The following is a 56,436-nucleotide window of genomic DNA, read 5'->3' on the forward strand; positions in this document are numbered from 1 at the left end:
ATATGTCGCCAATGGCGCAAGTTCGAATGGACGTTACATTGTTGTGCCCCCAAGCGCACTGTGCTCGTCGCCTTAAAAGGGTAGGCATCGGTCATGCAGCCATTCGCACTGCCCGACTTCTACATGCCGTATCCGGCCAGGATCAACCCCAACCTGGAACGCGCCCGCGAACACAGTACGGCGTGGGCCCGGCGGATGGGCATGCTCGAGGCGCCCAAGCCCGGTGGTGGCGTCGTCTGGGACGACGCGGCGCTGTCCCGGATGGACTACGCGCTGCTGTGCGCCTACACCCACCCGGACTGCGACGGCCCTGCCCTGGACCTGATCACCGACTGGTACGTCTGGGTGTTCTTCTTCGACGACCACTTCCTCGAGCAGTTCAAGTACTCGCGCGACCTCACCGGGGCGAAGGCCTATCTCGACCATCTCGAGCTGTTCATGACCGCCGACGGCGAAACACCGCCGGAGCCGACGAACCCGGCCGAGGCGGGGCTGAAAGACCTCTGGGAGCGCACGATCCCGTCGATGTCGCCCGAGTGGCGCCAACGGTTCATCACCAGCACCCACAACCTGATGGTCGAATCGATGTGGGAGCTCGACAACATCGACCGCGGCCGGATCGCCAACCCGATCGAGTACATGCAGATGCGGCGGCGCGTCGGCGGGGCGCCGTGGTCGGCGAACCTCGTCGAGTTCGCGGTCGGCGCGGAAATCCCGGCGAGCATCGCCGGGACCCGGCCAATGGAAGTGCTGTCGGACACCTTCTCCGACGCCGTGCACCTCCGCAACGACCTGTTCTCCTACCAGCGCGAGGTGCAGGAGGAAGGCGAGAACTCCAACGCGGTACTCGTCTTCGAGAAGTTCCTCGACTGCGAAACGCAGGAGTCGGCCGAACTCGTCAACCACCTGCTGACGTCCCGGCTGCACGAGTTCGAGAACACCGCGCTGGTGCAGGTCCCCGCGTTGCTGCTCGACCACGCCGTGCCGCCGCACGAGCAGTGGGGTGTCGGCGCGTACGTCAAGGGCCTGCAGGACTGGCAGTCCGGTGGCCACGAATGGCACGCGAAATCAAGCCGGTACATGAACGAAGGTGTCTCGTCGGCGCCTGCGGGCGTGCTCGGCGGCCCGACCGGCATCGGCACGGAGGCCAGCAGGCTCCTTCTCACCCCCGGCAAACTCGGCTTGAAACGCCGAACGCAGCAGCTGACCCATACGCCGTTCAAGAAGGTCGGGCATCTTCCGGTGCCGGAGCTGCCCATGCCGTTCCCGGTCCGGACCAGCCCGCACTTGGCCGAAGCCCGCGAGCGCGCTGTGCACTGGGCTCGGGAAATGGGCTTCTTCGACTCGGTACCGGGCGTGGAACGCGGCGGGGTGTGGGACGAGCGGCGGTTCCGCGGCTACGACCTGGCGCACTGCGCGGCGATGATCCACGCCGACGCGACCCCCGAGCAGCTCGACCTCTCGGGCGACTGGCTCAGCTGGGGCACCTACGGCGACGACTACTTCCCGCTGCTGTTCGGCGGCGCGCGCAACCTCCCTGCCGCGAAGATCGCGAACGACCGGCTGTCGCTGTTCATGCCACTGGACGCCGGGGAGACCCCGCCGCCGGTGGGACCGATCGAACGAGGGCTGGCCGACCTGTGGCGGCGCACCGCAGGACCGATGACAGCGGACGCCCGTCGGCAGTGCCGCAAGTCGGTGGCGGACATGACCGCCAGCTGGGTGTGGGAACTGCTCAACCAGGCCCAGAACCGCGTCCCCGACCCGATCGACTACATCGAGATGCGGCGCCGGACGTTCGGCGCGGACATGACGGCGGGCCTGGCGCGGCTCGCGCACTCCGACGACGTTCCGCCGGAGATCTACCGGCACCGGACCATGCACGAGCTCGACACCGCCGCGCAGGACTACGCCTGCTTCCTCAACGATCTCTTCTCCTATCAGAAGGAAATCGAGTTCGAGGGCGAGATGCACAATCTCGTGCTGGTGATCGAGACCTTCCTCGACGTCGACCGGTTGAAGGCCCGCGACATCGTGGCGGCGCTGATGAAGGCGCGACTTGAAGAGTTCGAGTACATCGTCGCCAACGACCTGACGAAGATGTTCGACGAATTCGACCTCGACGACTCGGTCCGCGCGATCCTCACCCGTCATGCCGACGACCTCAAGGAGTGGATGTCGGGAATACTGGAGTGGCATCGCACCTGCGTGCGCTACCAGGAGGCCGATCTGAAGGGGGACCGGACACCGGGCACCGGTCCGTTGCCGGGCTTCTCGTTCCGCCCGAGCGGACTCGGCACCTCGGCCGTCCGAGTCGTCGCCGCCAGATCCTGACCCGCGAGGTGGCGGGTCACGTCGAAAGGCTCACTGTGCGGATTTTCCTGGAGACGGATCGGCTGCGGTTGCGCGAGTTCACCGTGCACGATGTGGACCTGCGCCGGGTGTTCGCCGAGACCATGGCGGTCAACACCGCTTCTCGCCGGATGATGGAGAAGAGCGGCTTGACCTACGACTGGCGCAAACCGCGGCAGGCCGCGTGCCCGGTTCCGGTCAGCGGGTAGGAAGCGGGCGCTTCACACCGGCGAAGTTCAACCGATCGGTGCGTTTCTCGCCACTCCCCGTCCGCCATTCCGGGCGTTTCGACGCGGGGACAGCCATACTCGGGGTCGTGACCGGCCCGAATCTGCGCTTCCTGGGGCATTCGACGGTTCGCCTCGAGCTGGCCGGCCAGGTGGTGCTCACCGATCCGGTGCTCACCACCAGGGTCGGCGGATTGACACGGGTCCGCCCCGCGCCCGATCCCGGTGACTGGCGTGACGTCGACCTCGTCCTCATCTCCCACCTCCACGGCGACCATCTGCATCTGCCTTCCCTGCGCCTGATCGGGCGCGACGTGCGGGTGGTGGTGCCGCGCGGCGCCGGGCACTGGCTCGAGCGTCGCGGCTTCACCCACGTCGAGGAGCTCGACGTCGACGGCGAGCTCGCCTCCGGCGAACTGCACGTCCGAGCGACACGAGCCCTGCACTCGGGCCACCGCTGGGGACCCCGGCTCACTCACGGTCCCCAGTCCGAAGCGATGGGTTACCTGCTGAGCACGCCGGAGACCAGCGTGTACTTCGCCGGCGACACCGACCTCTACCCGGAGATGGCCGAGCTGGCGCCCGTCGACGTCGCCCTGCTGCCGGTCTGGGGCTGGGGCGCGAACCTCGGCCCCGGCCACCTGGACCCGATCCGGGCGTCGATGGCCGTGGGCCTGCTGCGGCCGCGGGTAGCCGTCCCCGTGCACTGGGGCACGTTGGCCGTCCCCGGGCTGGCCAGGACGTCACGCATGCGACGGCTGCTGGTCGACCCGCCGCGGGAGTTCGCGGCCGGGGTCCTCGCCGCCGGACACGACACCCGCGTCGAGATCGCCGAGCCCGGCGACTCCGTGTCGATCCCCGCCCCGCTGGACCGCCCATGACGGGCGTCGCGCTGGCCGTGTCCTGGTCGGATCCGTCGACGATCGGCTACCCGGTGCTCTTCGGCGGGGTTCTGCTCGGCTCGATCATCCCGATCGTGCCCACCGGCGCGGTCGTCGGCGCGGGCGCCGCGGTGGCGATGACCACCTCGAACCTGTCGCTTCCGCTGGTGATCCTGCTGGCCACCCTCGGCGCGTTCGTCGGGGACGTCGTCACGTTCGCTGTCGCCCGCCTCGGCAGCGAAGCCGCGATCCGGTGGATCGCCCGGCGTCAGCAGGCCGACCGGCTGGAGAAGACCCGCCTGCAGTTCGAGAAGCGGGGCTGGCAGATCATCGTGATCGGCAGGCTGATCCCGGCCGGCCGCATCCCCGTGCTGCTCGCCGCCGGCGCGCTGGCCTACCCCTGGCGCAAGCTGCTGCTCGCGTCGTTCGGTGCCTCGCTCCTGTGGGCGGTCGCCTACTCCTTGCTCGGCATCGTCAGCGGTGGCATCTTCGACTCACCACTGATCGCCACCCTGCTCGCGACCGTGCTGGTCCTGCTGGTCACGGTGGCGCTGAACCTGGTGAGCAGGTACCGCAACCGTTCGAAGACCGAGACCGGAGACCGCTCATGACCACGACTTCCCCCGAGGGCCGGCTGCTCCGCAACGGCCGGACGATCGCCAGGCTGGTGCTCGTCTGGGCGGTCGCGATCGCGGCGTTGGAGCTGCTGGACAGGTGGCTCGACGGGTTCGAAATGACGCGGTGGTGGCAGCCGATCGTCTGCGCGCTGATGCTCGGGCTGCTGACCGCGGTGGTCTGGCCGCTGGTGATGCGGGTCGCGTGGGCGGTCGCGTTCTTCACCCTCGGGGTCGGCAGCTTCCTGGTGCTGGGCGGGGGTGTGCTCGCGATCTTCAAGACCATCCCCGGGGTGGAGATCCGCGACTTCCGCACAGCGGTGATCGTCGCCATCGCGATGGCCGGAGTGGGTGCGCTGATCAGCAGTGTGCTGGCCATCGACGAGGACGAGTTCTTCTTCCGGCGGGCGGTGCGCCGGCTCCGACGCCGTGATCCAGAGGGCGCCGAGGGCGAAGACGACGCACCCGGCGTGCTGTTCCTCCAGATCGACGGCCTCGGCTACGACACCGTGCGGCGGGCCGTGCGCGACGGCGACATGCCGACCTTCGCGTCCTGGCTGGAAGAAGGCAGCCACAGCCTCACGCAGTGGCACACGGACTGGAGTTCCCAGACCGGCGCGAGTGTCTGCGGCATCCTGCACGGCTCCAACCACGACATCCTGGGTTTCCGCTGGTACGAAAAGGACCGCGACCACGTCATGGCATGCGCGCACCCGTCGGACGCGGCAGAGATCGAGCGGCGCCATTCCGACGGCCGCGGCCTGCTTTCCGGTGACGGGGCGAGCCGGGGCAACCTGTTCTCAGGCGACGCCCCGCATGTCAGCCTCACCATGAGTTCGATCGCCGTACTGGTTCCGAAGGGGCTTCGCGGCAAGCGCAAGGGCCGCGACCGGGTCGGCGCCGGGTACTACGCGTATTTTGCCAACCCTGCCAACGCGTTGCGGACCTTGGTCGTCGCGCTGATCGACGTCGGCCGCGAGTTGTCGGCCGCGTCGCGGCAGCGCCGGGCGAACGTCCGGCCGAGGATCAAACGCGGCGGGTTGTATCCGCTGGCCCGGCCCGGCACCACGGTCATCGCCCGTGACGTCGTGGTGTCGGCGATCATCGAGGACATCCTTTCCGGCCGTCCGGCGGTCTACGCCGACTTCCTGGGGTACGACGAGGTCGCCCACCACTCCGGGATCGAACGGTTCGACACGCTGTCCGTCCTGCGGTCCATCGACCAGCAGTTCGCCCGGCTGCACCGCGCGGCCAAGCTCGGACCGCGCAAGTACCACATCGTCGCGCTCTCCGACCACGGCCAGACCCAGGGCTGGGCGTTCGCCGACCGGTTCGGCGAGACGCTCGAAGCACTGGTCGGCAGGCTCTGCGGCGGCACTCCACCGACGGTCGGCCGTGGGAAACGCCGTCAGGCCGAGGGCTGGCAGATCAACGCCGCGCTCGCCGAAGCGACTTCCGGCGGCGGTCTCGTCGCGCGGCGGCTGCGCGCCCGTGTCGAAAAGGCCGAGTGCAAGGGCGACCACCCGCGCACCCCCAGCGGGTCGCCGGGCGCGGTCACCCGGGTCGCGCCCGGAGTGGTCGCGGTGGTGTCCGGCCATGTCGGCATGGTGTCGTTCATCGAGCACGAGGGCCGGGTGGAGCTCGAGACCATCGAGCGCGAGTTCCCCGAGTTGCTGCCCGCGCTGGTCGACCACGACGGCGTCGGGTTCATGTTGGTGCGCAGCTTGGAGTTCGGCCCGGTGGTCCTCGGGCGTGACGGGTTGCGCCGCCTCGAAACCGACGTCGTGATCGGCGAGGACCCGCTGAAGGACTACGGACCGCACGCGGCGGACTTGATCCGCCGGGTCGACACGTTCCCGCACTGCCCCGACGTCATGATCAACAGCCGGTACGACCCGGAGTCCGACCAGTCGTCGCCGTTCGAACCGCACGTCGGTTCCCATGGCGGGATGGGCGGCCCGCAGGCGCGGGGATTCCTGCTGCACCCCGACGAGTTCGCCGCGCCCGGCGAGCCCGTCGGCGCCGAGGCCCTGCACCGCGTCTTCCGCGACTGGCTGACCAAGCTCGGTCACCCGGACCCGAGGGCCGACCAAACGGAGGGCTCGCCCGAGCAGGCCGACGCGGTCAGCGCATGACAGCGCCGTTCGCGGACCTGCTGACGAAGCTGCCACTAGGCACCCGCGTAGTCGTGCGCTTTTCGATCGAAGGCGGGTTCACCGACGCTCTGGGCGACCTTGTGGCTTGCGGCGACGATGAGTGCACTGTGGACACCCGGCGCGGCGCGATCACCGTCAGTCTTGCCGACGTCGTCGCCGCGAAGCCGGTCCCGCCCGCACCCCCGCGTCGGAATCCGCGGGCTTGACCTCAAGCATGCTGGAGGTCCTACCGTCAGCGGGGTAGTTGATACACCGCCGGTCGAGAGGGACTCATGTCTGCGAACACACCGATCCTCGTCACCGGGGCGACCGGAAAGGTCGGCAGGCAGGTCGTCAGCCGGCTCACCCGTGCCGGGACGAGCGTCCGCGCGCTGGCTCGTAACCCGACGGGCTTCGAAAAGGACGTCGAGCCGGCGGTCGGCGACCTGACGGACGTGGACAGCGTCCGCGCGGCACTCGACGGCGTCGAGTCGGTCTTCCTGGTTTGGCCGTTCTTCGGCGCAGACGCTGTCGAAGCGTTCTTGGACGCCGCCGGGAAACACGTCCGCCGCATCGTGTTCCTGTCCGCGTTCGCCCATGATCCCGTCGCCGGGCCGGCCACGTTTCACGGCGACGTCGAGCGGCTGATCGAGAAGTCCGGACTGGACTGGACCTTCCTCCGCGCCGGCGGGTTCGCGTCGAACACCCTCATGTGGGCCGACCAGATCCGTGGCGGCGTCGTGCGCTGGCCGTACGGAAACGCCGCACGATCGTTGATCCACGAGGCGGACATCGCCGAAGTCGGCGTCCTCGCGTTGACCCGCGACGGGCATATCGGCGCGAAGTACAACCTGACCGGCCCGGACACGATGACCCAGATCGAGCAGGTGGCCGCGATCGGCAACGCTGTCGGCCGCGAAGTCCGCTGGGAGGAACTCGCCCGCACCGAGGCCCGCGCCCAACTGGCCGAAGCCTGGGGTGAATCGTCCTTTGTGGATGGCGCACTCGACCACTGGGCGAGCTTGGAGCGAGAGCCGGAGGAAGTCACCCGAACCGTCCAAGCGGTAACCGGTACTCCGGCCAGGACGTTCCGGCAGTGGGCGGCCGACCACGCGGACGAGTTCCGGTAACCGCCCACGACGCCGCCGTCGGCATGCGGTCACCGTCGTCGCACTTTCGCGCTTTTGCGGGGTCTCTTAGTTTCTAAGAGACCCCGACTCGACGGCGAGTTGCGTTCCAGAGCGGGGACTTTGCCCGCAACCGACTCGCGCTAACGCAGGTGGACCGCGCCGTAGAAGTCGCGGAAGATGGCCGACGTCCGAGTCTCCGCGGGCACGGAGGACACCGACGCCGAGCCGCCCGCGGAGGCCGTCATCCCGGCGAGCGATCGGTTGCCCTTCCCATCGGGTTTCGTCGCGTACATATCGACCGCGATGGCCATGTTCTTCAGCGCGCCGACCGTCCAGGACCACTGGCCGGCACCGTCCCGACCGGAAACCAGCGAGCCATCGGGAGAGGAATAGGGCGCCCCCGGGCCCGGCGAGCCGGTGAACGACGTGGTGTTCGGCGACGCCTGCCAGACAACTTTGCCTTCGTAGAAGACCTTCGCAACCAGGTACGGCTCGTGGTACACGCCCTGGTTGGGCGCGATCATGTACGCGCCGGCCGCGTGCAGCGGCGTCGTCGCGAGATCGTCCGACGCCGGCGGATCGTGCTCGGGGTTCGCATCGGTGATGCCCACCTTCGCGAGTGCGGCGACGGTGTCCTTCCAGTTCCCATTCTCCCCCGCCGCGACGGACTCGACGAGCGGCGTGCCGACGTCGGAGCCGAGTGGGCCTGAAGCGCGCAGTGCGTCGTTGAAGCCCTGCTTGAGGTAATCCGGGCCGCCGTAGAAACCACGAACCGCTCCGTCGGTCCGGTCGACCGCGGCCAGTCCGACGTGGACGTCGCGGTCGGCCGGATTGCCCGCCGGGTCCAGTGACGACATTTCGTTGCGGACCACCTGTTGCGCCGCGTCCATGTAGTCGCGCTGGAAGGTGGTCACCACGGTGTACCCCCCTCGCGCGATCTCTTCCGAACCCGGGACCGCCGGATCCGCGTCGTGCAGTTTGTCGAGGTACTGCGTCGCGGCGTTGACCATGTAGCCGTTCGCCCCGCCGAGGCCGTCGGACGCGGCCGGCTTGGGCGTCGGGAACTGCAAACCGGCGCGGGCCGACGCGGTGAGCGTCTTCTGGTCCACCATCCCATCGACGATGTAGTTCCAGCGCGCCCGCAACGCGTCAGCGGCGGCGGGATCGGTGTCGGCGGTCGCGAAGTAGTACGGGGACTGCACGAGCGCGGCCAGATAGGCGGCCTTGGCCGGATCGTCGGCCAGTGCGAGCGCGGGTTCACCGAAATAGGCCCGCGAAGCCGTCTCGATCCCGTACGAGCCGCGCGCGAAATAGACGGTGTTCAGGTAGTCCTGCAGGATCGTGTCCTTGGGGACCTCGTTGTCGATTTTGATCGCGACGAGCGCTTCCTGGAGTTTGCGATTCACGGTCCGTTTCTGCGTCAAATAGTAGTTTTTGACGTACTGTTGCGTGATCGTCGAACCACCCTGTACGCCGCCCGAACCGAGCAGGTTGTTTCCCAGCGCCCGGACGATGCCTTTCGGGGACACCCCGGACTCGCTGTAGAACGACCGGTCCTCCGCGGCGAGAATCGCGTCCCGCATAACCTGCGGAATCTGCTCCAACGGCACGGAGATGCGGTTGACGCCGACATGGGCGATTTCGGTATGCCCGTCGGCGTAGTCGAAAATGGTGGCCTGGCTGGTCGCGAAATCGTTGGGCTGCGGGATCTGCACCACCGAAAGCGCGACAGCCAATGCTGCGACGAGCAGCACGACCAGCGTCATGACCGTGCCGCCCACCAGCTTCACGGACGGAATCCAGCGCCTGACGCCAGTTTTACCCCGTCTGGGGTAGTTGATCGGCCGTCTGCGCGTTCTTTTCTGCGGGGGTACCGGAGATTTCGGTGACTTTCCGTGCTCCTCTGACTCTTCAGTGTCCACCACATTCGTCAGGACGTGGGACTACTGATCATGTTGCTTCACGCGCCGCCTTAGTGATCTTCATCGCATAAACTGAACCTTTACGGCGCCCGAGGCGTCAAGGGCGTCACGCAACGCTAGTTCCGATACCTGGCTAGGTGTTCGAGCAAATGCGGAATCACCTTGTCCGGCGCTTCTTCGGGCACCCAGTGGCTTACGCCGTCGAGAATTTCGAAGCGGTATTCGGCGTCGACGTATTCGCCGGTCGCGCCGCGATACTGGCCGCCAGGCACGACCATCACCGCAACTCGACGGCGAGTTGCGATAGGCCACGACCCACAAAGACAACCGCAGAGACACGTCTAGTCGGACATTTCTAATCGGATGCGGCGGCTTCCTTCGCCACCGACATCCGCATGCGCTCTTCGAGCGCGACGACCCGCCAGAGCCCCAGCACGATCGCTCCCCCGCCACAGACCGCCCAGAGCAGCCACGGGACGTCGACCTGCCCGCTGATCAGTGTGATCATCAGCCAGACGACGAACTGGATCGCGCTGGCTCCCAACCAGATGGCGGTGGCGTACCGGCGCACCGCCAGCAGGCCGGCGGGCGCGCTCGCACCGGGGATCTCCGCCAGCACCGCGTTCAGGTCGGCGCGTGTCTTCGCGACGGCGAGGTCCTCGCGCAGTGAACGCGCTCGCGCCTCGGTGATCTTGCCGTCGACCCGTGCCTGGGTGAGCCACCAGCGTGTCGAGTCCCGCTGGACCGCGGCCGCCGACTGCTGCTCCGGCCACAACAGGCGCTCGACCCAGTTCGCTCCCCGGCCCGTCCCGTTCACAACCGCCCTGTCCATGATTCCCCCGATGGAATAGTGTAAACCGTGAACAGTTTAGGCCTGGATGGCGGAGGAGGGAAGGGGCGGTCGATGAGCGGCGAAGGTTCAGCCGGGCACCTGCCTGCAGGACTGGCCTCGGCCTGGGGATTCACCCACGTCGGCAAGCGTGGGCCGAAACCCGCCCACAGCGTCGGGCAGATCGTCGACGCAGCCGCCGAGCTCGCCGACGCAGGGGGGTTCGCCGCGCTCTCGATGCCGCGGATCGCCCGGCAGTTGGGCCTGACCGCCAACGCGCTCTACCGCTACGTCAGCTCCCGAGACGAGCTGATGATGCTGCTGGCCGACGCCGGTTGGGGCCCGCCCCCGGATTCCCTGCCGACCTCGGGCCCATGGCGGGCGGCCGTCACCGCCTGGACCCGCGCGATGATCGACCGCTTCGCCGTCCGCCCATGGCTGCTCGACGTGCCGATCCAGGGCGCGCCGGTGACACCGAACCTGTTGCGATGGCTGGAGGTACTGCTGACGTCGCTGGCGGGGTCCGGCCTCAGCGCGAACGACCTACTCGGCTGCGCGATCCTCTTCGACGGTTACGCCCGCAACACCGCGAGCCTCACGAGGAGCCTCAAGAACAGCCGGACATCGCCGGTCGAGGCCGCTGCCGCGATGGAGTTTCTGCGGCCGTTGCTCCAGGAACGGGGCTATCCACTGCTCTCGGCGATTTCAGCCGGCGGCGCCTACGCCGATGACCCGGAATTCGCCGACGAGGAGTTCGGCCTCGAACGAATCCTGGACGGAGTCGAGGTCTTGATCGCCCGTCGGCGCCCCAAAGTATAGGTCGTTATACAACAGGAGCGTCGGGGTCGAGAACGTACAGGCGCGGCAGGTTCACGACAATCGCCTCCTGCGTGCTGCGCGCGATGACGACCACGGCTTCCTCGTCACCGGACGGGTTTTCCTCGCGGTGCGGAACGAACGGCGGAACGAAGATGTAGTCGCCGGGTTCGGTCTTGATCCGCACTTCCTCGACCTGCTCACCCACGCCCTCGGCGAACACGAACTCGGGATGCCCGCTGACGACGTGGATCGCGGTTTCGGAATGGCCGTGGTGGTGGTTGCCCGACGACGTCTTCGCGGCCACGTGCGTCTGGCCCATCCAAAGCTTTTCCGAGCCGACGCTCTCCCCGGTTATCGCGGCCAGCCGTCGCATGCCCGCGGTCTGGGCGGTGCCGGCGTCGAGGTCGGCGGCGCGGACGTGGTGCACGCGGGCCCGCGACGGCCCTGAACCAGGCACACCAGGGTCGGGCAGGTCGGGATGGAATGCGTCGTGCGCGGTCATCTTCGCAGCCTAGTGATACCGCTCACCGCGGCACCGCGGTAAGCGCCGGCACCGGATATTGTGAACGGTGCGTGCAGTATTTCGGTGGAGGTGCGATGGAGAAGCCCGCGGTCACAGCGCCACGGAGCCTGCGCGCGGTCACGGTTGTGCTCGCGTTCGCCTGCGGCGCGACGGTGGCGAACCTGTACTACGCGCAGCCTCTTCTCGATGAAATCTCGAGCGCGTTCCGCGTCAGCCAAGGCAACGCCGCGCTGGTCGTCACCCTGACCCAACTCGGTTACGCGCTGGGCATGGTCGCGCTGATGCCGCTGGGCGACCTGTTGGAGAACCGCGCGCTCGCCTCCCGCACCTTGCTGGCCACCGCGATCGCGCTCGTCGTAGCCGGGGTGTCCCCGGGCTTCGGCCTCTTCCTGGCCGCGTCGGTGCTGGTCGGGATGACGTCGGTGGTCGCGCAGATCCTCATCCCGTTCGCCGCGCACCTCGCGCCCGAAGACCAGCGCGGACGGTTCGTCGGCACCGTCATGACGGGCCTGCTGCTCGGCATCCTCCTGGCCAGGACGCTGTCCAGCCTGGTGGCCGCGGCCTGGGGCTGGCGCACCATCTACCTCATCTCGGCCGGGCTGATGCTCGTCGTCGCGGTCGTCCTGGTGCGGGCGCTCCCCCGCCGCCACCCCGGCCGTTCCGTGACGTACCCGCAGCTGATGCGGTCCATCGGTGAGCTCATCCGGAGTGAACCGGCGCTGCGGCGACGCGCCGTCTGCCAGGCACTGCTGTTCGGCACGTTCAGCTGCTTCTGGACGTCGGTCGCCTTCGAACTCATCCGCGCCCACGGCCTCAACCAGGCACAGATCGGGTTGTTCGCGCTGGTGGGCGCGGCCGGTGCGGCGGCGGCGCCGATCGCCGGGCGGCTCGGTGACCGCGGCCACGGCTGGATCGGCAGCGGGATCGCGCTGGCACTGGCGGTTGTCGCGCTCATCGTCGCGGACGTGGGCGCCGGCAACCTCATCGTCCTCGCGCTCGCCGGTGTCCTGCTCGATCTCGCCGTGCAGGGCCATCAGGGGTTCAGCCAGCAGGAGATCTACGGCCTGCGCGCCGACGCCCGCGCACGAATCAACACCGTGTTCATGACAACGATCTTCGTCGGCGGTGCGATCGCGTCGGCCGTTTCCGGAGCACTCTACGACGCCGTCGGCTGGACCGGCGTGACGCTGTTCGGCGCCGCGTTGCCGGCGATCGGCCTGGTGATCTGGGCGTGGTCGACACTGCGCGCCCGGCGCGGTCCTGTCCTACTGACCGAGGTCAGCGCAAACCGGTGAGAACCTGCTGCACCAGGGTTTCCGCGAGCCCGTCGGACAACAGCTCGTGCCCGAAGAGCAGCCGGTAGTAAAGCGGGCCGAACAGCTGGTCCATCACCGCGGGCAGGTCGGCGTCGGACCGGATCTCACCGCGGTCGATACCGGCCCTGAGCAGTTCTTCGACGACGGCACGCCGAGGCCGGAGCCAGCGCGTGGCCAACGCCGCGCGGATGTCAGGATCGGACTGCGCGAGCGCGACCATCTCCCGCATCAATGAGCCGGTGGCCGGATCCACGAACAGCTGCTGCAGGCTGCCGACTTGCATGGTCAACGCCTCAGCGAGAGACGCTCCGCAGGTGACGGCCATCGTGGGCTTCGTCCTGACGAAGAAGCTGTCCAGCGCGACGTGCGCACGGGACGGCCACCACTTGTAGATCGTCGCCTTGCTGACGCCGGCCCGCGCGGCGATGGCTTCCATCGTCGCCGCGCCCATCCCGCCCTGGATCAGCAGGTCGGCCGCCGCGTCCAGCACCGCCAGTCGCGCGCGCTCGCTGCGGGGCCTGCCTCGAGCCGGGGGCGGCGCCGCTCGCCCGGAGTCCTCCATCCCAGGATCGTTTCACAGTGCCCGAGATGCTGCGGGAACCGTGGCCACGCGGTTCAATCGACGGTATGGACCCGCTCTACGCGTTACGGCAGATCGCGTTCCACCTGGAACGCGCCGGCGAGCCGACCTATCGGGTGCAGGCGTTCCGCAAGGCGGCCAAGGTCATCGGCGAACTCACCGAAGACGAACTTGCCCAGCGGGTCAAGGCCGGCACGCTCACCGCGTTGTCGGGCATCGGCAAGGCGACCGCCGGGGTGGTGGCCGACGCCGTCGCGGGGAGGGATCCGGCGTACCTCACGAAAGTCCTCCAAGGCGGCGACCCGGTACCGGACGGCGGTGACCTCCAAAAGGCGTTGCGCGGCGACTGCCACACCCATTCGGATTGGTCCGACGGCGGCAGTCCGATCGCCGAAATGGCCGTAGCCGCGCGGGACCTCGGCCACGAGTGGATGGTGCTGACCGACCACTCGCCGCGGCTGACCGTCGCGAACGGGCTGTCCCCCGACCGCCTCCGCGCCCAGCTCGACGTCGTCGCCGCGCTCAACGAGCGGCTCGCGCCGTTCCGGATTCTGTCCGGCATCGAGGTGGACATCCATCTCGACGGCTCGCTCGACCAGGAGCCGGACCTGCTCGACGACCTGGACTTCGTCGTGGCGAGTGTCCATTCCAAACTACGGATGCCGAAGCCGGAGATGACCGCGAGGCTGCTGGCCGCCGTTTCGCATCCCCGGGTCAACGTGCTCGGGCACTGCACGGGCCGGCTGGTGACCGGCCGGGGCCGGCCGGAATCGGAGTTCGACGCCGAGCAGGTCTTCCAAGCCTGTCTGGACAACGACGTCGCCGTCGAAATCAACGCCCGGCCCGAGCGGCTGGACCCGCCGAGGCGGCTGCTCGACCTCGCCGTCGAGATGGGCTGCCGGTTCGCCGTCGACAGCGACGCGCACGCACCCGGCCAGCTGTCGTGGCAGCCGTACGGATGCGTGCGCGCGATCGAGTGCGGGGTCGACGCCGACGACGTCGTCAACACGATGACCGCGGACGACCTCGTCGCCTGGGCCAACCCGGGCTGACAGTCAGCTCGTTCAGTTCACGAAGTCGGCCGCGTGGTTTTCCACGCCGACGGGCACACCGCCAGGCGGGGCTCGACCGAGTCGGGTCGGCGGACCCGGCGCTTCCGGTGACAAGGACGAGCGCGAACAGCCAGCCGGTACCGATCAGGGTGACCACGAGACCCACGAGGATCAACGTCCGGCCGAGTTTCGCGATCAGGCGGTAAGCGGCGATCGACGCGAGGACGATGCCCGCCGCGACGGGGGACAGGCCCAGCGCCGCATGCAACGGCGTGTAGCCCAGGCCGTTCTGCATGAACACCGACAGGACGTAGAGCAGGCCGGCGACCACCGCGAAGAAGACGATGCCGAGGATAAGACCCGAGGTGAAGCCTTTGTTTTTCAGCAGTGACGGTTGGATGAGCGGAGCGGACGCCGTCCGCTGGCGTCGGCAGAACAGGACGAAGGAGACGAGGCCGAGCGCGATGGCGAGGATCGGGACGACCGTCCAGCCATTGCCTGAGCCGTCGATCAGTCCGTAGAGCAGGCCGAGCATCGTGACGGCGAGGAAGCCGGAGCCGAGCCCATCGACCCCGGTTTCCGGGGTGCCGGTGTCCTTCGGCAGGAGTTTGACAGCGGCGGCGAGCGCGGCGCCGCCGAGGACGAGGTTGATCAGGAACATCGAGCGCCAGCCCAGGCTGAACAGGTCGGCGTCGATCAGGAAGCCGGCGAGGATCGGGCCGCCGACCGCGCACAGTCCCTTGCCCAACGGTGCCAACGCTTTGCTGGTCGTCGACGCCATGATCGCGCTGTTGAAGGAAGCCGGACTCGACGACCCGACGATCTCGTGGGCAGTGGACCTGCTCTACCTCTTCATCACCGCATGCGCGGCCGAGCAAAGCGTCTACGTCGACAAAGAGTCCGAAGGGCAGACCGAAGCCGGCGTGGTGAAGGCGCTCGAGGACTACTACGCAACGGTGTCCGCCGAGCGCTACCCGATGGTTTTCGCGCTACGTAGGCAACTGATGGTCGGAACCGGTGACGAGCGCGGCTCCTGGGCGTTGAAAGTGCTCATCAACGGGATTCTCGGTACGCCCGCCGAGATCGTGTGAACGGGCGCAGCACAGGAGCGGCGGCGAGTCCGCTCGGGTCGAGCCCGTCGGCTTGGTGCCGGGTCCCGGCGTAGTAGCGGTTCGCCGCGGTGGAGGCGACGTGGAGTGTGAGTTCGTTGCGCCCCTTGACCAGCACGTCGTCGAGGAGACAACGATAGGGCCCCCAGCCGAGCCGGGCGACGGATTCGCCGTTGAGGTCGATCTCGACGCTGCCGTGCACAGCGGGGAGTACCAGTTCCCAGCGTGTCCAGGCGAGCTGCTCGTCGGTCACGTCGAACGACACGCGGTACTCACCGACGCCGGAGTACCGCGGCAGCCCTTGCTGTTCCCAGCCGCGGTCCACGGCGATCGGCCGCGGGTCGCCGTCGGCGGTCAAGGTCCAGCCGGTCCGCAGCGAGACCGTCGCCGGAACGACGGACGGCCCGTCGCCCAACTGGAAACAAGCCAGTTCGCCGGGGCCCAGTGACAACTCGTATTCGCCGTCCAGTTCGATGACGTCGTCGACGAGGCCCGATTCGGGACGCCAGCGGGTAAGGCTGCCCGGAAGCGAACTCGGGCTCAGCGTGACGCGCGCAGGCTGGTCAGCGTCGTTGAAAACGGCCAGCCGCCACCCGTCGCCGTCGCGCCCGCGACGCGACCACACGGACGGTTCCGCTCGCACCGACACGTGGCCGGACAACGCACCACCGAGCACAGCGTCAAGAGCGTCGGCGTCGTCAACAGCCACCGGGACGCCATCCCAGTGCGACGCCAGCAGCGGCCGGATCCGTTCGACGAGTGCCGGGTCCTCCCCCGCCGCTTGGGTGGCACCGGGCAGCCGGCCCGACGCGACGACGACTCCTCCCCCGGCGACGAACGAACGCAGCGCGGCGACCGTGTCCTCGTCGGCGATGACCGACACCCCGGGAAGCACCAGCACGCGGTACTGTCCGTCGAGCTGCCCGGCGCGCAGATCGCGTTCGTCGACCAGGTGGTAGTCGTATCCGGTGCGAGCAAGGTGTTCGGCCCAGAACGCGACGTGTGCGCCGTAGCCGTCGGAGGGTCCGCCCGCCCAGTTGGTCCGCAGCGGATAGAGGACAGCGACCTCGGACAAGGGATCCGCCGCGTCGAGGAATTCGGACAGCCTGCCGGATTCCTCGGCGAACGCGCGGTGGTGGCCGAACCACGGCTCGAAGTTGACGCCGGGGGCGAAGTCGAACCGCGGGTTGGTGAACAGTTCGTCGCGGTCGTCACCGTCGGTGAGCCAGAACGCGTGCATCAAGAGCTGACGCGCGCCGAGCAGGTGGTGCCGGACAGTCTGCGCGCGCAGTTCGGAAAGGGTCAGCTCCCACCGCCCTGCGGCGAAATGCGAGCCGGTGACCGTACGTGCGAAGTACTGCTCGACCAAGCATCCGCTGCGCCCGTTCGACCGCGCCACCGAATCGCCGAACTTGGCACCGATCTGTGGATGGGCGTTGCGCGCGTCGACCGCGGTGAGGTCGCGCCACCGGTCGAGCCCGAAGTAGTCGGTGCCGAAGTTGGTGCGCGGGTCCTCGGTGATGATCGTGCTCGCCGGGTCCCACGAGGACACGTATCCGAGCACCTCGTGGCCTGACAGCGCCACGGAATGTTCACCACACCAGCGCGACAACGGCTGAAAGAACGCGTCGATGCCCGTGGACGAGTAGCGCTCGAAGAACGCGCATCGCCATGCGGGCGTCATCGGCCCGACGTCGGTCACCAGCGCCAGCAGCTCGCGCCGGTCGGCGGGAACGATTCCGGGCGCGAACATGAGCGACGAGCCCACGTGCCCGGTGTGTTCGCGCCACCGGAAGAAGCAGCCGTGCGGCTGGTCGAAGAACATGTACTGGACCGTGGTGCCGAAGTGCTCCCCGAACGCGTCGGCGTAGGGCTGGTAGCCGACTTCGAGGAACCGTTCCGCCGCTTCCGGCAGCAGGTAGTTGATCATCCGGCTCGACGCGCAGCGCGCGGCCACGAACACCGTCACGGCGTCCAGACCGCTGGGCAGGACGTCACGAGGTACGCGGACCGTGCAGCCGCCGTCGCCCGACGTGACGAGCTCCGCGGCCGCGGTGACGTCCACAATGGACTTGGCGCTGCCGATGCCGCCGGCCGGATGGGCCAGTGCCGCGACGACCAGCCAATCCGCCCAGCGCACCTTCCCGTCCTCGAACACCCACGCCATCCCGGGATCGAGCAGGTACTCGACGTCGGTGGGCCGGATGTCGCCGACCACGCACTCGACGTCGTCACCCGAGCCCTGCGACGTCGACTGCGCTGCCGACCAGAAGAGATGTGACTCCCTCAGTTCGTCGCGGCCGGCGACGGTACGGCCGCCCGCGTGCCCGGACAGCCAGTTGTACTCGTCGTAGACGCCCATCATCAGCCCGCGGGCGGCGGCTTCGTCGGCCGCCGCCCGGCAGGCCGCGAGGTACTCCTCGCCGAGGTACTCGTCGAGCGGGAAAGACAACCGCGCCTGGATCTGGAACGACCGGAACCCGGCGCCGGCCAGCTGGTCGAGCTGGGTACTAATCTCTTCGGCGGTCGGAATGCGGTGCCAGAACCAGTACGTGGCAGGCGCGTGCCAGACGTCCGGGCGTTCGAAGCTCACGACGCGACCTTCTCCGTCACTCGCGGCGGTGCGGACGCGTACTGGCCGGGCAGGGTGATTTTCAGCGCGAACGTCAGGAACGCGTAGAGCGCCGCCCCGATCACCATCGCGATGACGACACCGATGTTGGTGCTGCCGATGACACCCTTCTTCGCGCTGTCGGACAGGAAGAACCCGACGACCTTCGCGATGTTCGGGTCCGACGAGGTGACCAGCCCGAGCCCGATGACCGACGCGACGCCGAGCGACACCAGTGCCGTCCAGCGGCCGCTCCGGCCGCCTTCACCCTCGCGTTTGGCCAGGTCGACGTTCCAGTCGAGCCGGCGCTGCCGGATGAAGTCGAGCAGCACGATGCCGCCCATCGTGCCCATCACGACCGAGATCAGCGCGAGGAACGCCTGGAAGGTGGCCAGGAAAGAGTCCGAGATGAAGAGCAGGTAGAACGCGCCGAGCGAGATGACGACCATGTTGATCGCGGTCGTCCCGGCGCGGGACAGCGGGACGCCCAGCGCCAGCAGTGCCAGCCCGGACGAGTAGAGGCCGGTGATCGCGGCGGCGATCAGCGAGATCACGATGACGATGGTGAACGGGATGAAGAACCACAGCGGCAGCAGGTTGGTCAGCGCGCCGATGGGGTCCGACGCGGTCTGCGCGCCCAGTGCGGGATCGCTCGCGACGAGCAGCACACCGAGGACGAGCAGGACGACGACCGGAAGCGAGATCCCGCCGGCTGTCCAGCTGATGACCCCGCGGGCGCCGGTCTTGCGCGGCAGATAACGCGCGAAGTCGCCGCCGTAGTTGAGGAAACCGAGCCCGACGATCGTCATCGCGAGCACGACCCCGCCGATGAACGTCACGAACGAGCCGTTGGGAGCGGAGCCGAGCTTGCTCCAGTGGATGTGCGGCAGGATCAGGCCGATGAACACCAGCGTCATCACCGCGGTGAGCCAGGCGATCCAGTTCTCCACCTTGAGGATCAGCTGGTGACCGAACACCGCGACGGTCATCGTCGTCGCGAGGACGACGACGTACCAGAGCACGATCGCGAGGACGTTGCCCTCGCCCTTCCCGTCGGCGAAGGCCGACGGCCAGAGCCGGGCGAACAGCTTCGCCCCTGACGTCGACGCCAGCGTGATGATGGTGATCTTCCAGCCCAGGTTGGACAGGTAGGCGAAGAACGTCGGGAACTTGTTGCCGTGGAAGCCGAACGCGATCCGGGTCTGGGTCAGCGTCGGCAGTCCCGTCCGTGGGCCGCCGACGGCGATGATGCCCACGAGCGCCGACGACACGAGGTAGCCCAACACGCCGGCGAGGATCGCCTGCCAGGCACTCAGTCCCAGGCCGAAAACGAAGATCCCGTAGCTGATGCCCAGGATGGATACGTTCCAGGAGAACCAGATGGCGAAGAGCCCGCGTGGGGTACCCCGCCGTTCTTCGTCGGGCACCGGGTTGACGCCGTTGCGCTCGACCGTTGGTCCGGTGGTGGTCGGTGCTTCGCTCACTATTTCGCTCCTTCTGGGCGTACAGCCATGATGTCGCCGTGAAGCAGCCGACCCGCGCCCGGCACACGGGGCCGCAGCCCGAGTGCGTCGAGCAGCGCGAAAGTCGTCGCCGTGGCGGCGGTGAGCACCGGCAAGCCGGCTTCGTCCTCGACAGCCTGCACCACCGGGAAGGAGGGCATCTGCACACACGCCGAGAGCACGATCGCGTCGGCGTTCGAAACATCCAGCCTGCGCCAGTGGCGACGCAGGTCCTGCGGGTCCAGCCGGGCGACCGCCAGGTTGTCCGGCACTTCGAGGCTCAGCGCGTCGACCACTTCGACTCCACTGTCCTCGATGTACTCGGCGACCAGTTTGGTCAGCGGCTTCAGGTACGGGGTGATGATCGCGACGCGGCGCGCCCCGAGCGCGGCGATGCCGGTCAGCAGCGCACCCGCGCTCGACAGGACCGGCGCGTCGGATCCGTTCTCGCGCAGCGCGGCGGTGATCTCCGCTTCGGCCGTGCAGTGGTAGCCCGGTCCCTGCGCCATGATCGCGACCAGGCAGGCGGAGGTGACCACGTCGGGACGCGCGTCGGCGAGTTCGGCGGCCGCGCGCGGCGTCTGCGCGTTCATCGCGAGCAACTGCTCGGGCGTGACGTGCCGCATGCGCATCCGGGCGCTGTGGAAGATGAACCGGTCCTCAGGCCAGACGTCCTCGCGCGCCCGGAACATCCTCGGCAGCTCGGTCTCCATGGTGAGGTTCGAGCTGGGCACGATCATGCCGATGTGGTAGTCGGTCATCGACGGCCGGCCGGGCGCATCTCCGGGACGACCAGCTCGCCGCCGGCCACGATCGGCTCGTCGTCGAGGAACAGGCTGCAGCCGCGCATCGGGATGTCGAAGTGGCACGGAGTGTCGTTCGGGCCGCCCAGCTCGTTGTTCGGGCCGATGGAGAACATGACGTTGCCGTAGAACGACCGCAGCTCCATGCCCATCCCGCCGGGGAACTGGGTGAGCCCGTGCCAGTGCGCGCGCTCGTCGAGACCCCAGCCGACGTGCGACATGCCGTAACCGCGCGGGTCGTCGAACGATTTGATGTACGACGAGAGCAGGTCGGCGTCGAGGCCACCGCGGATGTCGGTGACGAAGCCCTTTTCGATGGTGAGCTTGACCGGGGTCTGCACGTAGGTGTTGAACGGCAGCAGCACGTCACCCGGGGAAAGCACGATCGTCCCGTCGACGCCGTCGTCGGTGCCGCCGGTGAAGACGAACGCCGCCGGCCAGTGGTCCCAGCGGCCCGGGGTATCGGTGTAGCCGTACTCGCTGAGCGTCGGGTACAGACCGAGCTTGTACGTCACGTTGGTGCCCTGCGGGCTGGTGATCCGCATCGACGAGGCCTTCGAAAGCAGCTCGGCACCGATTTCGACGCGCTCGCGGAGTTCGGGGGTCGGCATCAACCTGGCCAGCAGCGGCGCGGGCTCGACCACGGTCAGGATGCGGGTACCCGCGTCCTGGATGGCGAACTGCTCCTTGCTGAACAGCAGGAAGGTCAGGTCGATGAGCATGTCGGTCTGCTTGAGCGCCTCGACGGCAACCGGGTTGGTGCCCAGCCCGGAGTCACCGACGGCCCACGCGCCGGAACCGCCGCGCGCCGACGGGAGTCGAAGGTGGAACGTGTTCGCACCGAGCTCCTGCGCCGCGAACAGGAACGCATCCGCGTAGTCGGCTCGTTCGTCCCCACGGGAGAGCACCGAAACGGTCTCGCCCTCGTGTACCCCGCTCAGCGTCAACTGCCGTACGAAGATGTCGTTCAGCTGGTTGTGGTCCATCGAGATCCTCTCGAACACGGAATTAGTCCGGGCACTGACTATCTACTCTCGGACGCGTTCCGGTCAAGAGGGTGAACCGTTCGTGATTAGCTAGACACATGGCGGGTACAGCTGACGAAACACCACTGACCAAAACGGACGCCCCGGAGACGCCCGAGCGACTGCTGGCCGCGCCCGGATATGTGGCCAGGCGTCTCTACCAGGCTTATCTGTCCGCTTGGGTGCGCCGGGTCGACGGAACGCTGACCGGCCCGCAGTTCGCCGTGCTGACCGCCGTCGGCAGCTATCCCGGCGTCGATCAGGGATCTCTCGCGTCGTCCGTGGCGCTTGACCGCTCGACCATGGCGGACATCGTCCGCCGGCTCGAGGATCGCGACCTCGTCGTCCGCGAAACCGCCGCGAACGACGGCCGCCGCAAGCTGCTGTACCTGTCCGACCAAGGCGCGGCGAAGCTCGACGAGGTCAACACCCGCGCCCACGAACTCGACGAGCTTCTGCTCGCCGAATACTCGCCCAGCCAGCGGAAACGCCTCCTCGACGAGGTCACCGAACTGGCCGAGCTCTGGGAAAGCCTGTAAGCGCAGGTCGACACTCGTGAGAGTTCCGGCTGGTTCTGATCGGCCGGAACACCCACGAGCTCTGATTGTTTCCGGCGGGTTTCATTCGGCCAAGGGGGTTGCGGTTTGGGATCGTCCGTGTTCGGATTATCTCCTTCGACCCCCGGCGGAAGTGAGGACCAGTGTCTGCGAGTCAGTCGTACAGTGTGGTGGTTGCCGGCGGTGGACTCGGCGGGCTCACGGCGGCGTTGTCGTTGCGGCACAAGGGTCTTCGAGTCACCGTGCTGGAGCAGGCCCCGCAGCTCGGCGAGGTCGGGGCGGGGATCCAGACCGCGCCGAACGCCAGCCGGATCCTGATCGGACTCGGCCTGCGCGCCCAACTGGAAGCCATCCACACCGAGCCACTCGACCAGGTTCGCCGTCGATGGAAGGACGGCAGCGTCATCGCGATGACGTCGCTGGGCGACCGCTGCAAGCGCGAGTACAACGCCCCCTACTGGCACTACCACCGCGCTGACCTGCACAAAGTCCTCCTCGACGCCTGCGTCGACCCCGACGGGCCCGGCCCGGTGGTGCAAATCCGTACCAACAGCCAGGTCGTCGACGTCGACCGCGCCGACCCGGCACGTCCCATCGCTGTCACCTCCGGCGGCGAGCGCTATCCGGCCGACGTCGTCATCGGCGCGGACGGCATCCGGTCGAGCGTGCGCGACGCGCTCGACCTGCCCGACACGCTGGTGTTCTCCGGCGAAATGGCCTATCGGGTGCTGATCCCCGGCGACAAGATCGCGGCCGACCCGGCGACGCGCTGGCTCGTGGACCGTTTCCAGAGCACGATCTGGTACGGCCCGGACCGCCACCTCGTGCACTACATGATCCGCGGCGGGCAGTTCCTCAACGTGGTCGCGATCGTGCCGTGCTCCCCGGAGATCGAGCGCAAGTGGTCCGGTCCGGCGTCCGCCGACGAACTCGTCGACGCCTTTCCCGGCTGGGACGACCGAGTCGCTTCGATGCTCTCGAAGTCCGAAGGCGACGCGACGGTGTGGGCGATGTTCCACCGACGCCGCGATCCGGTGTGGACGGACGGCCATGTGGTGCTGCTCGGCGACGCCTGCCACGCCATGCTGCCGTACCAGGCCCAGGGTGCGTCTCAGGCCATGGAGGACGCTGCCGTGCTGGCCGAAGAACTGGGCGCTGTCACCGTTTCCGGCATCGGCGACGCGCTCGCGCGCTACGTGTCGCGCCGGGCGAAACACGCCGGCATGGTCCAGGACGCCTCGTGGCAGAACATGTCGTTCTACCACCTTCCGGACGGGCCTGAGCAGCGGGCGCGGGACGCGAAACTGAAGGACTTCAATGGCGAGTCCGACGTTTCCTACGACTGGTTGTGGCGCGGAACCCCGTTGCACGACAAGGACCTCGAGGCTTTTTCCTACCAGTTCCGCAAGTAGCGAACCCCCGGAGGACGGCCATGATCACCGGTGACCGGATCGTGCAGGAGCTGCCCTGGCGGTGGCGAGTCCAAGGACGCATCTTCCTGATCGGAGGACTCGGCTACCTGTTCGACGCGTGGGACGTCGCGTTGAACGGCTACCTCACGCCGTTACTGGGCACGGAGTTCGGGCTTTCGGCGGGCGGGCGCGGCCTGGTCGCGAGTGCCAACCTGATCGGGATGGCCGTCGGCGCGGTCGTCTGGGGCACGGTCGCGGACCGGGTGGGCCGGAAGAAGGCCTTCAGCCTCACCCTGCTGATCTTCTCGGTGTTCTCCGTCCTCGCCGCCGCCTCGCCGGACTACGAGATCTTCCTGGTACTGCGGTTCGCCGCCGGGTTCGGCCTCGGCGGCTGCATCCCGGTCGACTACGCGCTGGTCAGCGAGTTCTCGCCGAGACGGCAGCGAGGGAAGATACTGGCGGCGATGGATGTGTGGTGGCCGATCGGCGCGACGTTGTGCGGAGTGGTGTCCACCGCGCTGGTACCGCTGAGCGGGAACTGGCGGTGGATGCTGCTGGTGATGCTCCTGCCCGCGCTGTTGCTGTTCTGGGTCCGCCGCGGCATCCCGGAATCACCCCTCTACCTGGTCCGGGTGGGCCGCGAGCGGGAAGCCCGCGAAGTCATCGACAAGCTCGTCGCCGACACCGGCGCTCTGGTGCGCGAATACGCCGTACCCGAGCCGATCGCCGAGGAGACTCGGGCGCGGGGCGTCCGGGCGGCCGCGCAGCAGCTTCGGCGGGTATGGGCGTTCGATCCGCGCATCACCTCGGTCGCGTGGGCCTTGTTCGTCACGATCATGCTGGTCTACTACGCCGCGTTGAGCTGGATGCCGTCGATCCTGAAAGCACAGGGCTACGGCTCCACGGCGGCGTTCACCGGGACGACGGTGATGAGCGGGCTCGGGATCGTCGGCGTGGTCGTCTCGGCACTGCTGGTCGACGTCGTCGGCCGCAAATGGGTCATCGGCGTTTCGGCGCCGGTCGCGTCGGCGGCGCTGGTGGTGTTCGCGATCGTCCTGGGCCTGCACGGACCGACCGTATTCTGGCTGGGGGTGTTCGGGTTCTTCGTCCAGATCGCGATTCCCGTGCTCTACGCCTATGTTTCCGAGCTCTACCCGACGGACCTGCGGGCGAGCGGGTTCGGCTGGGCGTCGTCGGTCAGCCGGGTGGTCACCGGGTTCACCCCGGTCATCTTCGGCAGTCTTCTGTGGCCGGTGCTCGGTCTGCCGTGGACGTTCACCCTGATGGGAGTGATCGTGGTCGCCGCCGTGCTGTGGATGGCGAAAGCCGCGCCCGAGACGAAAAATCGGGAACTGGACGGCGCCGACAGCGCCGGCAGCGCCGCCGCTGACCACAACGCCGACAGCGCCTCCAGCGCCATCGCGGCTGCCGAAGACGCCGTGGTGGGAGGCGCATGAAACCCGCGTCGTTCGTGTACCACCGGGCTCACGACGTCGTCGGCGCCGGTCGGCTGCTCGCGGAACTCGGGGACGAGGCGAAGCTCATCGCCGGCGGGCAAAGCCTGGTGCCGATGATGAACTTCCGGCTCGCCCGGCCGCGGCACCTCGTCGACATCGGCGGCCTGCGCGAACTGTCGTATCTGCGGGTGGACGAATCCGGCCTGCACATCGGCGCGCTCACGACGCACCACGAAGTCGAGACCGCGGCCGAGACGGCGCCGGGTAGCGGGTTCGAGCTCCTGCGCGCGGCAATGGGCTGGGTCGGGCACCTGCCGATCCGGACGCGCGGCACCGTGGGCGGCAGCCTGGCGCACGGCGACGCGACCGCCGAATGGTGCCTGCTCGCCGTGGTGCTGGACGCGTACGTCGTCGCGGCGAAGGGCGACGGGACGCGCCGGAAGATCGCCGCGCACGAGCTGTTCCTCGGCTTTTTCTCGACGTCGCTCGAACCCGGCGAGCTCATCGTCGAGATCGTCTTCCCCCGCGCGGCTCCCCACGCCGCGATCGCCGAGTTCGCCCTGCGACGCGGCGACTTCGCCATTGTCGCGGCGCTCGTGACCCTCGAGCTGGACGGCGAGCGGCTGCGCGGCGCCAGGATCGTCCTCGGTGGCGTGTCCGAAATGCCCCAACGGGTTCCCGCGGCCGAAGCAGTGCTGGTCGGAGAGGTGACGTCCGAGCTTTTCGCCACGTGCGCGGACGCGGCGGCGTCGGCCATCGACCCACCGAGTGACGCCAACGGCAGCGCGGACTACCGCCGCGAGCTGACCCGGACGCTGGTCGCCCAAGCATGCAAGGAGGCGGCGTCGCGATGACGGCCACGCACGAACCGCGGTTCGCGGCATCCGGGAAGTGGGTCGGCGCGTCGGTGAAGCGCAAGGAGGACCCGCGCCTGCTCACCGGCCGCGGACGCTTCGTCGACGACGTCCACCTGCCGCGCATGCTCCACGCGCAGTTCGTGCGCAGCACGGTCGCGTCGGGCACGGTCACGTCGCTCGACCTTTCCGCGGTCCTCGACGTCCCGGGCGTCGTCGCCGCGTTCAGCGCCGAAGACCTCGATCTCGCCGACATCACCGCCGTGCTCGACCGGCCGGCGTCGGAGTTCGTGCCCACCGCGATGCCGGTGCTCGCGCGCGACCGGGTGAGGTACGTCGGCGAGCCGCTGGCGATCGTGATCGCCGAAGACCCTTACGCCGTCGAGGACGGTCTCGAAGCCGCGAAGGTCATGTACGACGCCGACACGCCTGTCGTGTCCGACGAGCAAGCGCTCTCCCCCGGCGCTCCACTCGTCCACGCCGACGCAGCGGCGAACACGCTGCTCGACGTTTCCATGTTCGCCACCGAGGGCATCGACGACATCTTCGCGACCGCTGCCCACGTCGTGCGGGTGCGAGCCAAGACCGGGCGGCAGAACGCCCTGCCGCTGGAGACCCGCGGCGCGGTGGTCAACTGGGACGACCGCGACGGCCAACTGATCGTCCAGACCTGCACCCAGGTCCCCCACCAGGTCAGGACGGTGATGGCGCGGTGTCTCGGCCGCGACGAACGCACCGTGCGGGTGCTTGTCCCCGACATGGGCGGTGGTTTCGGGCAGAAATGCGTCGTCGGGCGGGAGGAGATCGCCGTCGCGGCGGCGTCGCTGCGCCTGGACCGCCCGGTCAAGTGGATCGAGGACCGCAAGGATGCGCTTGCCGCGTCGTTCCTGGCGCGCGAGCAACGATACGACGCCCGCGCCGCATTCGACGCCGACGGGAACATCCTCGGCCTCGACGTCGACATCGTCTGCGACATGGGCGCGTACTCCTGCTACCCGTTCACCGCCGGCATCGAGCCGCTGATGGCCTCTGCCGAGATGCCCAGCGTCTACCGCGTCCCCGCCTACCGGGTCCGGGCACGCGCGATCACCACGAACAAGGCGCCGACGGCGCCGTACCGCGGGGTCAGCCGCCCGCAGTACGTCATGGTGATGGAGCGGCTGTTCGAACGCGCCGCCCGCGAACTGCGGCTGGACGCGGTGGAAGTGCGCCGCCGCAACGTCATCACGCAGTTCCCGTACACGGGCATCAACAACGTCACCTACGATCCCGGTTCCTATCTCGAAGCGCTGAACCTCTGCGAGCGGATCGTGATCGACGAAGGCTGGTACGAGCGCAAGGCCGCGCTGGCGGCCGATGGGCGGATCCTCGGCATCGGCTATTCGTGCTTCAGCGAGCGGACCGGCTACGGCTCCGACGCGTTCGCGAAACGCAAGATGACCGTAGTGCCCGGGTACGACATTTCCGAGATCCGGATGGACACCAGCGGGTCGGTCGTCGTCACGACGGGGACGATGAGCCACGGCCAGAGCCACGAAACGACGATGGCGCAGATCGTGGCCGACGAGCTGGCGCTGGAACTGGACAAGGTGAAGATCGTCCAGGGCGACACCGACCGCATCACCTACGGCTGGGGCTCGTTCGCCAGCCGGTCGATCACCATCGGCGGCAGCGCGGTCGGGCTCGCCGCGACGAAGCTGGGCGACAAGCTCATCGCGGTGGCCGCGCACCTGCTGGACACCCGGCCGGACAACCTCGAGCTCGACCGAGGCGGTGTCCGGCAGCTCGACGACCACACCCGCCGACTTTCCTATGAGGACATCGCCGACGTCGCTTACCTCAAGGCGCACCTGTTGCCGAAGGACGCGGATCCAGGCCTCGCCGCGACGGCGTCGTTCGACGTCGCCGGGGACGGCACGTTCTCCAACGCCACGCACGGGGTCGTCGTCGAGCTGCATCCCGGGACCGGTCGGGTCGAGATCCTGCGGTACGTGTGCGTCGAGGACTGCGGAGTCGCCATCAATCCACAGATCGTCGAGGGTCAGGCGCGGGGCGGTATCGCACAGGGCATCGCCGGTGCGCTGTTCGAGGAAGTCACCTACGACGCCCAGGGCGAGCCGTCGTGCGCCAGCTTCATCGACTACAAGATCCCTACCGCGTCGGAGATGCCGGATATTTCCGTCCACCACCTGGAAACCCCGTGCGCGTTCACTCGCAGCGGCGCGAAGGGCGCCGGTGAAGGCGGCACGATCGGCGCGCCCGCCGCGGTGCTCAACGCCGTCAACGACGGCCTGCGTGACACCGGCATCGAGCTCGACAACACGCCCATCACCCCGGAAGCCGTGCATCGGGCGTTAAGGAGCCGAGGATGACCGACCGCTACCTCATCACCCTGACGGTCAACGACGCCGAACACGAGCTGCTCGTCGAGCCCCGGCGCACCCTCGCCGACGTGCTGCGCCACGACCTCGAACTCACCGGCACCCATGTCGGCTGCGAACACGGGATCTGCGGCGCGTGCACGGTCCTGCTCGACGACGCCCCCGTCCGCGCGTGCCTGATGTTCGCCGTCCAGCTCGAAGGCCGCGAGATCCGGACGGTGGAATCCCTGTCGGAGGACGGGGAGCTCAACGACCTGCAACAGTGCTTCTCCGCCCGTCACGGCCTGCAGTGCGGGTTCTGCACGCCGGGGTTCCTCATGCTGGCCACCGGTTTCCTCGCCGAGAAACCCCAGGCGGACAAGCAAGAGATCCGCGAGGCGGTGGCGTCGAACCTGTGCCGCTGCACCGGGTACCAGAACATCGTCGAAGCGATCGACGACTGCGCGACGGCACGCCGCTCGCGCCAAGAAGGGGCAACACGATGATCCTGGACAACGCGGTCGCCGTCGGCGCGGCCCCGGACGCGGTGTTCGCACTGCTCAACGACGTCGAACGCGTGGTGCCATGCCTGCCGGGCGCGTCGATCTCCGGCGGTGACGGCGAGACGTTCCACGGTGGGGTGAAGGTGAAGGTGGGCCCCATTTCCGCCGCCTACACCGGCACGGTCCGCTTTCTCGAAGTCGACAAGGACAACCGGCGGCTCCGGCTCGAAGCCAGGGGGTCCGACACGCGCGGAAGCGGCGACGCCGAAGCGCAGGTGGAGCTGACCGTCGAGGAAACGCCCGAAGGCTCGGTTCTGCGGCTGAAGACGGACCTGCTCATCCGGGGCAAGATCGCCCAGTTCGGAAAGGGTGCCATCGCCGCGGTGTCGGCGAAGCTCCTGCAGCAGTTCGCGGTCAACCTGGCCGGGCTGCTGAATGGCGACCAGCCATCAGTTGTGAAGCCCGTTGTGGCACCAGGAGTGGCGGCCGTCGCGGGCAATCCGGCTGTGGCGCAGCAGAAGGCGGAAGCGGAGCTCGACGGGCTCGCGATGCTGCTCGGGCCGTCGGCGGGCAAGTACCTTCCGATAGCGGCCGCGTTCGCGGTCGGGATCTTCCAGGGCTGGCTGCTGGGCCGGGTTTCCGCACAGGCCAAGCTCATCAAGGAGCTGCGCCGTGGCTGAGCCGGGCAAGTACGGGCAGCGGACCGACGACACCTACCAGCGCGCCGGATTTGGCGGGCCGGTCCGGCGCGGGGTGCGGCCGGCGATCCTCGTCGTCGATCTGACCAGGGGTTTCACCGAACCCGCGTATCCCTCTGGCGCGGACCTGTCCGAGGTCGTCGCGGCGACGTCGACGCTGGTCGACGCCGGCCGCGCGGGAAACGTCCCGGTGGTGTTCACGACGATCGCGTACACCCCGGCCGAGGCCGACGGCGACGGTGTCGTCTGGCTGCAGAAGGCGCCCGGCATGCGCGCATTGCGGGAAGGCAGTGACGCCGTCGACATCGACCCGCGTCTGCCGCGACGCGAAGACGACCACCTCATCACCAAGAAGGGCGCGTCGGCGTTCTTCGGCACTTCGCTGGCGTCGCTGCTGGCCGGGCTGCACTGCGACACGGTCCTGGTGTGCGGCGCGACCACCAGCGGCTGTGTGCGGGCCAGCGCCGTCGACGCGGTGCAGACCGGGTTTCCGGTGCTGGTCCCGCGCGAGTGCGTCGGCGACCGCGCTTCCGGGCCGCACGACGCCAACCTCTTCGACATCCAGGCCAAGTACGGCGACGTCATCGATCTGTCCGACGCACTCGGCTACCTGGCAGGCCTGCAGAAGCTCGAGAAATCGGAGAAAGCCGTCCATGGCTGAACGCCTGCTCACCCAATCTGCTCTCGCCGACCTCGCCGACATCCCGGCGCAGAGCCGATGGGTCCACTCCGGACCAGTCCGGCTGCACGTCCTCGACTACGGCGACGGCACAGCCGACGGAGCCAACAGCGCTGGCAGGGTGCCGCTGGTGGTCCTGCCTGGGATCACCAGCCCGGCGATCACCATGGACTTCGTCGCGCGGGAGCTGACCGACCTCGTGCGCCCCGTGGTCGTCGATGTGCGGGGACGCGGCCTGTCCGACACCGGCCACGGCCATTTCTTGCCGGATTTCGCCGCGGACACCGAGGCCGTCTGCCGCGGGCTGGCGTTGGACCGGCCGTTGGTGCTCGGTCATTCGATGGGCGCACGGATCGCGGCCGTGGTGGCGGCGCGCGAGCGAATCCCGCTGCGCGGAACGATCCTGGTCGATCCCCCGATGAGCGGTCCGGACCGGGGCCCGTACCCGACGACGCTTGCCACGTTCGCCGATCAGCTCGACCAAGCCCGGCGCGGAACGGACGCCGACGAAGTCGCGCTGTCCTGGCCGCGCTGGCCGCGGCGCGAACAGGAACTGCGCGCCCGCTGGCTCGCCAGCTGCGATCCTGACGCCATCACCGCCGCCCACCACGGCTTCGAGCACGAGGACTTCTTCGACACGTGGCCGGTCGTTCCCGCGCCGACTGTGCTCATCCACGGGGCCGACAGTCCGGTCGTCACGGCGGCGGGCGCCGCTGAGGCGGCCACCACCAACACCTCGGCCCGGCTCCGGAAGATCCCGGACGCCGGGCACATGGTGTTCTGGGACAACCCCGCTGTCGCGCTCGCGACGTTGCGAGAGGTCCTGGGCGAGTTGCTCGGCTGAACCGTCAGCCTGGATGGCCCGTACGCGAGTACAGGCCATCCGAGCCCAGAGGGGCTACGCGTCGCGGCGCTTGAGGAAGACCGCGGCGGCGCCGACGAAGACGACCAGATAGACGGCGAAGACCAGGAGCCCTGTCCAGGGCGCCAGCGTCGTCGACGACTGGCTGACCGCTACGAAGGCCCCGATGGCGTTCGAAGGCAGGTAGGGCGACACGTCCGCGACGAAACCGCTGGGCAGCAGCTGGATCAAACCGGGCAGCAGCAGCGTCAGTCCGAACAGCGACGCGACCGAGCCTGCCGTGTTGCGTAGCAGTGCGCCGAGTGCGACCCCGAGCACGCCGACACCGGTGAGCTGCACAGCCGAGCCGAGTACGGCCCGCAGGACGCCCGGATCCGACAGTGAAGCCGAGGCAGCCCCACCGGCGGACAGCACGGCCTGGCCGGCGAGGAAGGCGACCATGGTCGCCACGAGCATCAGGACGAACGTAGTCACGGCGAAGACGAGGATTTTGGCCCACAACACCGGAAGCCGCTTAGGGACGGCCGCCAGCGACGAGCGGATCATGCCGGTCGAATACTCGCCGGCGGCGATCATCACGCCGAGCGATCCGACTATCAGCTGCGCCAGCGTGACGCCGGCGAGGCTGATCGCGGTCGGATCGGTTGTGTCACTGGCCGGTCCGCCGCCGCCCCGGTTCGGAGTGGCTATTTGACCGGAGCGCAATGCGGCGAACAGCACCCCGAGGCCGATAACCAGCAGCACGGCCGCGCCGAGGGCGATCAGGGTGGACCGCAGCGAGCGGAGTTTGATCCACTCGGACTTGATCACCCGTGCCTGGGTGACATTGAACCTGGTGGCGATGTTCCGGCGGGGCGCGGCGGCCTCGCTCTCCGGGACGAGGGTGGTGGTCATCAGGATTCCTTCGCGGTGGACACGAGCTCGGGAGTGGTCGTGGCGTGGTATTCGACGGAGTCGCGGGTCAGCTCCATGAACGCCTCTTCAAGGGACGCCTGCTGGGCGAACAGCTCGTGCAGCGGGATCCGGGCGGCGAGTGCCCGGTCGCCGATCTCCTCCAGGCTGAGGCCGGTGATCTCGAGATGGCCCCGCTCTGTGCTGGTGATCGTCACGCCGTCATCGATGAGCAGGTCGCGAAGCTGGGTAGCCTGCGGGGAGCGGACGCGGACACTGTTCTGCGAGGCGCTGGCGGTGAACTCGGCGACGGAGAGGTCGGCGATCAATCGGCCGCGGCCGATCACGACGAGGTGTTCCGCGGTCAGCGCCATCTCGCTCATCAGGTGCGAGGAGACGAACACCGTCCGGCCTTCGGCGGCGAGGTCCTTGAGCAGGTTACGGATCCAGAGCACGCCTTCGGGGTCGAGACCGTTGACGGGCTCGTCGAGAATGACGGTGTCCGGGTCCCCGAGCAGTGCCGACGCGATCCCGAGGCGCTGGCCCATGCCGAGCGAGAACCCGCCTGCCCGCTTGCGGGCGACGTCGCGCAGCCCGACCAGGTCGATGACCTCGTCGACGCGCTTCCGGGAGATTCCCGTGGTCGCGGCCATCGCCAGGAGGTGGTTGTAGGCCGACCGCCCGGTGTGGACGGCTTTCGCCTCGAGCAGCGCACCCATAGTGTGCAGTGGAGCGGAGTGGTCGGCGTACGGGCGGCCGTCGACGGTCACGGTGCCCGAGGTGGGCGCGTCGAGACCGACGATCATTCGCATCGTCGTCGACTTGCCAGCGCCGTTGGGGCCGAGGAACCCGGTGACGATGCCGGGCCGCACGGTGAAGGTCAGTGAATCGACGGCGAGCTTGTCGCCGTATCGCTTGCTCAGTTCCGCTACTTCGATCATGCGATCAACAATCGTCCACGCGGGCCCTTCACCGCGTCGTCCCAGCGCGGACTCTTCCGCGTCCGCCAGCCGCGGTATGCCGGGGTCGGCAGCGACCGCGTGTACTCCAGGCGCAGTACACGACATCTACCGTGTGAAGACGACCCGCCACTGGGGGTGAGCGTCGTACTGTGGCTGTATGACTGGCTGGACAACGATGCGGCGGGTCGTACGGGAACATCCGTACACCGCGGACTTCGTGCTGGCCGCCATCCTGTTCGGGATGTCGCTCGGCGCCGCCCACGGCGGCGGCCCGAACGGCGACCACGAGTTCGTCGTCACCGGGCCCAGCCTCGTCGTCGGGGCGCTGATCTGCGCCGCACTCGTCCTCCGGCGGCGCTGGCCAGTGCCGGTACTCGCCTTCACCGCCGTCGGCACGGCCTTCGCGATCGTACTGACGGACGCCCGGACGCCGTACTCCGCGATCGTGGCCGTCGCCGCGTACAGCGTGGCAGTCAGGACCGATCGCACGCTGGCGTGGGTCGTCGGCATCTCCGCCGGTCTGCTGATGCTAGCGGTCGGCATCATCTCGACGTCCGGGTCGTGGTCGAACCCGCGGAGCCTTCAGTTCCTCGCCTGGGTCGCGGTGGGCATCGCGGTCGGCGACGCGCGCCGCAGCCGCCGCGCGTTCGTGGCGTCGATAGAGGAACGAGCGTTGCGGGCGGAGCGGACACGCGAAGAGGAGGCCGGGCGCCAGGTCGCCGAGGAGCGGCTGCGCATCGCCAGGGAACTGCACGACATAGTCGCCCACCACATTGCGCTGATCAACGTGCAGGCCGGTGTGGCCAGCCACATGCTGCACACCGAGCCCGAAGCGGCCGACGTCGCGCTCGGGCACGTGCGCACGGCCAGTCGAGCCGTGCTCGAGGAACTCGGCATGCTGCTGGGAGTCTTGCGGCAATCCGGGGACACGGGCGTGCCCACCGAACCGGCACCGAACCTGGCCAGGCTCGACTCGCTGGTGGAATCGTTCGCGCAGGCGGGGCTGCACGTCGAACTGACGACCTCCGGCCGGGTACGGCATTCGTCGGGCGCGGTGGACCTGGCCGCCTACCGGATCATCCAGGAGTCCTTGACCAACGCCCACAAACACGGCGACGGCACGGGAGCGTCCGTGTGCGTACACCACCTACCGAATGAGCTGCAGATCGTCGTCAGCAACCACGTCTTCTACGACGCGAAGCCCGGCACCCACAACGGTCCGAAAAATGGCTCGCACAACGGTCCTAAAAGCGGCGCGGAACCCTCGACCGGCCACGGTCTCCTCGGCATGCACGAGCGCGCGGTGTCGGTTGGTGGCACGCTTCGGGCATCGACCCAGCCGGATGGCGATTTCCGGGTCGATGTCGTACTCCCCCGACCTGAAGCAGGCTGACGTGACGATCCGGGTACTGCTCGCCGATGACCAGGCCCTCATCCGGGCAGGTTTCCGGGTGCTGGTCGATTCCTCACCGAAGCTGGAGGTGGTGGGCGAGGCGGCGAACGGCCGCGAAGCGGTGGACCTCGCCCGGTCGACGCGCGCCGACGTCGTCCTGATGGACATCCGTATGCCCGACATGGACGGCCTCGCCGCGACCAGGGAGATCAGCGCGGACGAGGACCTCGCGGGCATCAAGGTGCTGATCCTGACCACCTTCGAGATCGACGAGTACGTCTTCGAGGCGTTGCGGGCCGGTGCCAGCGGTTTCCTCGGCAAAGGTGTGGACCCGGCGCACCTGATCAACGCGATCCAGGTTGTCGCCGCGGGTGAGTCCCTGCTCTCTCCGGCGGCGACCCGGGGTCTCATCGGGCATTTCCTTTCAGCGCCCGATCGCGGGGAACCCGCCGTGCCCGTGGAACTCGGCGTACTCACCGCCCGGGAGCGTGAAATCGTGGCGCTGGTCGCCTTCGGACTGTCCAATGACGACATCGCCGAGAAGCTGTTCGTGTCCCCGTTGACGGCGAAGACACACGTGAACCGCGCGATGATGAAACTCGGCGCCCGCGATCGGGCGCAGCTCGTCGTGGCCGCCTATCAGAGCGGCCTGGTCCGTCCTGGCGACGTGCCGTAGGCGACGAGGTCAGGTGTCGCGTCGGTGCTATGCCCGTGGCGTAACACCGGTGTCTCCGAGCAATCCGGCGGCATAATTCTCGACATGTTGCCTTTCACCGATAAACCAGGACCGGCGGCCTGGCGCGGCGGCGACATCGCTGACAGTCCGCAGTGGCGAATCGAGCTGGATGGGCAGAACCGGGCCGAACTATCGACCGCCATCGATCACGTGGTGACAACGATCCTCGCCTCGTCCTCACCATGGACCTGCGTCCTGGCGACAGGCAGTTCCTCAACAACCACGTGACCATGCACAGCCGCACCGCATACCAGGATGATCCGGACCCGGCGCGCCACCGCGATCTCATCCGACTCTGGCTCGACGGACCGGTCTGACGGGCCACCCGGACAGCTGTATCGTCTTTCCCAAGTCAGATGCGCTAGGGTGGCGGCAGATACCCCCCGGAAGGAAACCCATGCCTGTAGTCATCGCCCGGTTGGCGCCGAAACCCGAACGACGCCAGGACGTCCTGGACCTCTACACCGAAACCATTCCCCAGATTCACGCCGAACCGGGCTGCGAGCTGTTCGCCCTGCACACCGACGGGAACGAGTTCTTCATCGTCGAACACTGGGCCACGGAAGAGGACTTCCAAGCCCACGTCCGCGGTCCTGTACTGGCCACGATCAGGAAAGTCCTCGCCGAGGCGCTGGCCAAGCCGTCCGAGATCAACCGGGTCGACAGCATTCCCCTGGGTGAAGCCACCAAAGGCGTGCTCAGGCCGACTGGCGGCGAGTGAGCGCGAGGTACTCGCGAGCCGCGAAAGTGACGCTGCCGCCGAGAAGAACGACACCGGAGAGCACGCCGCTGACAAACGGCGTCCAGGCGACAGCCGAGGTCGCGACCATGGCGAGGCCGGCCGCGCCCAGCAGCATCAGCGCGATCCCCGGAATCAGCATCCGGCGCTGCTCCCACATCACCGCGAACGGGACGAAGTGGAGGCCGACGACAAAGGCGATCCACGCGACCCCGGTCTCCGCTGGGGCGTCCACCGCGCGGAAAACGACGAAGCCCGCGACCAGAAGCACGATCTCGCCCGCGACGACCAGCCGGTAGTTCCGGCCGAACATGGTCGGCCTGGTGTCCGCGGGAACGTCGATACCCTTACGTAGCAAGAAAACGAAGATCGCCACTACGGCGGCCAACGCCACGCAGGCCAGGACGCTCAGCGGCACACCGACCGCCGAACTCAGTGGCGCATGCGCATTGACGAGCACGAACACGACACCGAAAACGGCGCCGACGAGTAGTCCCCCCAGAAGCTGTCGCATGCGGCGAGATTACCGCAGGGCCGGAGCTTCGGGCAGGTCACGGTGGTGCCGGACGGGTCCGGCGGCCAGTCGCAGGCTCGCGAGCACGAACACCGAGGCCATGACCCACAAGGCCACTCGGTCGCCGCAGGCGGTGGCGAGCCCACCGGCGAGGACAGCGCCCAACGGGATCGCGCTGTAGGTGACGACCAACATGCACGCGGTCACCCGGCCACGCAACCGCGGCGGGCAGTAGGCCTGCCGGAAGCCCGCGATGATGACGCTCATCGCGGCCACACTGAACCCGGTCCCTAGCGCGCCGGCAGACATCAGCAGCACCCCGGGCCCTTGCGTGGTCAGCGGGTACAGGAACGCGAACGGTGCGCCGGCCAGCGAGCAGAGGACGATCCCGCGTGCCGTACCGAACTTTTTCGCGATCCGCCTGGCATCGCACGCACCCGCGACACCGCCGACGCTGCTGCCCGCGATGACAACACCGACAGTGCCGGGCGCGACCCGCAGATCCGTCACCAGAACGACGATCTGGACCGTCCCCACCCCGGTCAGCCCGAGATTTCCGCAAGCAGCGAACGTGCTCAGGGACCGGAGAAACGGATCTCCCAGAACAAACCGGAGACCGTCGACAACCTGGCCGCGTCCACGAACAACGCGGTCGCCGGGCCGAGCAGTTGGGCCAGCAGACCGCCCAGCCCCCGGCCGGCGATCCGGGCGCCCTGCTCGCTGCCCTGCAGCTTCGAATTCCCCTCCAGCAGGTCTTCCCGCGCGACCAGCGATGGCAGGAGCGCGCGGTAGGCGGTCGAAAAGAACACCGACGCCGTCCCGCCGAGCAAAGCCACGACCATCAACAAGGGCAGGGACAACACGCCCAGCCATGCCGCGACGGGGATGCCGGCGAACAGGGCCAGCGACACGAAGTCAGCCGCCAGCATGATCGGCCGGCGGCACAGCCGGTCGACCCACGCGCCCGCCGGCAGCCCGATCACCAGCCACGGCAGCCAAGCGGCCGCGTTCAGCACGCCCACGGCGAGCGGGTTCGCGCCCAGCAAAGTCACTGCCGTCAACGGCATCACGACCGTGGTCACCGTGTTGCCGAGCGAACTGGTGGTTTCCCCCAGCCACAGCAGCCGGAAGTCTCGCTGTGCCAGCAATCCCCACGGCCGCTTGCCCTCGACGACGTTCCCTGCCCCCATAATGCGATGCCTCCGGGTCCACAGTGGAGGAGGCGGCCACCGAGGACCAGGGTTCTTCACTCAGGGCGAAAAATCAGCGGTGGTGCACCCGGGTCGAATCGCGGACGACGAGTTCGGGGCGGTACACCACGTTCTCGTGGACGTGGGGTTCGTCGTGGCCGGCGGTTTCGGCGATGAGCAGCTCCGCGGCGGTCTGGCCGAGCTTGGCCGCGGGCTGGCGGACCGACGTGAGCGGCACCGCGGCCGCTGCGGCGAACTCGATGTCGTCGTAACCGACGATCGCCATCTCCCCCGGCACTCGAACACCCGCGGCGACCATCGCCTGCAGTACCCCGAGCGCGAGCAGGTCGTTGGCGCAGAAGACGGCGGTGGGCCGGGGGCTGATGCCGAGGATGCGCGCGCCCGCGTCCCGCCCGGACGCGACGTCGAGGCCGCTCACCTCCAGCACCGAGAGCCTGCGGCCAGGCGCCGGAGCGGCGGCGAGCGCGGCGCGGACGCCCTGCTCGCGGTCGCGGCACTGTGCCAGCAGGGCTGGCCCGTTGACGAACGCGATCGCCTGGTGGCCGGTCTCCAGCAGGTGGTTCGCGGCGAGCGTGCCGCCGACGACGTCGTCCACAGACACCGAGCAGGCCTCGCTGGTCGGCACCGTGCGGTCGACGAAGACGAACGGGATCCCGCTGCGCCGGAACGCCGACAGGCTGCCGCCCGCGGTGTCCACCGGACTGAGCAGCACCCCGCGCACGCGGTGTTCCGCGAGCATCGACAGGTACGACGCCTCTCGATCGGTCCGCTGGCCGCTGTTGCAGGTGATCATGTTGAGGCCCTCGTCGTGCGCGGCCTGTTCGGCGCCGCGGGCGATGTCGACGAAGAACGGGTTCCCCAGGTCGAGGACGAGCAGCGCGAGAGTGCGGCTGTGGCCGGCGCGCAGCTGCCGGGCCGACTCGTCACGGACGTACCCGAGCTCTTCGATGACCGACTGCACGCGCGTTCTCGTCGCCACCGAAACCACGTGCGGGCGGTTGACCACATTGGACACGGTGCCGATCGACACGCCGGCCATGGTCGCCACGTCCTTGATCCCGACCATCGCTGTCCCCACTGTCCGGTGCCGCGACGAACGATAACACACCTTGTGAAACGTTTCACAAGGGGACCATCCGCATGTCGCCACGCGTTCGGGGCGACCTTAGCGTACCAAGTTCGTCACACGCGCGCGCGAAATGCACTTGAGTGGACGTACGGCGCACTCGAGTGCGCTCGACGAGGCGCGTGCGGTGAAACGTTTTTACCGTGGGGCGGGGACTGTGCGAGAATGGGGCAGCCGCGATCCCCGGGGGAGGCTAACGTGCCCAGTCGCCTTCGTTCGCTGGCCGGGGTGGCTCTGCTTGCCTGCGGCCTGCTCACCGCCTGCACATCGCCCAGCGGAACGACGATCAACCTCTACATTTCGCCGGAGAACAACCTCCAGACCGTGGTTGACCGGTGCAACACCGCCGCCGGCGGGCGCTACCGGATCGTCTACAACAAGCTTCCGCGCGACGCCGACGGGCAGCGTGAGCAGATGGTCCGACGGCTCGCCGCCGGGGACTCCTCATTGGACATCCTCGGCCTGGATGTCACCTGGGTGCCGGAGTTCGCCGAAGCCGGCTGGATCGACGAATGGACCGGCGCCGACAAGGCCGCAGCCACTCGCGACGTCCTCCCCGGGCCGCTGGCGACGGCCCAATGGGACGGGAAACTCTACGGCGCGACGAAGAACACCAACGTGCAGCTGCTCTGGTACGACGACCGCGTCACGCCGAAACCGCCGTCCACATTCGACGACATGATGCGGCAGGCGCAGCAGCTCAACACCGCCGGGAAACCGCACCAGGTCCTGTTCACCGGAGCCCAGTACGAGGGTCTCGTCGTCTTCTACAACACGCTCGTCGCGTCGGCGGGCGGCCACATCCTGTCCGATGACGGCAAGTCGGTGGTCATGGACGCCGGCGCGGTCAACGCACTGGCCCTGCTGAAGACGCTGACCACTACCGGCATCACCAACGCTTCGCTGTCGAACCAGAAAGAAGACCAGGTCCGCCAGTCGTTCCAACGCGGTGAAGGCGCCTTCGAGCTGAACTGGCCGTACGTGTACGCCTCCTACGGCCATGAGAAGCCGCAGGAGCTCAATCACCTGAAGTGGACGCGGTATCCGTCCGTCGTACCCGGAACTCCGAGCCGGGTGACCATCGGCGGTTACAACCTCGCCATCAGCACGTACTCGCCGCACAAACCCGAAGCGTTCGAAGCGGCACTCTGCCTGCGCAACGCGACAAGCCAGAAGTACCAGGCCCTCGAGGGCGGCCTGCCGCCGAGCCTCGCGTCGGTCTACGACGACACCACTCCCCTGGACCCCGCGAAACCCTTCGACGCCAAGGCCAACCCCACGATGGCGAGCCAGTTCCCGATGAAGGCCGACATCCGCGCGGCGCTGCTCAACGCGGCTGTCCGGCCGCTGACCCCGGCGTACCAGACGCTCTCGACGGTGATCGCCAAGGTACTGTCGCCGCCTTCGGACATCGATCCGCAAGCCACCGCGGACGAGCTGCGCGCCAAGCTCGCCGACGCACTCGACTCGAAGGGCATCGTGCCCTAGTTCCGGATCGTCCACCGACTCGAGGAGTCAGCGACGAATGGCGTGGCGTGCGTCCCCGACGCGACGGTACGCATGCTTCGGCGTGGTGCTGTCTCCCTGGGTTCCGGCCAATCGGCAATTGTCACGCTTGTGGGTGACGTGCGCAAGGCGGATTCTGTCGGTGCCCCTCAGTATGTTCGAACGCGTGATCGAACAAAGAAGACCTGAAGCGAAGTCGAGCCCAAACCCACCGGGGCTCGATGTCAACGCGCTGTTCGCGGTGGTTGTGGACGAACTGGACCAAGACGATGCCTTACGAGTGGTCCAGGCGATCGGACAGGCTCGGGCGATGCTGGACGCTGTCCGGCTGCGTGTGCTCGACCGGTTCTCCGCCCTACGTGGCGATGACGCATCCACCCGGAAGCTGGTGGCATCCACCGACAAGATCAGCACCGCCAGGGCAAAGCTGGACCTCGCGCTGGCGCACGGGGTGAGGAAACGCCTTCCAGGTGTGTTCGCGGCGTTGGAGTCAGGACAGCTTGCAGGTGATCGCGTTGCCCAGATAGCCCGCGCTACCCACTCGTTGTCCATCACCCAATGCCGCAAAGTGGATCAGGCGCTGCTCCCCCAGGCGTGTGAGAAGACCCCCAGCCAGCTCGCTCATCTGCTGCGCGTTGTGATCGCGCAGATCGATCCGGTCGGCGTCGCCCGCCGGGCGGACCAACGCACAGCTCAGCGCCGGGTAACTGTGCGGCGGGGCACGGGTGGAATGTCGTGGCTGCGCGCGCTGCTGGACAGCGACGACGCTATCGCGGTGTCCAAGCGACTGGACGCTATCGCCCACGACGCCCACAACGGCGGAGATCGTCGCTCTCTCGACGAGTTGCGGGCCGACACCGTCCTGGACCTCCTGTTGGAGACCGCGCCCAGCCGGGTCGTCACACACCTCCGTGTACCCCAAGCCGGGCACGACCCCTCACCCGGCTCGGCCGCCGACACCGAGACGGCCCGACCTCACCGAAGAGGCTCCCACCGATCCGGTCGAATGCCTTCCTCAGCAAACAAGACCACGCGCAGGCGTTCACGCAAAACCAAGGTCGGCAGGCGACGATGAACACGCTCGCCCGCGGCACTCCATGGGGATATGCACCAGACTCCTGCTGTCAAACGTTCCGTACGGTCCTTCCGGATCTATCCGCCGTACTCGCTGGGTTTGTACAACCGCAGCTGTGGCTTTGAACCATCGGAACGCCTGGAATCGGGATGGGATAGCTGAGAAGGCGGCCTTCACGAACAGTCTTAATGCCACGTGCCACACCCACAGCACCTGTCGCTGCCACCACAGGAACCCAGGCGCCCAAACGAAAGTCGTGGCTCCCAAACGCGCTTCTGGTTCTGCAGGGCGTCAGTTCTGCAGGGCGTCCGCCAGTTCGAGGAAGTGCGCGAGGAACTCCTCGGCGGGCACCGGGCCGGCGGGCCGTAGGACGAACTTCGTCAGCCCGCCTTCAAGGAAACCCTCGAGGAGGCGCCGAGCGTCCGCCCAGCTGCCGGCGACGAGGTCGGCTGGGTCGGTGTCGGGCGCGCGCCGCCGCGAGACGGCGGCGAGGTTGTCCGGGATACCACCGGGAGCGACGGCCAGGCTGAGGCCGTAGTGGTCGGCCTCGATCTCGCGTCCGGCGTCCGCGGCGGCCTCGCGGATGGCCACAACGGCCCGCCCGGCCTGTTCCGGTGTCAGGAAGCTCCCGAGCCAGCCGTCGGCGAGACATCCGACACGGCGAAGAGCTCCCGGTGCGCTGCCGCCCAGCCACAGGTCCAGCGGCTTCGCCGGACGGTCGCTGAGGCTTACCTTGTCGACGCTGAAGAACTCGCCCTCGAAGGAAACCTCGTCCTCGGACAGCAGCAGGCGGATCAGGCTCAGCGACTCGTCGAACACGTCACCTCGACGCCCTCTGGGCACGTCGAACAGCTCCCGCTCCGCCGGGCTCGCCGACTGGAGGCCGAACACCGGCAGAACCCGCTTGGGTGCCAGTCCCGCCAATGTCGCCAACTGCTTCGCCACCAAGACCGGATTGCGCCCCGGAAGCACCGAAACCCCGGTCCCCACTTTCAGCCGGCGCGTCCTCGCCAGCGCGTGGGTCATCCCGATCAGCGGGTCAACCGCGGCCGAATAGACGAGCTCAGGCAGCCACAGCGAGTCGACGCCGGTCTCTTCGAGCCTGTCGACGGCGTTCCCGAAACCGGTGACACCCACGTCGGCACCCAGCGACATCCCGAGCCGGACCTTCAGTTCACCCATACTCTCAGGTCTAGCACGAGTCTCCTGATCGGGCTTACGAGTCCATTTCGGGCGCTGGCCAGCCCCCTCGCCGAGGAAAGCGACCCTGATAGCTTGATAGCTTGGTCACGTCCGACTGCGAAGGAAGCAGTAGATGAGCGTTGAGGTCCAAGACGGTGGCCGGGACGGCCGCCCTGGTTCCTCACCGGAGACCGCCCGTGTGAAGATCGAACTGCTCGGACCGGTCCGAGCGCGGCTCGGCGACACCGAGCTCACCCTCGGCTCAGCCCATCGCCGCGCGGTGCTGGCCGTGCTCGCGATGCGCGCCAACCAGGTCGTCTCCCGCGCCGAGCTGATCGACGCCGTCTGGGGCGAAGAGCCGCCCGCGAGCGCCAACGGCAGCATCTACACCTACATCTCCGGCCTTCGTGCCGCGCTGGAGCCGAACCGTTCGCGCCGCTCGGCCGCGCAGGTGCTGACGTCAGCCGGGTCGGGCTACCGGCTGCAGGTCGACGAGGACGCCGTCGACGTCTACCGGTTCGACGCGTTGAGGGACGAGGCCAAGCGGTGTCAGGCCGAGCGTGACACCGCAGGCGCGCGGAGAGCCCTCGATGGAGCTCTCGCTCTGTGGGACGGCGAAGCGCTTGAAGGGATCCCTGGCCCCTTCGCGGCATCGCAACGCGCTCGGCTCGCCGAGCTCCGACTGACCACGCTCGAACGTCGCGCGCAGGTCGTGCTCGACTCCGGCGGTCACCACGCGATCGTCGACGAGCTGTCGGTGCTGACGCGCGAAAACCCACTGCGCGAAGGCCTCCACAGTCTGCTTCTGCTGGCGCTGTACCGCGCGGGACGGCGGTCGGAGGCGCTCCGGGTGTTCCGGGACCTACGCTCGACCACGATCGAAACGCTGGGCACCGAGCCAGGCCCCGTCCTGACGGGCCTGAACGAGCAGATCCTCGCCGACGACCCCGCGCTGGGCCGGGCTCCGGAGACGCCGGGCGGCGCGGCGAAGCCGATCCCGATCGTCGGCAGGCCACACCCGAGCGGGCCGCGGGTCTTCGTCGGCAGAGAGACCGAGACGACCCTGCTGCTGGCAGCGGTCCGCGACGTCGCCACCGGCCAGGGGCGGTCCGTGTGGATCGAGGGAGAGCCCGGCATCGGCAAGTCCGCGCTGCTCGCCCACTGCCTCGCCGAAACGCCGGGTAGCCAGCTCGCGTGGGCATCGGCGGACGAGCTGGGACAGCGCTTTCCGCTGCGGGTCGTCCTCGACTGCCTCGATGTCACCGCCCATTCCGCGGACCCGCGGCGGGCCAAGCTGGCGGCCGCGGCGAGGCAGTCGGAGAACGACCCCGGCGGCGAGTCGGTCCTGGTCGCGGCGGACGGCGTGGTCGCGCTGGTAGCCGCGCTGTGTGCCGAGGGCCCGCTGATCGTGGTGGCGGACGAACTGCAGTGGGCGGACCCGGCGAGCCTGGTCGTGTGGCAGCACCTGTCCCGCGAAACCCGGCGACTGCCGCTCCTCCTGATCGGCGCGTGCCGCCCGGTGCCGAGACGCCCCGAGCTGGAGCGGCTGCGGGCTGCGCTGCCCGAGACCGGTGCGGAGAACCTCGTCCTCGAACCGCTGCCGGACGCCGTCGTGCACGACCTGATCACCGGCATCACCGGGACGGCTCCCGGTCCGGCGTTGCTCGGTTTCGGCTTGAGCGCCGCCGGAAATCCCTTGTATGTCAAGGAAATCGTCGAGACGTTGACCAGGGAGGGCACGCTGGCAACCGGTGGTGCGCCCGGCCCCTCGGCCATCCCGTCCACGTTGGTCTCAATAGTCGCGCACCATCTGACGTTCCTGTCGGCGCGGACACTGGAGTCCTTGCGGTGGGCCGCGTTGTTCGGCGAAGCGTTCAGCGCCGGAGACCTGGCCGCGGCCCTTGGGTGGCCGGTGTCCAAGCTCGCCGACGTCATCGACGAAGCCCGCACGGCCGGAGTGTTCACCGAATCCCACGGGCGGCTCACCTTCCGGCATCCGCTGATCCGCCGCGCGCTCTACGACAAGACCCCGGCCGCGATCCGGGTCGCGCTGCACCGCCAGCTCGCCGAAGCGCTCGCCAAGGCCGGTGCCCCGGCGGACCGCGTCGCCGAACAGCTCACCGCCGCTCAGGTGCCGATCGACCCGTGGGTGCGGGACTGGCTGCTCGCGGAGGTCGGCGCGCTCGCGCCGCGGGCGCCGCTGGCCGCGACGCAGCTGCTGCGCCGGGCGATAAACTCGCGCTCGGTCACCGGAGACGCCAAGGAGACACTGACCGCGACCATGGCCCGGCTGATGTTCTGGCTGGGCCGAGAGCCCGAGGCCGAGGCCGCCTACGTCGGCGCGCGGACGACCGACAGCGAGCGAGCGGCGGAAATGCGCTGGATCCTCGCCCACATCCATTACCGCCGCGGCGACCTGCCCAAGGCGATCGCCGGGATCCAGGAAGCACTTCGCGACGAAGACACCCCCGCCGAATGGCGGGAGAGGCACAATGCGCTGCTCACCTCGGTGCTGCCGGCCGGATCCCTCCTCTCGATCTTCCTGCCTCCGGCCGACGCGGACGAAGCCAAGCCGGACCAGGGCGGCACGGGGCTCGACCGGGCGCTCGACGCCGTGTCCGCGGTGCCGGAGCTCGCGACCCTGCATCGGATGCTGCTCGACGACACGATGGCGTCGGTACGCGGGTTCGACCACCTCGACAGCACGCTGCGGTCGGTCCGCCAACCGGCCGTGTTGCCCGCCACCGGCAAGCCCGCCGCCGCACACAGCACCGCGCAGACGTACTGGCTCGGTCGTTGGGACGACATCCTCGCCGAGCTGACCACCGCCATCGGCAGCGGTTCGGCCATCGCGTCCTACGCGCTCGGTCCCCCCGGCTCGGCCCGGCTCATCAACGGCCTGGCCGCCCTGATCACGGGCCACCGGGGTCGTCCGGAGGAGGCGCGCGCGCACCTGCGGGCGGCCGGGGAGCAGCCAAGCCTCGAGCTGGCGGACACGGAAGGCGTCGACGTCGTGCTCGCAGCGAACGCGCTGATCGCCGAGCAACAGGACCGGCCCGACTATGCGTTCGACCTGCTCGCAACCCTGCTGGAGCCCGAGTACGCCGCGTCGACGGCGCGGTTCGCGTGGCTTCCCTGGCTGGTCCGGCTCGCGATGGACCTCGGCGAGCGGGGGCGGGCGCGGTTCGCGACGCTCCTTTGCGAGGGCACTGCCGGGCAGGAGACCGCGGCGCTGCGCTGCCGGGCCTTGCTCGACGGCGATCCCGAGCCGACGCTGGTCGCGGCCGAACGCTCCCGGGCCGCGGGACGGCGGCTGGAGTTCGCCCAGAGCATGGAAGACGCCGCTGTCCTGCTGGCGGGAGCCGGCCGGTTACCCGAGGCTATCGCTACCTTCCGGGTGTCGCTGGTGTCCTATACCGAGCTGGGCGCGCGGTGGGATGCCCGGCGTGCCGAGCGCAGGATGTCGACGTTGGGACACAATCAACGTTGTGAGTGAAGCAGCGCTGCGAGTCGAGTTGCTGGGATCGCTGCGCGCGTGGCTCGGCGACGACGAGCTCGCCTTGGGGCCGGCCCGCCAGCGCGCCGTGTTCGCGGTGCTCGCGGCCGATCCGGGACGTCCGGTTTCGCGGGCCGAGCTGATCAGCGCGGTCTGGGGCGACGCCGCGCCGGCGAGCGCCGAAGGCAGCGTGCACACCTACGTCTCGGGGCTGCGCCGGAGCATGGATCCGCAGCGTTCCCGCTGGTCGACCGACGGGCGGCTGCTGTCCGACACGACCGGCTACCAGCTCGAGCTGGCGCCGGAAAACCTCGACCTGCGCGTGTTCGGTGCCCTCCGGGAGCACGCCGCGGCACGGTTCACCGACGGCGACCACCGCGGGGTCGTGGACGCGCTCGACGCCGCGTTGGCGCTGTGGAGAGGTGAAGCCTTTTCAGGTGTGCCCGGCCCGTTCGCCGAACAGCGCCGCGAACACCTCGACAAGCTCCGGATCCGCTCACTCGAACAACGCGCGGTGAGCATGCTCGCGCTGGGCGGCCACACCGAGCTCGTGGCCGAGCTCGCCGTGCTCGTGCAGGAACACCCGCTCCGCGAATCCCTGTGGGAATCGCTGATGATCGCGCTGTACCGAAGCGGACGGCACGCCGAAGCACTCGAGGGTTTCCAGCACGTCCGGAACATTCTTCGCGAGGAGCTCGGGATCGAGCCTGGGCCGGCGATCCGCCTGGTGCACCAGCGGATCCTGACCAACGACCCGATCCTCGATGCCCCTGTCGTCGAGCCCGCGGCTCGAAGCAGCGAAGACGTCGTCCCCGCAAAGCTGCTCTCGGTGGTCCCCGCACAGGTGTCCCGGGCGCTGCACCGCAACTCGCCGAGCGAACCTTTCCTCGGCCGCGAGGGCGAGACGGCGCGCCTGCGCAAGCTGGTCTCCGACGTGCTGGCCGGACGCGGGCGTTCGGTGTGGATCGAAGGGCCGCCGGGCATCGGCAAGTCGGAACTGCTGACCGTGGCACTGGCCGACGCCGGCGGCCGGGGCTGCCAGGTGGCCTGGGCGGTGGCCGAAGAGCTGGGGCGGCGGTTCCCGCTGCAGGTGATCATGGACTGCCTCGGCTTCGAAACCGCCGACGGGCAGCGGCACCGGACGTCCCCGGGCGGCGACCCGGTCCTGTCCGCGGTCGACCAGCTGCTCGCGCACGTCGACGAGCTGTGCGCCCGCGCACCGCTGATGCTGGTGATCGACGATCTGCAGTGGGCCGACGACGCCAGTGTGCTGATGTGGCACCGCTTGTCCGCCGCGACCCGGCAGCTGCCGCTGCTGCTGGTCGCGGCGTCCCGTCCGTCCCCCGACCGCGTCGAGCTGGCCCAGCTGCGCCGCGCGGTGGAGATGCGCGACGACGAGGTCATGCTGCTGAAGCCGCTGGCCACGGTCGACACCGAAGGACTGATCGGCGAGCTCGTCGGCGCCAACCCCGGGCCGGGACTCAGGGCGATGGCGGCCCGCGCCTTCGGAAACCCGCTCTACCTGCGCGAGGTGATCGACGCGCTGATGCGTGAGGGTGCGGTCGGGATCGTCGACGGCACCGCGGACATCAAGGGCGACTCGTTCTACGTCGCGCCGGGTTCCTTGGTCGCCGCGGTCGGCAACCGGCTGGACTTCCTGTCCGAGCCGACGCGCGAAGTGCTCCGCCGTGCCGCACTGCTCGGGATGGAGTTCGGCGTCGCCGAGGTGTCGGCGACGATGGGCAAAGCGCCGTCGGAGCTGCTCGACGCATTCGAAGAGGGCGTTGCCTCAAGCGTGATCATCGAGGCGGGAGCCCAGCTGGCGTTCCGGCACCCGATGCTGCGGCAGTCGCTGTACGAGGGCATTCCCGCCGACGTCCGGGTGGCCTGGCACCGGCGCGCGGCCGAGGCGCTTTCCGCTACCGGCGCGCCCGTCGAGCGGGTAGCGGAGCAGCTGGTCGCGGTGCCCGCCGCCGGCGACGCCTGGGTGGTCGACTGGCTCGCCACCCACCACGACCGGCTCGCCGAGCGTGCCCCGCTGATCGCCGTCGACCTGGTCGGCCAGAGCCTCGACACCTTCCCACCCGGTGACGCGCACCGACAAGACCTGCTACTCGCGCTGGTCCGAGTGCTCCACCGGTTGGACCGCGAGCCGGAGCAGCAAGCCCGCGAAGCGCTCGAAACCGCGACCGATCCGGCTAGCTCGGCGGAGCTACGGCACATCCTCGCGGCGATCCTGTACCGCCGGGGCAGGACCGAGGCGGCCGTCGCCGTGCTCGACGACAACAACGGTCCCGAAATCCCGGAGCTCTGGCGCGAACGCACCCGCTCGCTGCTCGCCAACTTCCGGCGCGGCGACCTCAGCGACCTCGACGCGACGGTCGCAGGCGCCCGCAAGGCGCTGGAGTCCACGCTGGCGTCGAACGACCGATACCCGGCCGCCCACGCACTGCAGACGCTCTGGCTGGTGGACACGATCCGCCGCGACCACCGCACGGCGCTGGGGTACATCAACCGAGCGCTGGACGTGGTCAGCCGCGGCGACGGGCTGGCGGGCATGCGGTTCGACCTGCTGGACAACCGGATGTTCAGCCTGCAGAACCTCGACCGGCTCGACGACGCCGAGGCGGCACTGCGGTCCGCCCGCGAGGTCGCCGCGGAAAACTCCCTGCCGCACGGACTGCAGGTGTCCGCGGCGGTGCAGCAGTACTGGCGCGGGCACTGGGACGAGGCGCTGGTCGAGCTCGACACCGTCACCGAGGACGGCCCGGCGATCACCTTCCACGGCCTGCGCGAGCCCGGCGCCGCGGCCTTGCTGCTCCACGGCGTCGCCGCGCTGATCTCCGGTCGCCGCGGCAGAAGCGCGGAAGCCGCCTCGCATCTCGACGCCGCCGACGGTCACCTGCCGGTGAGTGACGCGGAGCGCGAGAGCTGTGACTTCCTGCTCGTCGCGCGCTCGCTGTCGGCGGAGCAACGTGGCGAACCGGCACTCGCGATCGAGCTGCTCGCCCCGATTCTCGACACCACGTACGCGCAGTTGATGCTGCGCCACCAATGGCTGCCGGACCTCACCCGGCTCGCCGTCGACACGGGCCACCTCGACTGCGCGCGGGCGGCACTCGCGGTGTGCGACGAGGAAGCCGAAAAAGAGGTCGTGCCTGCCAGGGCAGCCGCTGCGGCGGCGAGGTGCCGGGCACTGATCGACGGCGACCCGGAGCCGATGCTGGCCGTGGCCGCGCACTACCGGACGGTCGGGCGGCGCCTGGAGATGGCGTCCGCGCAGGAAGACGCCGCTGTCCTACTGGCACGGCACGGGCGGCTCGCCGAAGCGCGGGCGAACTTCGACGCGGCCGTCAAGGAGTTCGCCACGGTGGGAGCGCTGTGGGACATCCGGCGGGCCGAGTCGCGGCTGCGGGAGTTCGGCGTCGTCGGCACGGGTGCCTCGGCCGAACGGCTTGCGGAAAGCGGCTGGTCCTCGCTGTCCGACGTCGAGACGAAGATCGCGACGCTGGTCGCGCTCGGCCGGTCCAACCCGGGGATCGCGCGGGAGCTCGCCCTGCCCCGCCGGACGGTCCAGGCGCACGTCGCGCGCGTACTGGCGAAGCTGGGTGCCAACTCCCGCATCGGCATCGTCGCCGAGGTCACCGAGAACCTCGGCCGGATCGCTCCCGCTGGATGAACGGGCTGCGCATGGTCCCCGTGACGATCTGGCGTGCCAACAGGACGAACAGCACGAGCACCGGGAGCACGCCGAGGGTCGCGCCGGTGAGCATCAGCGAATAGTCGGTGTAATAGCCGCTCGCCAGCGTCGACAGCGCGACCTGGACGGTCGGGCTGGTGCTGGGGTCGAGCACCACCAGCGGCCAGAAGAAGTCGTTCCAGGCGGCGAGAAACGTCAACATCGCGAGTACCGCGGCCTGCGGTCGCAGCGCCGGGACGGCGACGTGCCAGAAGCTCCGCAGCAGCGAGCAACCATCCATTGTGGACGCGTCGATCAGCTCCTGTGGCACGGCCGCTTCGCACGCCTGCCGCATCCAGAACACGCTGAACGCGCTGACCAGTCCGGGCACGATCACCGCTTCCAGCCTGCCGTACCAGCCGAGATGGCCCACGACCATGTAGAGTGGGATCACGCCGAGCTGCGAGGGCACCATCACCGTGCCGATGACGAGCAGGAAAAGCGTGTCGCGGCCGGGGAAACGCAAGCGGGCGAAGGCGAACCCGGCCAGGCACGACAGCACGACGTTGGACACCATGACCGTCGTCGAGACAATGAGCGAGTTTCCCAGTGCCAGCCAGAAGTCCGACTTCGCGAACACGTTGCGGATGTTGTCCAGCAGGTGCCCGCCCGGCACGAGCGGCGGGGTGGCGTCCCCGATCGCGGAACTGTCGCTTGAGGACACTACGTATGACCAGTAGAGCGGGAAGGCTGACGCCACAACCACGGCGATGAGCAGTCCGTAGACCAGTGGTCCCGGCCCACGAACAGTTTTCGCGCGCACAGGTCAGCCCCTTCCCGCGAAGCGGCGGATCAGGCCGAGGTTCACCAACGAGCAGAGGACGCACAGCGCGAACACGACCCAGGCGATGGTCGCGGCGTAGCCGGCGTCGAAATGCCCGAAACCCTTCTCGTACAAGTACATCGTGAGCGTCTGGAACTGCCGGTCATTCCCCCCGGTGCCCGCGGTGCCCGACGCGTCGAACAACTGCGGCTCGGCGAACAGCTGGAGGCCGCCGATGGTCGAGACGATCACGGTGAACACGATCGTCGGCCGGATCCCGGGCACGGTGACCGACCAGAACCGGCGCCACCGCGAAGCGCCGTCGAGCTCGGCGGCCTCGTACAGGTCGTCCGGCACGCTCTGCATCGCCGCGAGGTAGAGGAGCGCGTCATACCCGGTCCAGCGCCAGATCACCATCACCGCGATCGCGAGATGCGAGGACCAGACGTGGGCCTGCCAGTCGATGGGGCTGACCCCGAAAAACCCGAGAACCCAGTTCACCACGCCGAAATCGCGACCGAAGAGCTGCGCGAACACCAGCGCGACCGCGACCACGGACACCACGTTCGGCAGCAGGACCGCCGCCCGCCACATCGTCCTCGCGCGCAGCGGCCGGTCCAGCAGCGCCGCGATGCCGAGCGCGGCGAGCAGCTGCGGGATGGTGGACAGCAGGAAGATACTCGCGGTGTTGCCCAAGGCGTTGTAGAAATCGGGGTCGGTGAAGAGCTTCTCGTAGTTCCCGAGGCCGACGAACCCGCCGTCGCCGTTGATCAGCTGCCAGTGGTGGAGCGAGATCCACCCCGTGTAGAGCAGCGGGAACAGCCCGAACACCGCGAACAGAACGAAAAACGGCGCGACGAACAGGAACGGGGTGACCCGCGCGTCGAGACGGGCGAACACTGCCCGGCTATTTCGCCGCGTCACGTGCTTCCTGGATGGCTTGTGCCCAAGCGGCGTCCACGGACTGCCCACCGTCCTCCACCCGGCCCAGGGCCTGGCCGAACTTCGGGCGGACATCGGCGTCCTTCAAACCGCGGTAGTTCGGGCGCAGGCTGTCCGCCGAAGTCGCGTAGATCTTGCCGATCGGTGCGTCACTGAAGTACGGATCGGTCTTGTCGAGCACCGCGGGATCCATGTAGGCAGGCGGTTCGCTGGGCAGGATGTCTTCCGCGGCGAACACGGCCTTCTCCTGCTCCGGCGAAGTCAGCCACTTCGCGAGGTCGTAGGCCTGCTGCTGGTGGGCGCCCTGCGCAGGTATGGTCAGGTAGGAACCGCCCCAGTTCCCGCTGCCGCCCGGCACGCTCGTGACGTCCCACTTGCCGGCGTTCCCCGCGCCGCCCGCGTCGTGGATCTGGGTCAGCATCCAGGCCGGGCACGTCATCGTGGCGAAGGTGCCCTGTTTGATCGCCACCGTCCACGGCTGGGTGAACGGGACGACCTTCGCCGTCTCACCCTTCGCGCCGATGGCGCCGGCGAGGTAGAACGCCCGGTGGACGTTGGGATTGCGGTCCGCGATGAACGAATCGTCCGCTTTCGAGAAGAAGTTCTCCTCGGCCTGGTTCAGGATCGCGGTGTAGACGTTGCCCGCGGAGTCGGTGAACTTGGTGCCAGGAACCTTCGCGGTGAACCTGTCCCCGACGGCGCCGAAGTCCTCCCAGGTCGGCCAGAGCTTGGCGACCTCGGTGCGATCGGTGGGCAACCCGGCCTTCGCGAAAAGGTCCTTGCGGTAGCAGAGGGCGAGGCTGCCCATGTCGGTGCCGAGGCCCATCACGTCCTTGCCACCGTCGGCGAGCCCCTGCTGCCACTTCCACGGCGTCCACTGGTTCTGCAGGCTGGTGGCGCCGAATTTGCCCAGGTCGGCGAACTTGTCCGCGGATTGGCGGAACTGGGGCATGTACTGCTCTTCGATGGCCTCGACGTCGGCGGCACCGCGCCCGGCCGCCAGCTGGGTCGCGAGCCCCTTGTGATGGGTGTCGAAATCGGTGACCAGGCTCTTGATCTGGACGTCGGGATGCAAGGCCTCGTACTGCCTGAACAGCGTGTCGTAGCCGAATTCACCGAAGGTCGCGACGCTGAGCACCACTTTGTCCGACGGCGCCGAGGAACAGCCCGCTACCAGGACCAACACCCCGGACATGCCCATGCCCAGCACTGCTACCAGCCGGCCCGCCCGCCCGAACGCCATGGGGGTTCCTCTCGTCGACCAATCGCCATCCGCGGGGAGATCTTCCCGCAGCTGCTTTGACTCGACCGAGTCGGGAGGGTGGAGCGGCGTTCAGGGCGTCGGATCAGGTCGGATCCTCTCGGATCAGGTCAGATCATGCCGGCGCGCATCGCGTAGGCGACGGCGTGCGGACGGTTCTTCAGCTTCAGCCGGCTCGTCAGCGCGTAGATGACGTTCTTGACGGTGCGTTCGGAGTAGCAGAGCTTGCCGGCGATCTCTGCGGTGTCCCAGCCGTCGGCCATCAGCCGCAGCACGTCGATCTCGCGCGGGGTCAGCCCGGACGCGCTGAGCCCGCGCGGGGCAAGCACCTCGCGCTGCAGGCGCCGGACGTGCTCGAGCAGCTCGCCCAGCAGGTCGGGGGGCATGACACCGCCGCCGGCGGCCGCGGACAGGACGCTGCCGACGAGCCGGTCACCGGTGGCCGCCGCTCGCGACAGCACCGAGACGACCCGGCATTCGACGGCGGTCAGCAGGTCTGCTTCCTTGAGCTCGTTGGTCACGAGGACCTTCGAGACGAGGGCTTCGGTACCGAAGCCGCGCATCATCGAGACCACCTTCGGGGTGATCCGGTCGACCGCGACAACAAGGACGTCGCGGTCGGTCAGCTCGTCCCGCGAGACTACGGACATCTCCGGCCTGGACCTGAGGTAGCTGGTGAGGCCGGCCAGGGTGATCGGGTCCGAAGCCTGCACGGCGACACGTACGGGGTCCATCTCGTACCTCCAGGCTAGTCAGCTCACAGTCAGTGTGCCGTCACGAACTTCATATTGTCTCTACGCCGCGCCCGTCCAGCGGATCATCGCAGGTCAGAACGAGTATCTACGTGTGATACAGGCATCAGCATGGCACTGTAGAACCTCATTCGGTGGCCTCGGCGACATCCTTTGCGTCAGGCCCTATCACGCGCGCGGATTGATCTACGCATGCGGCGAGGTTCGCACTCGTCTTGAAGAGCGCGGAGAGTCCCGCGTTGCGAGCCCTGGCCGCGGCAGGATTCTCCGTTTCCGCGACGTCGCCGGTCGGCGGCACAGCATCCAGCACGTGGCGCAGGTCCGCCGCCGCGCCGCGCAGGCGCCGCCGCAGTGCGACGGTGAAGTCTTCGGGGTCCTCGCGTACGCCGTCCTGGTTCATGGTCGGATCCCTTCAGATGACGCCGGCGCGCAGGGCGTAGGCGACGGCGTGTGCCCTCGTGTTGAGGCCGTACCGGGTCATCAGCGTGTGAAGCACGTTCTTGACCGTGCGCTCCGAGTACGCGAGCTTCACGGCGATCTCCTCGGTGCCGAAGCCCTCGGCGACGAGGCGGAGCACGTCGCGCTCGCGTGCGGCGAGACCCGAGAGGGTCAGGCCGTGCGGCTCGAGCACGTCCCGTCGCATGCGGTCGAGCTGGGCGAGCAGCAGCCCCTGCAGGGTCGGCGGCAGGAACGCCGCGCCGTGGCTGACCGCGAGGACCGTCGACACGAGCTCGGCGTCCCCGGTTTCACTGCGGAGCAGCACGGCGGCGACCCCGCATTCGATGGCCGTCATCAGGTCGCCGGCCCGGAAGTGGTCGGTGACGAGAACGCACCGCGGCTGCGAAGGGGTATCGGAGGCGGCGCGGACCTCGCGGAGGAAGGTGAAGACGTCGTCGCCGGCGAACTCCTCGACGATGACGATCACTTTGGCTTGGGCATATTCAGCGCTGTCGACCACGCTCAGTTGCGGGCTGCCGCTCAACATGCTGACCGCACCGAGCCCGGTGACCTGATCAGATGCCCGGACGGCGACTTCAACCACTTCCACAGTGACTCCCTGCGACCTTATGCTGCGCCTTTGGTCACAGTCTGGACTAAGTCACTTCATAAACCCTCTATTGCACACACACAGTAATGAATTGGTCACATCTCGTTCACCCACTTGCCGCATCACGCCCACGTCGGCACCCCCCGGAGGGGCACGGGTCGGGACCGGGCCGGGCGCGCCGTCGCGGGGCGGGTCAGGGGGTGGGGCTGCCGGAGATCTCGGCCAGCGCGAGCTGCACGCGGCCCAGCGCCTCGGGCATCTTGGCCGCCGCCGCGTCCCACTTCGCCTTGCTGACGTTGTAGGCGTCGCGCGCTTCCGTGGTCCATTCCGGCAGGCTTCCCTGAACCTCCTGCTCGAGGTCGGTCAACATGGCGTGGATGCTGCTGGTGATCGACGCCATGTCACTGCACGTGCCCTCGGCGAGCGAGAAGTTGAAAGTGTAGGTAGGCACAGCGAGCCCCTTCCGAATCCGGACTGAAACCAAGCAGGGGAAAAGAACTCCCGTCAGCGCCCGGTGAGGCCACCGGCCCACGCGGAGGCACTGTCGACCGCGGTCACTTCATTCGCCCGGCCGCCGCCCATGACCTCGATCATGTGGTTCAGCTCTTTGATGACGACACCGAACTGCTGCTCCCAGTCGTTCATCGCCTGGCCGAACTTCACCGAGGCGTCACCGGTCCAGGACGCCTGCAAGGAAGCCATTTCGGAGTTCACCCGCTCCAGCTGGGAGGAGGCGTTCGAAGACACCGACTCGAACTGGCCGCAGGCCTGCTTCATACCAGGCGTTGACCCGCTGTTGACCGCCATCGACAGGCCTCCTCGTGAAAGTGGTGAGCGAACTGGAGCGCGGACCCAGTCGGCGCACTGCGACTCGCTACACGCAGTGTCGCCCAGCAGTCGCTGCCAACAGAAGTCCCGGCGGCCGGTCTTGCCCGATCGTCCGGTGTGCTTGCCCTTGATGTCCCTCTCAACAGGACCAGAACGACAAAACCCCGGCCCCGCTCACGCCAGGGGTCCGAAGTGGACCCACCGGACCAGCCGGCACAGGTGGTTCAGGTGGTTCAGGTGGTTCAGGTGGTTCAGGAGCGAACGGACGCGCGGCCGGTCACGGCGGCCGAAAAGCCAGGCAGGATCAGATCCGCGGTCTCGGCGGCCGCGGCGAGGATCTCCGCGTTCGTAAGGTCCAGACCAACCGAGGACATGGCGGCGAGGTTGACGCTCATCATCGCCATCCGGACCTTGAGCCGTTCGGCCGGCGAGGCGTCCGGCCCGGCCATCAACGAGGAAAGCCGCTCGAACAGGTCGCGTGCGCCGTCGCGGCTGGGCATCAGGTCGCGCAACGCTGCCTGGTTGGCGATGGTGAACCTGACGAACCGCAGGTCGTCGTCGACGGTCAGGCCGAACCAACCGGTGGCGATCTCGGCGCACCGGGCGGCGGAGTACGGCTGCTCCTCGGCTCGCTCGGCCAGCTTTTCGAGGGTGCCAAGCCGCTCCTCGAACAAGCTCTGGACGATCGCTTCCTTGCTGTCGAAGTGGTAGTAGAGCGCCGCCTTCGTCAGCCCCAGGTGCTCGGAGATCTCGCGCATCGAGGTGTTCTCGTACCCGTGCTCGGTGAACAGGCGCAACGCCACCTGCTGGATCCCCGAAGGACTTCCAGACATGACGACAGACGCCGCGCCCCAGGTGGCGGACGGCAGCCCGGCCCAGTTCACCCACCGACAGATCATGGTCACGATGAGCGGCCTGGTCATCGCGATGCTGCTGGCCATGCTGGACAACATGATCGTCGCGCCGGCCCTGCCGACGATCGTCGGCGACCTGAACCATCTCGCCTGGGTGACCACCGGTTACGTGCTCGCCTCGACCGCGTCGACACCGATCTGGGGGAAGCTGGGCGACCTGTTCGGCCGCCGGATCACCTTCATCAGCTCGGTCTGGTGGTCTGCTGGTTCACCCTGGCGAAGCTCCCCCGCGGCACCGGAAAGGCGCGGATCGACTGGCTCGGCGCGGGGCTGCTCACGGTGTGGATCACCACGCTCGTCCTGATCACCAGCTGGGGCGGCACCACCTACGACTGGGTGTCCCCGCAGATCATCGGCCTGGCCGTCGTCACCGTCGCCACCTTCGTCGCCTTCGTGGTCGTGCAACGCCGCGTGGCGGAGCCGATCATGCCGCTTCGGGTGTTCGGCAACCTCAACTTCACGCTGTCCGGCGGGTTGGCGTTCTTCTCCGGGTTCGCGATGTTCGGCGCGCCACCATCGGCGTCGACACCTCGAAGACCGTCACCG

At 68.5% G+C, this 56,436-nt stretch carries 56 protein-coding genes (1 of these 56 only partly in view); 30 read left to right on the forward strand and 26 right to left on the reverse strand.

Features of this window, described 5'->3' with window-relative positions:
* Nucleotides 1-93: 93 nt before the first annotated feature.
* From JWQ81_RS34305 to JWQ81_RS34335, 7 genes are all read left to right on the forward strand, one after another.
* Entirely contained in the window at nt 94-2,334 is a 2,241-nt protein-coding gene (locus JWQ81_RS34305; RefSeq protein ID WP_297548022.1) for a germacradienol/geosmin synthase, read from the forward strand.
* A gap of 35 nt (nt 2,335-2,369) precedes the next feature.
* Nucleotides 2,370-2,561 (forward strand): hypothetical protein, encoded by a 192-nt coding sequence (locus JWQ81_RS34310; protein ID WP_297548024.1) that lies wholly within the window; start codon nt 2,370-2,372, stop codon nt 2,559-2,561.
* Nucleotides 2,562-2,668: 107 nt separating this feature from the next.
* The gene (locus tag JWQ81_RS34315) at nt 2,669-3,460 is read left to right on the forward strand and encodes an MBL fold metallo-hydrolase (protein ID WP_297548026.1); all 792 of its coding nucleotides are present in this window, start codon (nt 2,669-2,671) and stop codon (nt 3,458-3,460) included.
* Between the two features lie 17 nt (nt 3,461-3,477).
* Nucleotides 3,478-4,071, forward strand: coding sequence for a DedA family protein (locus tag JWQ81_RS34320; protein WP_297548205.1), 594 nt, complete (start codon nt 3,478-3,480; stop codon nt 4,069-4,071).
* Nucleotides 4,068-6,209: a phage holin family protein gene (locus JWQ81_RS34325; protein WP_297548028.1), complete on the forward strand. Its 2,142-nt coding sequence runs from the start codon at nt 4,068-4,070 to the stop codon at nt 6,207-6,209. The genes JWQ81_RS34320 and JWQ81_RS34325 overlap by 4 nt, the downstream gene beginning before the upstream one ends.
* The gene (locus tag JWQ81_RS34330) at nt 6,206-6,436 is read left to right on the forward strand and encodes a ferrous iron transport protein A (protein WP_297548030.1); all 231 of its coding nucleotides are present in this window, start codon (nt 6,206-6,208) and stop codon (nt 6,434-6,436) included. Before JWQ81_RS34325 ends, JWQ81_RS34330 begins: the two co-directional genes overlap by 4 nt.
* Nucleotides 6,437-6,502: 66 nt before the next feature.
* The gene (locus tag JWQ81_RS34335; RefSeq protein WP_297548032.1) at nt 6,503-7,339 is read left to right on the forward strand and encodes an NAD(P)H-binding protein; all 837 of its coding nucleotides are present in this window, start codon (nt 6,503-6,505) and stop codon (nt 7,337-7,339) included.
* A gap of 140 nt (nt 7,340-7,479) precedes the next feature.
* Here the strand turns inward: JWQ81_RS34335 and JWQ81_RS34340 are convergent, their stop codons facing one another.
* From JWQ81_RS34340 to JWQ81_RS34350, 3 genes are all read right to left on the reverse strand, one after another.
* A complete protein-coding gene (locus JWQ81_RS34340; RefSeq protein ID WP_297548034.1) occupies nt 7,480-9,129 on the reverse strand; it encodes a transglycosylase domain-containing protein in 1,650 nt (549 codons plus the stop codon).
* A gap of 248 nt (nt 9,130-9,377) precedes the next feature.
* A complete protein-coding gene (locus tag JWQ81_RS34345; protein WP_297548036.1) occupies nt 9,378-9,539 on the reverse strand; it encodes a hypothetical protein in 162 nt (53 codons plus the stop codon).
* Nucleotides 9,540-9,616: 77 nt separating this feature from the next.
* Nucleotides 9,617-10,093 (reverse strand): hypothetical protein, encoded by a 477-nt coding sequence (locus tag JWQ81_RS34350; RefSeq protein WP_297548038.1) that lies wholly within the window; start codon nt 10,091-10,093, stop codon nt 9,617-9,619.
* Between the two features lie 72 nt (nt 10,094-10,165).
* Between JWQ81_RS34350 and JWQ81_RS34355 the strand changes: the two genes are divergently transcribed.
* Entirely contained in the window at nt 10,166-10,909 is a 744-nt protein-coding gene (locus JWQ81_RS34355) for a TetR/AcrR family transcriptional regulator (RefSeq protein WP_297548040.1), read from the forward strand.
* A gap of 4 nt (nt 10,910-10,913) precedes the next feature.
* On the opposite strand, the gene JWQ81_RS34360 is transcribed toward JWQ81_RS34355, so the two are convergent.
* A complete protein-coding gene (locus tag JWQ81_RS34360) occupies nt 10,914-11,411 on the reverse strand; it encodes a cupin domain-containing protein (protein WP_297548042.1) in 498 nt (165 codons plus the stop codon).
* A gap of 95 nt (nt 11,412-11,506) precedes the next feature.
* Between JWQ81_RS34360 and JWQ81_RS34365 the strand changes: the two genes are divergently transcribed.
* Nucleotides 11,507-12,727: an MFS transporter gene (locus JWQ81_RS34365; RefSeq protein ID WP_297548044.1), complete on the forward strand. Its 1,221-nt coding sequence runs from the start codon at nt 11,507-11,509 to the stop codon at nt 12,725-12,727.
* Here the strand turns inward: JWQ81_RS34365 and JWQ81_RS34370 are convergent.
* Nucleotides 12,711-13,310, reverse strand: coding sequence for a TetR/AcrR family transcriptional regulator (locus tag JWQ81_RS34370; protein WP_297548046.1), 600 nt, complete (start codon nt 13,308-13,310; stop codon nt 12,711-12,713). The two genes, JWQ81_RS34365 and JWQ81_RS34370, sit on opposite strands and share 17 nt — an antisense overlap.
* A 65-nt stretch (nt 13,311-13,375) precedes the next feature.
* On the opposite strand from JWQ81_RS34370, the gene JWQ81_RS34375 reads away from it, so the two are divergent.
* Nucleotides 13,376-14,380 (forward strand): PHP domain-containing protein, encoded by a 1,005-nt coding sequence (locus tag JWQ81_RS34375; protein WP_297548048.1) that lies wholly within the window; start codon nt 13,376-13,378, stop codon nt 14,378-14,380.
* Here the strand turns inward: JWQ81_RS34375 and JWQ81_RS34380 are convergent.
* On the reverse strand, nt 14,331-15,161 hold the full coding sequence (locus JWQ81_RS34380) for a hypothetical protein (protein WP_297548050.1): 831 nt from the start codon (nt 15,159-15,161) through the stop codon (nt 14,331-14,333). The genes JWQ81_RS34375 and JWQ81_RS34380 overlap by 50 nt on opposite strands.
* Here JWQ81_RS34380 and JWQ81_RS34385 point away from each other — a divergent pair.
* Complete coding sequence (locus tag JWQ81_RS34385; protein ID WP_297548052.1) at nt 15,160-15,471, forward strand: TetR/AcrR family transcriptional regulator C-terminal domain-containing protein; 312 nt, start codon at nt 15,160-15,162, stop codon at nt 15,469-15,471. The genes JWQ81_RS34380 and JWQ81_RS34385 overlap by 2 nt on opposite strands.
* Here the strand turns inward: JWQ81_RS34385 and JWQ81_RS34390 are convergent.
* Genes JWQ81_RS34390 through JWQ81_RS34405 form a run of 4 tightly spaced genes read right to left on the reverse strand, consistent with a single transcriptional unit; the run spans nt 15,434 to nt 21,391 of the window.
* Nucleotides 15,434-18,082, reverse strand: coding sequence for a hypothetical protein (locus JWQ81_RS34390; protein ID WP_297548054.1), 2,649 nt, complete (start codon nt 18,080-18,082; stop codon nt 15,434-15,436). The genes JWQ81_RS34385 and JWQ81_RS34390 overlap by 38 nt on opposite strands.
* A complete protein-coding gene (locus JWQ81_RS34395) occupies nt 18,079-19,584 on the reverse strand; it encodes a cytosine permease (protein ID WP_297548056.1) in 1,506 nt (501 codons plus the stop codon). Before JWQ81_RS34395 ends, JWQ81_RS34390 begins: the two co-directional genes overlap by 4 nt.
* The gene (locus JWQ81_RS34400; RefSeq protein WP_297548058.1) at nt 19,584-20,363 is read right to left on the reverse strand and encodes an aspartate/glutamate racemase family protein; all 780 of its coding nucleotides are present in this window, start codon (nt 20,361-20,363) and stop codon (nt 19,584-19,586) included. The genes JWQ81_RS34395 and JWQ81_RS34400 overlap by 1 nt, the downstream gene beginning before the upstream one ends.
* A complete protein-coding gene (locus tag JWQ81_RS34405) occupies nt 20,360-21,391 on the reverse strand; it encodes a leucyl aminopeptidase (RefSeq protein WP_297548207.1) in 1,032 nt (343 codons plus the stop codon). The genes JWQ81_RS34400 and JWQ81_RS34405 overlap by 4 nt, the downstream gene beginning before the upstream one ends.
* A gap of 98 nt (nt 21,392-21,489) precedes the next feature.
* Here JWQ81_RS34405 and JWQ81_RS34410 point away from each other — a divergent pair, with 98 nt between their 5' ends.
* The 9 genes from JWQ81_RS34410 to JWQ81_RS34450 all read left to right on the forward strand — a co-directional run bounded on the left by JWQ81_RS34410 (nt 21,490) and on the right by JWQ81_RS34450 (nt 30,794).
* The gene (locus JWQ81_RS34410; RefSeq protein ID WP_297548060.1) at nt 21,490-21,969 is read left to right on the forward strand and encodes a MarR family winged helix-turn-helix transcriptional regulator; all 480 of its coding nucleotides are present in this window, start codon (nt 21,490-21,492) and stop codon (nt 21,967-21,969) included.
* Nucleotides 21,970-22,130: 161 nt separating this feature from the next.
* Nucleotides 22,131-23,399 carry an FAD-dependent monooxygenase gene (locus JWQ81_RS34415; RefSeq protein ID WP_297548062.1) on the forward strand — a complete coding sequence of 423 codons (1,269 nt, stop codon included), beginning with the start codon at nt 22,131-22,133 and terminating at the stop codon, nt 23,397-23,399.
* Between the two features lie 20 nt (nt 23,400-23,419).
* The gene (locus tag JWQ81_RS34420) at nt 23,420-24,856 is read left to right on the forward strand and encodes an MFS transporter (RefSeq protein ID WP_297548064.1); all 1,437 of its coding nucleotides are present in this window, start codon (nt 23,420-23,422) and stop codon (nt 24,854-24,856) included.
* Nucleotides 24,853-25,710, forward strand: coding sequence for an FAD binding domain-containing protein (locus tag JWQ81_RS34425; protein ID WP_297548066.1), 858 nt, complete (start codon nt 24,853-24,855; stop codon nt 25,708-25,710). Before JWQ81_RS34420 ends, JWQ81_RS34425 begins: the two co-directional genes overlap by 4 nt.
* Nucleotides 25,707-28,082: a xanthine dehydrogenase family protein molybdopterin-binding subunit gene (locus tag JWQ81_RS34430; protein ID WP_297548067.1), complete on the forward strand. Its 2,376-nt coding sequence runs from the start codon at nt 25,707-25,709 to the stop codon at nt 28,080-28,082. The genes JWQ81_RS34425 and JWQ81_RS34430 overlap by 4 nt, the downstream gene beginning before the upstream one ends.
* Complete coding sequence (locus tag JWQ81_RS34435) at nt 28,079-28,576, forward strand: (2Fe-2S)-binding protein (RefSeq protein WP_297548069.1); 498 nt, start codon at nt 28,079-28,081, stop codon at nt 28,574-28,576. Before JWQ81_RS34430 ends, JWQ81_RS34435 begins: the two co-directional genes overlap by 4 nt.
* Nucleotides 28,573-29,253 carry an SRPBCC family protein gene (locus JWQ81_RS34440; RefSeq protein WP_297548070.1) on the forward strand — a complete coding sequence of 227 codons (681 nt, stop codon included), beginning with the start codon at nt 28,573-28,575 and terminating at the stop codon, nt 29,251-29,253. The genes JWQ81_RS34435 and JWQ81_RS34440 overlap by 4 nt, the downstream gene beginning before the upstream one ends.
* Nucleotides 29,246-29,932, forward strand: a complete 687-nt coding sequence (locus JWQ81_RS34445) for an isochorismatase family protein (RefSeq protein ID WP_297548072.1) — start codon at nt 29,246-29,248, stop codon at nt 29,930-29,932. The genes JWQ81_RS34440 and JWQ81_RS34445 overlap by 8 nt, the downstream gene beginning before the upstream one ends.
* A complete protein-coding gene (locus JWQ81_RS34450) occupies nt 29,925-30,794 on the forward strand; it encodes an alpha/beta hydrolase (protein ID WP_297548074.1) in 870 nt (289 codons plus the stop codon). Before JWQ81_RS34445 ends, JWQ81_RS34450 begins: the two co-directional genes overlap by 8 nt.
* A gap of 54 nt (nt 30,795-30,848) precedes the next feature.
* Here the strand turns inward: JWQ81_RS34450 and JWQ81_RS34455 are convergent, their stop codons facing one another.
* Both JWQ81_RS34455 and JWQ81_RS34460 read right to left on the reverse strand, forming a co-directional pair.
* Nucleotides 30,849-31,706 (reverse strand): ABC transporter permease, encoded by an 858-nt coding sequence (locus JWQ81_RS34455; protein ID WP_297548076.1) that lies wholly within the window; start codon nt 31,704-31,706, stop codon nt 30,849-30,851.
* Entirely contained in the window at nt 31,706-32,644 is a 939-nt protein-coding gene (locus JWQ81_RS34460; RefSeq protein ID WP_297548077.1) for an ABC transporter ATP-binding protein, read from the reverse strand. The genes JWQ81_RS34455 and JWQ81_RS34460 overlap by 1 nt, the downstream gene beginning before the upstream one ends.
* A 178-nt stretch (nt 32,645-32,822) precedes the next feature.
* Between JWQ81_RS34460 and JWQ81_RS34465 the strand changes: the two genes are divergently transcribed.
* The 4 genes from JWQ81_RS34465 to JWQ81_RS34480 all read left to right on the forward strand — a co-directional run bounded on the left by JWQ81_RS34465 (nt 32,823) and on the right by JWQ81_RS34480 (nt 35,515).
* Nucleotides 32,823-34,058 carry a histidine kinase gene (locus tag JWQ81_RS34465; protein ID WP_297548079.1) on the forward strand — a complete coding sequence of 412 codons (1,236 nt, stop codon included), beginning with the start codon at nt 32,823-32,825 and terminating at the stop codon, nt 34,056-34,058.
* 1 nt (nt 34,059) lies between these two features.
* Entirely contained in the window at nt 34,060-34,734 is a 675-nt protein-coding gene (locus JWQ81_RS34470) for a response regulator transcription factor (RefSeq protein ID WP_297548081.1), read from the forward strand.
* A 152-nt stretch (nt 34,735-34,886) separates the two neighbouring features.
* Nucleotides 34,887-35,111, forward strand: coding sequence for a TauD/TfdA family dioxygenase (locus JWQ81_RS34475; RefSeq protein ID WP_297548083.1), 225 nt, complete (start codon nt 34,887-34,889; stop codon nt 35,109-35,111).
* An 80-nt stretch (nt 35,112-35,191) separates the two neighbouring features.
* Nucleotides 35,192-35,515 (forward strand): antibiotic biosynthesis monooxygenase family protein, encoded by a 324-nt coding sequence (locus tag JWQ81_RS34480; RefSeq protein WP_297548085.1) that lies wholly within the window; start codon nt 35,192-35,194, stop codon nt 35,513-35,515.
* Here the strand turns inward: JWQ81_RS34480 and JWQ81_RS34485 are convergent.
* The 4 genes from JWQ81_RS34485 to JWQ81_RS34500 form a co-directional block, all read right to left on the reverse strand.
* Nucleotides 35,493-36,047 (reverse strand): hypothetical protein, encoded by a 555-nt coding sequence (locus JWQ81_RS34485; RefSeq protein ID WP_297548087.1) that lies wholly within the window; start codon nt 36,045-36,047, stop codon nt 35,493-35,495. The two genes, JWQ81_RS34480 and JWQ81_RS34485, sit on opposite strands and share 23 nt — an antisense overlap.
* 9 nt (nt 36,048-36,056) lie before the next feature.
* Nucleotides 36,057-36,557, reverse strand: a complete 501-nt coding sequence (locus tag JWQ81_RS34490) for an MFS transporter (protein WP_297548089.1) — start codon at nt 36,555-36,557, stop codon at nt 36,057-36,059.
* A gap of 65 nt (nt 36,558-36,622) precedes the next feature.
* Entirely contained in the window at nt 36,623-37,237 is a 615-nt protein-coding gene (locus tag JWQ81_RS34495; RefSeq protein ID WP_297548091.1) for an MFS transporter, read from the reverse strand.
* 73 nt (nt 37,238-37,310) lie between these two features.
* A complete protein-coding gene (locus JWQ81_RS34500; protein WP_297548093.1) occupies nt 37,311-38,324 on the reverse strand; it encodes a LacI family DNA-binding transcriptional regulator in 1,014 nt (337 codons plus the stop codon).
* Between the two features lie 258 nt (nt 38,325-38,582).
* Here JWQ81_RS34500 and JWQ81_RS34505 point away from each other — a divergent pair, with 258 nt between their 5' ends.
* Nucleotides 38,583-39,872: an ABC transporter substrate-binding protein gene (locus JWQ81_RS34505; protein ID WP_297548095.1), complete on the forward strand. Its 1,290-nt coding sequence runs from the start codon at nt 38,583-38,585 to the stop codon at nt 39,870-39,872.
* A 184-nt stretch (nt 39,873-40,056) separates the two neighbouring features.
* Nucleotides 40,057-40,965, forward strand: coding sequence for a DUF222 domain-containing protein (locus JWQ81_RS34510; RefSeq protein ID WP_297548097.1), 909 nt, complete (start codon nt 40,057-40,059; stop codon nt 40,963-40,965).
* A gap of 291 nt (nt 40,966-41,256) precedes the next feature.
* Here the strand turns inward: JWQ81_RS34510 and JWQ81_RS34515 are convergent, their stop codons facing one another.
* On the reverse strand, nt 41,257-42,120 hold the full coding sequence (locus tag JWQ81_RS34515; protein ID WP_297548208.1) for a TIGR03854 family LLM class F420-dependent oxidoreductase: 864 nt from the start codon (nt 42,118-42,120) through the stop codon (nt 41,257-41,259).
* 160 nt (nt 42,121-42,280) lie between these two features.
* Between JWQ81_RS34515 and JWQ81_RS34520 the strand changes: the two genes are divergently transcribed.
* Both JWQ81_RS34520 and JWQ81_RS34525 read left to right on the forward strand, forming a co-directional pair.
* Nucleotides 42,281-45,643 (forward strand): BTAD domain-containing putative transcriptional regulator, encoded by a 3,363-nt coding sequence (locus JWQ81_RS34520; protein ID WP_297548099.1) that lies wholly within the window; start codon nt 42,281-42,283, stop codon nt 45,641-45,643.
* Entirely contained in the window at nt 45,636-49,322 is a 3,687-nt protein-coding gene (locus tag JWQ81_RS34525) for a BTAD domain-containing putative transcriptional regulator (protein WP_297548101.1), read from the forward strand. Before JWQ81_RS34520 ends, JWQ81_RS34525 begins: the two co-directional genes overlap by 8 nt.
* Here JWQ81_RS34525 and JWQ81_RS34530 read toward each other — a convergent pair.
* The 9 genes from JWQ81_RS34530 to JWQ81_RS34570 form a co-directional block, all read right to left on the reverse strand.
* On the reverse strand, nt 49,285-50,145 hold the full coding sequence (locus JWQ81_RS34530) for a carbohydrate ABC transporter permease (RefSeq protein ID WP_297548103.1): 861 nt from the start codon (nt 50,143-50,145) through the stop codon (nt 49,285-49,287). The genes JWQ81_RS34525 and JWQ81_RS34530 overlap by 38 nt on opposite strands.
* A gap of 3 nt (nt 50,146-50,148) precedes the next feature.
* Nucleotides 50,149-51,069 carry a carbohydrate ABC transporter permease gene (locus JWQ81_RS34535; RefSeq protein WP_297548105.1) on the reverse strand — a complete coding sequence of 307 codons (921 nt, stop codon included), beginning with the start codon at nt 51,067-51,069 and terminating at the stop codon, nt 50,149-50,151.
* Nucleotides 51,053-52,330 carry an extracellular solute-binding protein gene (locus tag JWQ81_RS34540; protein WP_297548107.1) on the reverse strand — a complete coding sequence of 426 codons (1,278 nt, stop codon included), beginning with the start codon at nt 52,328-52,330 and terminating at the stop codon, nt 51,053-51,055. Before JWQ81_RS34540 ends, JWQ81_RS34535 begins: the two co-directional genes overlap by 17 nt.
* A 128-nt stretch (nt 52,331-52,458) precedes the next feature.
* The gene (locus JWQ81_RS34545; RefSeq protein WP_297548109.1) at nt 52,459-53,082 is read right to left on the reverse strand and encodes a response regulator transcription factor; all 624 of its coding nucleotides are present in this window, start codon (nt 53,080-53,082) and stop codon (nt 52,459-52,461) included.
* A 145-nt stretch (nt 53,083-53,227) separates the two neighbouring features.
* On the reverse strand, nt 53,228-53,500 hold the full coding sequence (locus JWQ81_RS34550) for a hypothetical protein (protein ID WP_297548111.1): 273 nt from the start codon (nt 53,498-53,500) through the stop codon (nt 53,228-53,230).
* A gap of 12 nt (nt 53,501-53,512) precedes the next feature.
* Nucleotides 53,513-54,148, reverse strand: coding sequence for a response regulator transcription factor (locus JWQ81_RS34555; RefSeq protein ID WP_297548113.1), 636 nt, complete (start codon nt 54,146-54,148; stop codon nt 53,513-53,515).
* A gap of 193 nt (nt 54,149-54,341) precedes the next feature.
* Complete coding sequence (locus JWQ81_RS34560; RefSeq protein WP_297548115.1) at nt 54,342-54,599, reverse strand: hypothetical protein; 258 nt, start codon at nt 54,597-54,599, stop codon at nt 54,342-54,344.
* 53 nt (nt 54,600-54,652) lie between these two features.
* On the reverse strand, nt 54,653-54,955 hold the full coding sequence (locus JWQ81_RS34565) for a WXG100 family type VII secretion target (RefSeq protein ID WP_297548117.1): 303 nt from the start codon (nt 54,953-54,955) through the stop codon (nt 54,653-54,655).
* Between the two features lie 272 nt (nt 54,956-55,227).
* Nucleotides 55,228-55,809 (reverse strand): TetR/AcrR family transcriptional regulator, encoded by a 582-nt coding sequence (locus JWQ81_RS34570; RefSeq protein ID WP_297548119.1) that lies wholly within the window; start codon nt 55,807-55,809, stop codon nt 55,228-55,230.
* Here JWQ81_RS34570 and JWQ81_RS34575 point away from each other — a divergent pair.
* Both JWQ81_RS34575 and JWQ81_RS34580 read left to right on the forward strand, forming a co-directional pair.
* On the forward strand, nt 55,808-56,194 hold the full coding sequence (locus tag JWQ81_RS34575) for an MFS transporter (protein WP_297548121.1): 387 nt from the start codon (nt 55,808-55,810) through the stop codon (nt 56,192-56,194). The genes JWQ81_RS34570 and JWQ81_RS34575 overlap by 2 nt on opposite strands.
* A protein-coding gene (locus tag JWQ81_RS34580; RefSeq protein WP_297548123.1) for a hypothetical protein crosses the window boundary here: on the forward strand, nt 56,086-56,436 show its 5' portion. 42 nt of this gene lie beyond the right edge of the window; only the first 351 of its 393 coding nucleotides appear in the window; the start codon lies at nt 56,086-56,088; its stop codon lies off the right edge, out of view. The genes JWQ81_RS34575 and JWQ81_RS34580 overlap by 109 nt, the downstream gene beginning before the upstream one ends.

This window comes from Amycolatopsis sp., from assembly GCF_025464955.1.
GTDB lineage: Bacteria > Actinomycetota > Actinomycetes > Mycobacteriales > Pseudonocardiaceae > Amycolatopsis.

Coding starts and splice junctions, on each gene's coding strand:
- JWQ81_RS34305 (WP_297548022.1), top strand. CDS start 94: ATGCAGCCATTCGCACTGCCCGACTTCTACATGCCGTATCCGGCCAGG.
- JWQ81_RS34325 (WP_297548028.1), top strand. CDS start 4,068: ATGACCACGACTTCCCCCGAGGGCCGGCTGCTCCGCAACGGCCGGACG.
- JWQ81_RS34330 (WP_297548030.1), top strand. CDS start 6,206: ATGACAGCGCCGTTCGCGGACCTGCTGACGAAGCTGCCACTAGGCACC.
- JWQ81_RS34335 (WP_297548032.1), top strand. CDS start 6,503: ATGTCTGCGAACACACCGATCCTCGTCACCGGGGCGACCGGAAAGGTC.
- JWQ81_RS34345 (WP_297548036.1), bottom strand. CDS start 9,539: ATGGTCGTGCCTGGCGGCCAGTATCGCGGCGCGACCGGCGAATACGTC.
- JWQ81_RS34350 (WP_297548038.1), bottom strand. CDS start 10,093: ATGGACAGGGCGGTTGTGAACGGGACGGGCCGGGGAGCGAACTGGGTC.
- JWQ81_RS34355 (WP_297548040.1), top strand. CDS start 10,166: ATGAGCGGCGAAGGTTCAGCCGGGCACCTGCCTGCAGGACTGGCCTCG.
- JWQ81_RS34360 (WP_297548042.1), bottom strand. CDS start 11,411: ATGACCGCGCACGACGCATTCCATCCCGACCTGCCCGACCCTGGTGTG.
- JWQ81_RS34365 (WP_297548044.1), top strand. CDS start 11,507: ATGGAGAAGCCCGCGGTCACAGCGCCACGGAGCCTGCGCGCGGTCACG.
- JWQ81_RS34370 (WP_297548046.1), bottom strand. CDS start 13,310: ATGGAGGACTCCGGGCGAGCGGCGCCGCCCCCGGCTCGAGGCAGGCCC.
- JWQ81_RS34375 (WP_297548048.1), top strand. CDS start 13,376: ATGGACCCGCTCTACGCGTTACGGCAGATCGCGTTCCACCTGGAACGC.
- JWQ81_RS34385 (WP_297548052.1), top strand. CDS start 15,160: ATGATCGCGCTGTTGAAGGAAGCCGGACTCGACGACCCGACGATCTCG.
- JWQ81_RS34380 (WP_297548050.1), bottom strand. CDS start 15,161: ATGGCGTCGACGACCAGCAAAGCGTTGGCACCGTTGGGCAAGGGACTG.
- JWQ81_RS34400 (WP_297548058.1), bottom strand. CDS start 20,363: ATGACCGACTACCACATCGGCATGATCGTGCCCAGCTCGAACCTCACC.
- JWQ81_RS34405 (WP_297548207.1), bottom strand. CDS start 21,391: ATGGACCACAACCAGCTGAACGACATCTTCGTACGGCAGTTGACGCTG.
- JWQ81_RS34410 (WP_297548060.1), top strand. CDS start 21,490: ATGGCGGGTACAGCTGACGAAACACCACTGACCAAAACGGACGCCCCG.
- JWQ81_RS34420 (WP_297548064.1), top strand. CDS start 23,420: ATGATCACCGGTGACCGGATCGTGCAGGAGCTGCCCTGGCGGTGGCGA.
- JWQ81_RS34425 (WP_297548066.1), top strand. CDS start 24,853: ATGAAACCCGCGTCGTTCGTGTACCACCGGGCTCACGACGTCGTCGGC.
- JWQ81_RS34430 (WP_297548067.1), top strand. CDS start 25,707: ATGACGGCCACGCACGAACCGCGGTTCGCGGCATCCGGGAAGTGGGTC.
- JWQ81_RS34435 (WP_297548069.1), top strand. CDS start 28,079: ATGACCGACCGCTACCTCATCACCCTGACGGTCAACGACGCCGAACAC.
- JWQ81_RS34440 (WP_297548070.1), top strand. CDS start 28,573: ATGATCCTGGACAACGCGGTCGCCGTCGGCGCGGCCCCGGACGCGGTG.
- JWQ81_RS34450 (WP_297548074.1), top strand. CDS start 29,925: ATGGCTGAACGCCTGCTCACCCAATCTGCTCTCGCCGACCTCGCCGAC.
- JWQ81_RS34455 (WP_297548076.1), bottom strand. CDS start 31,706: ATGACCACCACCCTCGTCCCGGAGAGCGAGGCCGCCGCGCCCCGCCGG.
- JWQ81_RS34460 (WP_297548077.1), bottom strand. CDS start 32,644: ATGATCGAAGTAGCGGAACTGAGCAAGCGATACGGCGACAAGCTCGCC.
- JWQ81_RS34465 (WP_297548079.1), top strand. CDS start 32,823: ATGACTGGCTGGACAACGATGCGGCGGGTCGTACGGGAACATCCGTAC.
- JWQ81_RS34480 (WP_297548085.1), top strand. CDS start 35,192: ATGCCTGTAGTCATCGCCCGGTTGGCGCCGAAACCCGAACGACGCCAG.
- JWQ81_RS34485 (WP_297548087.1), bottom strand. CDS start 36,047: ATGCGACAGCTTCTGGGGGGACTACTCGTCGGCGCCGTTTTCGGTGTC.
- JWQ81_RS34495 (WP_297548091.1), bottom strand. CDS start 37,237: ATGGGGGCAGGGAACGTCGTCGAGGGCAAGCGGCCGTGGGGATTGCTG.
- JWQ81_RS34500 (WP_297548093.1), bottom strand. CDS start 38,324: ATGGTCGGGATCAAGGACGTGGCGACCATGGCCGGCGTGTCGATCGGC.
- JWQ81_RS34515 (WP_297548208.1), bottom strand. CDS start 42,120: ATGTCGCTGGGTGCCGACGTGGGTGTCACCGGTTTCGGGAACGCCGTC.
- JWQ81_RS34520 (WP_297548099.1), top strand. CDS start 42,281: ATGAGCGTTGAGGTCCAAGACGGTGGCCGGGACGGCCGCCCTGGTTCC.
- JWQ81_RS34540 (WP_297548107.1), bottom strand. CDS start 52,330: ATGGCGTTCGGGCGGGCGGGCCGGCTGGTAGCAGTGCTGGGCATGGGC.
- JWQ81_RS34545 (WP_297548109.1), bottom strand. CDS start 53,082: ATGGACCCCGTACGTGTCGCCGTGCAGGCTTCGGACCCGATCACCCTG.
- JWQ81_RS34550 (WP_297548111.1), bottom strand. CDS start 53,500: ATGAACCAGGACGGCGTACGCGAGGACCCCGAAGACTTCACCGTCGCA.
- JWQ81_RS34565 (WP_297548117.1), bottom strand. CDS start 54,955: ATGGCGGTCAACAGCGGGTCAACGCCTGGTATGAAGCAGGCCTGCGGC.
- JWQ81_RS34575 (WP_297548121.1), top strand. CDS start 55,808: ATGACGACAGACGCCGCGCCCCAGGTGGCGGACGGCAGCCCGGCCCAG.
- JWQ81_RS34570 (WP_297548119.1), bottom strand. CDS start 55,809: ATGTCTGGAAGTCCTTCGGGGATCCAGCAGGTGGCGTTGCGCCTGTTC.